Here is a 55,624-nt window from a genome sequence, read left to right as displayed (position 1 = left end):
GGATAAAGATAAACGGCTTTAACCTTGGGATCGGGGCGCATCATGGGCTGGCTCCAGAAAGAAAATCGGGAGCACAGCATCAGGTCGTACTTGGGTCATTTGAAGGTGGGGTTTATGGAGCGCTTACATCGCAGCCCTGTTCACCGTCTCCGGCGCGCTTGCCCTGTCCAAGGCCTTCGCTCTGGGCAAGGCTGCCATCGTCGCACCGTTGGTAACCTCATATGGTGTAGTCACCACCTTATTGTCCTGGGCCAGCGGCGAACAGATCAGCCTGATTCAACTCGGCTGCATCGCCCTGTGCATCATCGGCGTGATTCTCTCCAGCATTCACAAGGACAATGGCGTTCCCCACAACCACTCCAACCATGCCATCGCCTATGCCCTGCTCGCTGCGGTGCTGTACGGCAGCAGTTTTTGGCTACAAGGCCGCTATACGCTACCCACACTCGGCCCCGTCACCATGCTCTGGCTTGGTTACTTGGTGGGCGTTTGCGTCCTGGTGCTGATGGTCATGAAAATCAAAGATGGCCTGAAAATCCCACCACTGAAAAACTGCGCAACGCTGACCGGCGCTAGCCTGATGAACCTAGGCGGCTTCTCGGCTTTTTCGTGGGGTGCAATGGCGGGGTCAGTTTCAGTGGTGACGGTGATCAGTACCTTATCGGGTGGGATTGCGGCGATCCTGGGGTTTGTATTTTTCAAGGAGCGGCTTTCAAAAGTACAGTTCGCGGGAGTCATACTTGTGCTTATTGCAGCCACTGCTTTGCATCTGATGAAGTGACAGAGCGCAGCAAATCCACCTCACATTACTGGCCGGCGACCAAGGCTAAAGAATAGTAGCCATATGATAGCCCCCTGTATTAATCTCAACAATCTAAAGCTCATACCAAGGATGGATTAATGAAAAGCTCTCAAACTTCTACTTTCCACTCTCAGTCTTTGATAATAGTGCGATCCCTGCCCTCAAATCTTTTTCCGTTTCATCTTCATTTCCCACAATAAAATCTATAAACCATGCTTCTCATAAATCAATAAAAATCAACTCATAGGGCTCAGGCATACTTTATGAACAAAGAAATTATTATCAAATTAACATATGATAGTGGCTTACAAAGCTTTGACGAGCTCGATTTTTATCATGGTACAAAATCTCTGGCCGCAATTTCTGAAGGCTTTATAATTGCAACCAATGCAGCTTTAAACCATGAGCTTATTTCTAGAACACCCGCCGCAAAAGGATTTAGAACTGCTCTACGCAAAAATTATAAAGGCTCTTACATTCAATCTATCGCGCTTATAATTCAAGAAACCTCTACTCTTTCCGCTTTCGAGAAGCTTTCTTTTGAGGGATATACAGACTTTCTAAAAATAATCTTTGGCGCCGCTGTCGGAAAAGACTACGAACCCCAAAGGAGAGGTTCGAAAAAGCTGATCAAAGAATTTGATGACTTAGAATCACTAATCGAGCGCGTCGAAAATGTAATGTTAGATGCTCACTCCCCTATCAAATATCAGGGTCTATCCATAAAACTTACGGTTGGACCAAGATTGATAGAGACCTTCGACTATAAGACCCTGGCCTATATTGACGACGAAGTAAAATCGAAACTAATAGAAGATATCATTGTAGGCGTTAGTAAGTTCAACGGACGAACAGGAACCGGCAGATTCATATACGAAATGGATGGTGAGTCTTTCCCTTTCTACCCTGTCAAACAAAAAGTCACTCAAGATATGATGAGTCTTCTTTCCGCAAGCCTTAACGACATGACAAATGGCGCACTAACCAAACTCAGAGCAAGCGTAATAACAGTTCACTCAGGAGATGGAAGACTTAAAAGAGTTATTCTACATAAGGTTAGTGCACTGTAATGAAAAGACTCATCTTTTTACTCACCCTAATTTTTATTGCCGTATATGGATTATATTTTTATAACTTCCAAAATGGTCTTTCAGAAAAACAAGACGTATGGGGGCAATTCGGCGATTTTGTGGGCGGCACCTTAAACCCAATACTCAGCTTCATTACAATTTACATACTCTACAGGACCATTGTTCTTCAACAAGAGTCCTTAGAAAAAACAAGCGCAGCCCTAACGCTGTCACAAAACACATACGAACTATCTCGTACAGAGCTATCAAAGTCCAGTGAGATCTTAGTAACCCAGAATAAACTAATTCAACTTCAAAAGTTCGAAGGAGCCTTTTTTGAACTTACTAAACTTACAATCGAAGCAATAAACACCTCTAGCTACACCTTCGAAAAAAGAGAATACAAAGGAAGTTCCGGTCTCGATGGATTAATTTACGATCTTTTTAAAAAAATAGAAAATCAAAAGAACACGAGCTGGATAGAAAAGTTCTTTGATGATAACGAAAATTTCTTTTCATTGTTAAAACTTACAAGTGGCATTTTTAGCTTTGTAAACAAAAGCAGTTTAAGCCCTGAAGAAAAAAACAGCTATCTTTCACTACTCACATCGATACTGCCATCAGGTTCGATAACTGCAATATGCTTTGTTAAGATATTTACAGACTGGCCACTATCTTCACATTTTGTAGATAGTGGTTTTTTTGACCTACCTGGGGTATCTGAGACTTTTGAAGCCTGCTCAGTATTGGAAAAGTATAAGACGACCTAGATCAAGTTATGCAAAAAACCGCCTACAAGAGGCGGTCTTTTCCCAACTACCGAATCTTACAACTTCGGACCCGCTGCCTTGATCGCATCGCTGACTTCAAACTTCTTGAAGTTCTCGACGAACAGGCCGGCCAGGGCCTTGGCTGCTTCGTCGTAGGCCGCCGGGTCAGCCCAGGTGTTGCGTGGGTTCAACAGGCCGGTCTCAACGCCCGGTACGGCCAATGGCACGTCGAGGTTGATGGTGTCCAGGTGCTCGGTTTGCGCACCGATCAACGCGCCGCTCTGGATCGCTGCGATCACCGCGCGGGTGGTCGGGATGTTGAAGCGCTTGCCGACACCGTAGCCACCGCCGGTCCAGCCGGTGTTGACCAGGTAGACCTTGGAGCCGAAGCCACGGATGCGCTTGATCAGCAGCTCGGCGTATTCGCCAGCCGGGCGCGGGAAGAACGGCGCGCCGAAGCAAGTGGAGAAGGTCGACTTGATGCCGCTGCCCGAACCCATTTCAGTCGAGCCCACCAGTGCGGTGTAGCCGGACAGGAAGTGGTAGGCCGCCTGTTCTTCGTTGAGGATCGACACCGGTGGCAGCACGCCAGTCAGGTCGCAGGTCAGGAAGATCACGGCGTTTGGCTCGCCGCCCAGGTTCTTCTCGGAACGCTTGGCAACGTGCTCCAGTGGATACGCGGCGCGGCTGTTCTGGGTCAGGCTGACATTGGTGTAGTCGGCGTGCTTGGCATCGTCGATCACCACGTTTTCCAGGACGGCGCCGTGCTTGATGGCTTTCCAGATGACCGGCTCGTTCTTCTCGGACAGGTCGATGCACTTGGCATAGCAACCGCCTTCGATGTTGAACACCACGCCTTCGCCCCAACCGTGTTCGTCGTCGCCGATCAGGTAGCGGCTTTCGTCAGCGGACAGGGTGGTCTTGCCCGTACCGGACAGACCGAAGAACAAGGTCACGTCGCCTTCTTCACCGATGTTGGCAGCGCAGTGCATTGGCAGCACGTCCGCGGCCGGCAGCAGGAAGTTCTGCACCGAGAACATGGCTTTTTTCATCTCGCCGGCGTAACGCATGCCAGCGATCAGGACTTTTTTCTGGGCGAAGTTGAGGATCACGCAACCATCGGAATTGGTGCCGTCACGCTCAGGCACACATTCAAAGTTGGCCACGTTGAGCACTTGCCACTCTTCACGCCCGGCCGGGTTGTACTGGGCCGGGTTGATGAACAGGCAACGACCGAACAGGTTCTGCCAGGCAGTCTGGGTGGTCATTTTCACGGCCAGGTAATGTTCTTCGGCAGAACCTACATGCACGTGGGAAACGAAATGCTCTTGCGCGTTGTTGAAAGCCTCGACGCGAGCCCACAGGGCATCGAACTTGTCGGCCGGGAACTTGCGGTTGATCGGGCCCCAGGCAATGGCGGCCTGGGTAGACGGCTCTTCAACGATGAAACGGTCGACCGGCGAACGACCGGTACGGTGACCGGTTTCAACAACCAGCGCGCCAGTATCGGCAAGCACGCCTTCACCACGTTGCAGGGCTTCTTTGACCAGATCGTCAACACTCAGATCGGTGTATACGGCGTTATTGGCTTGCGTCATGAGGTTCCCCGTCGGCCTATGGCCGAGTGCTCCAAACGTTTTGTAGTAGAAAGTTGCGCACTACTACCGCGAAAAAAGTGGGCCGGATTATGCCAGAAAAGCCCAAAAAAAGTAGGGCCCTCCCGTCAGAACACCTCTAATCCGGCGTTTGTCAGGTGATTTACCTGTGCTTAAACGTTTTAGTGATGGGTGCCCGAAGGGGTGTCAACGCCAGCGCCAGCAAACAATTGGGCGATATCGGCAGCGTCGAACAGGTAGCGCTGGTTGCAGAACTGGCAGTCGATCTCGATTCTGCCACCGTGCTCCACCGCCAGATTCTGCGCATCTTCCAGGCCCAGGCTCACCAGGGCATTGCCCGAACGCTCGCGCGAGCAACTGCAATGGAAACGCAGCGATTGCGCATCGAACAGGCGCACTTCTTCTTCGTGGTAAAGGCGGTGCAGGATGGTTTCGTTGTCCAGGCCCAGCAGCTCTTCAGCGGTCAGGGTACCGGCCAGGGCCGTGAGGCCGCGCCAGCTTTCTTCGCGCTCATCCTCGTCCTTGATCCGGTCCGCCGGCAGCTGTTGCAACAACAGGCCACGGGCGCGCTTGCCGTCCGCGTTGAGCCAGAAGCGGGTGCCCACTTGCTGGGACATGACGAAATAGTTGGTGAAGCAGTCAGACAGGGTTTCACCGTCCAGATCGACAATGCCCTGGTAACGCTGGCCAACGGTCGGGTCGATGGTCAACGCCAGCACGCCGTTGGGCATCAGGTCGGCCAGGGTTGCGTCCGCCGGGATCTGGTCTGCGTCATAACGGGCCAGGCCACGGATTTCGCGCTCGCTGGAGCACTCGATCATCAGCATGGGCACCGGGCCTTCGGAGCGGGCCTGGAGAATCAGCAAGCCATCGAACTTCATGGTGCCCACCAGCAACGACGCGGCGGCCATCAGTTCGCCAAGCAACTGCGCGACAGGCTCTGGATAGGGGTGTTTGGCAAGGACCTCGGCATAGCTGCGCTCAAGGGCAACCAGTTCGCCACGGGCGTCGTTGTCGTCAAAGAGGAAACGTTGGGTGAAGTCGGTATCCGGTAGATCAGTCATAGGTCTGGGTATCTGAATTGATGACAAAATGATGACAATGTTTCTAAAATTATGCGCTTTAGCACCAATTTGGTGCGCTTTTATGCCGACAGGTGAAGAGTTTCAGAGCGAAGAGGAAACAGTTTATGAACAATCCGGGTTTGTTCCAAGCCAAGTGGAACCTCGGGCGATTGGCCCTGTGCAATTTACTCGCTCTGGGGCTGCTGTGTTTTTGGCTATGGCCCGCAGGCCAGATGCTTTGCGTGATATTCGACGAATGGCTGTTCCATCTACTCAACGACCCGTTGGCCAGCAACCCGGCCTGGCTGCATGTGTGGGCGGTAGCCAGCCTGCGCCCCTTTGATGCCGTGGTCGGGGTGATCCTGCTGACGCTGCTGATCCGCGGCGAATGGGTGTTCAAGGCGTTTGAAGTGCGCCAGGCGTTTTTCGGTTTTCTCGCGATTCTGCTGTTACTGCTGTTTATCCGCATGCTGTTTTCCAAGCTCGCGGCGCAGATGGGCTGGCAACACAATAGCCCGTCGATGGTGATCAGCGGGGCGATCCATATGAGCGACTACTTCCCTGACCTGGAAAGAACCTGGGAATTGAAGGACCGCTCCAGCCAGAGCTTCCCCGGTGATCACGCCTCAGTGCTGTTGATCTGGGGGATGTTCATGAGCGTGTTTGCCAAGCGGATCGGCCAGGTTGTGCTGATCTGGGGCCTGGCGCTGCTGTTCATGATGCCGCGCCTGGTGGCGGGTGCGCACTGGGGGCAGGACGACTATATCGGTGGCGTACTGCTGGCGCTGTTGGCGCTGGGGTGGGGTTACTGCACGCCGTTTGCGGCGAAGGTTGCGGGTTGGCTGCTACACAGGACCCAACCGGTATTTACAGTGTTGCAACGGGTACCGGTGATCAATCGCCTAAGCGTGATCCGCAACGCCTGAGCCCAGGTGCAGGAGCCTGGCCGGCTCCTGCTGCCCCTTCTCAATCATCATTGCCGCTACCGCGAAACTTGAACAGGTCGCGGCGCTGCTTCTTGCTCGGCTTGCCATCGGTGCTCATGCCCAATGCGCCGGCCTTGCGCATGGCCGCGGCATTTTCGCGCTTGGCGATACTGGCCGGGGTCTCGCTGTACAGCGCTCGCCTCGGCAATGCACCTTGCCACTCTCGATGGCGGCCTTGGCCAAGGCCCGGGTTTTGTAGAAACGTGCGGCCCACAGCCACTTGTCCAACCGGACTTTTTCGTCCTCTTCCTGCTTTTGAGCCACTGGAATTCCTCGCTCTGAAAAATGTCGCAACTTAACAGTCGCCCCCCTACGACGCACAAACGCCAAGGCTCACCTAAGATACGCCAGGTGTCAGGCAGTTTCCCTTCAGCCGTGGTTTTTTATGGCGTGAAGATATCTGTCGCCATTTGGTGAATATTCTGCGTGAATACCGCGAATTCGGCGCCAAGCGCTCGTCAACGTTCCTGGGTTGTCACAATCCATGAGCAGTAGGACGCTAGTGTCGTCTGACGTCGAAATATTTCTGATTGCCGGTTGTTCACATTGAAGACATTTGACCATTTGACCGTTGTCGGTCTGCGTGAGTGGGTGGCACTGCCTGATTTAGGCGTGGCGGGCCTGCGCGCGAAGATCGACACCGGGGCCAGTACCTCCAGCCTGCATGCCACCGAGATCGAGCCTTTTGAGCGTGACGGTGAAAAATGGGTGCGCTTCACAGCGCACCTGGGCAGCGTGGTGCAACTGCGTCACCGGCGCTGCGAAGCGCCGCTGGTGGCGATGAAAACCATTAAAAGCTCCAACGGCCAGGCGCAGGTGCGCTACGTCATCAGCACCACCCTGGCCCTGGGTGATCGGGTATGGCGGGTGGAGTTCACCCTGGCTTGCCGCAAAACCATGCGTTACCGCCTGTTGCTAGGTTCCAAAGCCCTGATCGACGGCCAATTGGTGGTCAACCCGGGGCTCAAGTACGTTCAAGACAAGCCGGTGTTCCCGGTCTCTACTATTGCTGCCACAGGTGTTGCATGAAGATCGCTGTGCTGTCGCGTAACCCGCGTCTGTATTCCACCCGTCGTCTGGTCGAGGCCGGCACCGAACGGGGCCATGAGATGGTGGTGATCGATACGTTGCGCGCCTATATGAACATTGCCAGTCATAAGCCGCAGATCCACTACCGGGGCAAACCACTGGAAGGCTTCGACGCGGTGATCCCGCGCATCGGTGCCTCGGTGACGTTCTACGGCTGCGCGGTACTGCGTCAGTTTGAAATGATGGGAGTGTTTCCGCTCAACGAGTCGGTGGCCATTGCCCGCTCCCGGGACAAGCTGCGCTCCCTGCAATTGCTGTCGCGCCGGGGGATCGGCTTGCCGGTGACCGGCTTTGCCCATTCCCCCGATGACATTCCCGACCTGATCGAAATGGTCAACGGCGCCCCGCTGGTCATCAAGGTGCTGGAAGGTACCCAGGGCATTGGCGTAGTGATGTGTGAAACCGCCACGGCGGCGGAGTCGGTGATCGAGGCGTTCATGGGCCTCAAGCAGAACATCATGGTCCAGGAGTACATCAAGGAAGCCGGCGGTGCCGATATCCGTTGCTTCGTGGTGGGGGACAAGGTGATTGCGGCGATGAAACGCCAGGCCAAGCCAGGGGAGTTTCGCTCCAACCTGCACCGTGGTGGCAGCGCCAGCCTGATCAAGATCACCCCGGAAGAGCGCATGACCGCCCTGCGTGCAGCCAAGGTCATGGGCTTGAGTGTGGCGGGCGTGGATATCCTGCGCTCGAACCACGGGCCACTGGTGATGGAAGTGAACTCGTCACCGGGCCTGGAAGGGATTGAGACCACCACCGGCAAGGACGTGGCCGGGATCATCATTCAGCATCTGGAGAAGAACAGCGGGCCAAACATGACCCGCACCAAGGGCAAGGGCTGAAATACTCTCTTTAAGGCAGCACAAACCCGAGTGGGAGCTGGCTTGCCTGCGATGACTGACTAACATTCAACATCACTGTCAGATTTTTTCGCAGGCAAGCCAACTCCCACATTTGAGTTTTGCCGTGGTTTACACCGCATCCCTTGGCAACATCAGCCCCAACGGCAAGCGCACCCGCGCTTCCAGCCCGCCATCGGCACGGTTGCGCAGTTCGACATTGCCGCCATGCATCGAAGCAATCCGCCGCACAATCGCCAGCCCCAGGCCGGTGCCTTTGCCACCACGGGCACGGTCGCCACGGGTGAACGGGTTGAAAATGCCTTCCAGTTCCGCCGGATCGATCCCGGCGCCACGGTCCATGACACTCAGCACCACGTAAGGCGCATTGGTGTCACCGGACACATAGGCGGCGACTTCCACCTCGGTGCCCGCGTGATGCAAGGCGTTGCCGATCAGGTTGTTCAGCAGGCGCTTCATCGAGACCCGGCGCAATGCAAAGGGCTGGATCGGCTCCAGGCGCATGCGCACCTGCTCGCCATTCTGGTTATAGGGCGCCACGACCTCGCGCACCAGGTCGGTCAGGTCCACCTCTTCCACCACCTCATCGCGACCATCGCGGATAAACGCCAGGAACTGGTCGAGAATCGCATCCATGTCCTCGATATCACGGACCATGTCATCGGTCAGGTCGGTGTGGTTACCCATCAGTTCCAGGGACAGGCGCAAGCGTGTCAGCGGCGTGCGCAGGTCGTGGGAGACCCCGGCCAGCATCAGCTCGCGTTCACGACCGGCCTGTTCGACATCCTCGGCCATCTGGTTGAACGCGCTGTAGACCTCGGTCATCTCGCTGGGCGTATCGCTGATCGGCAGGCGCACGCTGCGCCCCTGCCCCAGTTGCCTGGCGGCGAACACCAGGCGCTTGAGCGGCTGGTTGAGCTGGCGCACGAAGATCCAGGCCGAGGCGGTGGAAAGCAGGCCGATGGCCAGGAACCAACCGAGTACGTTCCAGATCTTCTGCCCCCGCAACGGGTGCGGATACAACGGAACCTTGATCCAGGCATCGCCCAGGCTCGGCGCGCGCACCCAGAGGGCTGGTGAGACATGCATGCGCAAGCGCACCTCGGTGTCCTCACCCAGTTCAGCCTGCATCTGACGCTGGTAGATCTCACTGTAAGGCCAATGCTGCTCGCCTTCCGGCACGCCAGCCCCATCGACGCGGGTCAACGTCGACGCCTTGGCGACTTTTTCGCGGTTCTCGGGATCCACAGCCCAGTAGCCACGCAATGTCAGCGCAACACCATGGCTGTACTGCCGATCCACCAGCACGTCTTCGTTCATCAACAGGTAAACGAGGGTCAGCGCCTTGGAAAACAGAACGACGATCAGCACCAGCCACAGGGTGCGGGAGAAGAAACTTTGGGGGAACCACAGCGGGGTTTTCATAGAAGACAGCTAGACACCTGGCAAGAGCGAGCCACGCTCGCAGAATTGCAGACGCCGGGCATCCGGCCGACCCCTTGGGGTCAAACGCCAGAATACCCGCATGTGCAAATCATCGGTTACTTGGTTGCCGTACCATCCGGCACAAACACGTAACCCACGCCCCACACTGTCTGGATATAACGCGGTTTGGACGGGTCCGGCTCGATCATCCGGCGCAGACGGGAGATCTGCACATCGATGGAGCGCTCCAGGGCGTCCCATTCGCGACCACGGGCCAGGTTCATCAGCTTGTCACGGGTCAGCGGTTGACGAGCGTTCATCACCAGCGCCTTGAGCACCGCGAACTCACCTGTGGTGAGCATGTGCACTTCTTCGCCACGCTTGAGCTCACGGGTGGCCAGCGACAGTTCGTAGTCACCAAATGTCACGCTTTCGTCTTCGCTGCCTGGCGCGCCCGGTACGGGAGCCGCCTGGCGACGCAATACAGCCTTGACCCGGGCCATCAGCTCGTCGGGGTTGAACGGCTTGGCCAGGTAATCGTCGGCGCCCAGTTCCAGACCCTTGATCCGGCTCAGCTCATCGCCCTTGGCGGTCAGCATGATGATCGGGATCTGGTTGTTGGTGCTGCGCAGACGCTTGCAGGCCGTAAGGCCGTCTTCACCCGGCAACATCAGGTCGAGTACGACCAGGTTGAAGACCTCGCGCCCCAGCAGGCGGTCCATCTGCTCGGTGTTCGGCACCGCGCGGGCACGGTAGCCCTTGGAGGTGAAGAACCGCTCCAACAGGCTGCTCAGCCCCGGATCGTCATCAACGATGAGAATTTTTTCGCCTTCAGCAGTTTGTGCAGTGCTGCTCATTGGATGCTCCTCTTATCTGGCGCGCATTATGGCTTAGCTGCCGTTATACGCACGGTACGCATTGTTAGCAGATTTTTCTCCAACCACCAGTGCGCCTGCTCCCGGCGCAATCCCCCCAAGGACGGAACGCTGGTTATAATGCCGCGCCTCAGTGCCGGGCAGTGCCATGGCCGGCCTGGTGTTTTTTTCATCTGCTTGTCGTGATTATTTCGATTTCGAGGGTCAATAGGCTGCCTCTTGACCCAGGCAGCGGCGCCAGCCGGGCCGCTCAACCAGCTGCGCAGGGCCTTGTTTTGCGGGCCTGCACACTGCTTTCAAGAATTTCAGGTGGTTTTATGGACAGCATCAACAGCCGCATCGCCGAGGAACTCGGTGTACGCCCACAACAGGTCGAAGCGGCCGTCGCTCTACTGGATGAGGGCTCCACGGTGCCCTTCATCGCCCGTTACCGTAAAGAAGTGACCGGCAGCCTCGATGATATCCAGCTGCGGCATCTGGAAGAGCGCCTGCGCTACCTGCGAGAACTCGACGAACGGCGCATCAGCATCCTCGCCAGCATCCAGGAGCAGGGCAAGCTGACCCCGCAACTCGAACGCGATATCAAGCTCGCCGACACCAAGACCCGCCTCGAAGACCTTTACCTGCCGTACAAGCAGAAACGCCGCACCAAGGGCCAGATCGCCCTGGAAGCCGGCCTCGGCGAGCTGGCCGACGGCCTGTTCAACGACCCATCCCTGGCCCCGGAAACCGAAGCAGCGCGCTTTGTCGATGGCGAAAAAGGCGTGGCCGACGTCAAGGCTGCCCTCGAAGGCGCCAAATACATCCTCATGGAGCGCTTCGCCGAAGACGCCAACCTGCTGGAAAAATTGCGTAACTACCTGAAGCAGGAAGCCACCCTCAGCGCCCGCGTGATCGCCGGCAAAGAGGAGGAAGGCGCCAAGTTCCGCGATTACTTCGAGCACGACGAACCGCTCAAGAGTATGCCGTCCCACCGCGCCCTCGCCATTTTCCGTGGGCGCAACGAAGGCATTCTCAGCTCCGCCCTGAAAGTCGGCGACGAACTGCCGGGCACCATGCACCCGTGCGAAGGCATGATCGGTCAACAATTCGGCATCCAGAATCAGAATCGTCCTGCGGATAAATGGCTCGGTGAAGTCGTGCGCTGGACCTGGAAGGTCAAGCTCTACACCCACCTGGAAACCGACCTGCTGGGCGAGTTGCGCGACGGCGCCGAGACCGAGGCGATCAACGTGTTCGCCCACAACCTGCACGACCTGCTGCTGGCCGCACCGGCCGGCCCGCGTGCAACCCTGGGCCTGGACCCGGGCCTGCGCACCGGCTGCAAGGTCGCCGTGGTCGACGCCACCGGCAAGCTGCTGGACCACGCCACCGTGTATCCGCACGTGCCCCACAACAAGTGGGACCAGACCATCGCCATCCTCGCCGCCCTGTGCGCCAAGCACGCGGTCGACCTGATCGCCATCGGCAACGGCACCGCCAGCCGCGAGACCGACAAGCTGGCTCTGGAACTGATCAAAAAATACCCAGGCATGAAAATGACCAAGGTCATGGTTTCCGAGGCGGGCGCTTCGGTGTACTCGGCATCGGAGCTGGCCTCCAAGGAGTTCCCGGACCTCGATGTATCGATCCGTGGCGCAGTGTCCATCGCCCGCCGCCTGCAGGACCCACTGGCCGAGCTGGTGAAGATCGACCCTAAATCCATCGGCGTCGGCCAGTACCAGCACGATGTGTCGCAGCTGAAACTGGCGCGCGGCCTGGATGCGGTGGTGGAAGACTGTGTGAACAAGGTCGGCGTCGACGTCAACACCGCCTCGGTCGCCTTGCTCGCACGGATTTCCGGCCTCAACGCTACCCTGGCGCAGAATATTGTCACCCATCGCGATGAAAACGGTGCGTTCAAGACCCGTGCGGCGCTGAAAAAAGTCGCACGCCTTGGCGAAAAAACCTTCGAGCAGGCCGCCGGTTTCTTGCGTGTAATGAACGGTGACAACCCGCTGGACGCCTCGGCGGTCCACCCGGAAGCCTACCCACTGGTGCAACGCATTGCCGCCGAAACCGACCGCGATATCCGCTCGCTGATCGGCGATGCCGGGTTCCTCAAGCGCCTGGACCCGAAGAAGTACACCGACGAAACCTTCGGCGTACCAACCATCACCGACATCCTGCAAGAGCTTGAAAAACCCGGCCGCGACCCACGTCCCGAGTTCAAGACCGCCGAGTTCCAGGAAGGCGTCGAAGACCTCAAGGACCTGCAACTGGGCATGATCCTCGAAGGCGTGGTGACCAACGTGACCAACTTCGGCGCTTTTGTGGATATCGGCGTGCATCAGGACGGTTTGGTGCATATTTCCGCGCTTTCGGAGAAGTTCATCAAAGATCCCCGTGAAGCGGTGAAGGCCGGTGACGTGGTCAAGGTCAAGATCATGGAAGTCGATATCCCGCGCAAACGCGTGGGCCTGTCGATGCGCATGAGCGATACCCCCGGCGAGAAAATCGACGGGGCCCGTGGCGCACGCCCGGGTTCAGCCCCGCGCCAGTCGCAAAACCGTTCGGAAAACACTGCACCGCGCAAGGAAACCGCCACCGCAGCCCCGGCCAATAACGCCATGGCTTCGCTGTTCGCCAACGCCAAGCAACTGAAAAAGCGCTGATGGAGCTGCCAGCCGGCTTGACCCACAGCGCTTTCAGCGAACTGCTCGGCTGCCACCTGCAACGCCTGGACCAGGGCGTTGCCGAGGTGGCCCTGAGCCTTGAGCCACACTTGCGCAACCGCGCGGGCAAGCTCCATGGCGGGGCGATTTTCAGCCTGGTGGACATTGCCATGGGGCTGGCCTGTTCCAGCACCCACGGTTTCGACCAGCAGAGCGCGACCATCGAGTGCAAAATCAATTACATCCGTGCGGTGTCCGACGGTGATGTGCTGTGCACCGCCCGGGTCATCCACCCCGGCCGGCGCACGCTGGTGGTCGAGGCCGAGGTGTATCAGGGCGAAAGACTCGTCGCAAAAGCACAAGGCACCTTCGCTGTCCTATAGCTCCCAGTCATCAATTTGGGTTAATTTCGGCGCTGCAAAAACAGCGTCGGAATTTTCTTCCTGCGCAATAGCCAAATTCAGGGAATGAAGTAGGCACTTTCAGAGCAGGTTATTCCGGCTCGAAAACCAGGCGAAAACGCCAGTTTTAACTTCACCCTTGTAGACCGTCTTGCCCACCCCCATATTGGGGCGACTGACGCGTGAAGGAATCCAACTTGAGCGAACTTCTCAACCGCCGCCTGGCACTGCTCGGCAAGCGCGAACACCTCTCTTTGCTTGAGCATTGCCTGCACGGCATCGAGCGTGAATGCCTGCGTGTCACCGGCGAAGGCCGCCTGGCTCAAACGCCGCATCCAGAGGCCCTGGGCGCCGCATTGACCCATGAATCGATCACCACCGACTATTCCGAGTCGCTGCTGGAGTTCATCACGCCGGCCTTGCCCAACCCGGCAGATACCCTGCGCAGCCTCGACAAGATTCATCGTTTTGCCTACAGCAAGCTCGGCAACGAGTACCTGTGGAGTCCATCGATGCCGTGCCCGTTGCCGGCCGAGGAAGATATTCCGATTGCCTACTACGGCACCTCCAACATCGGACAGCTCAAGTACGTGTATCGCAAGGGCCTGGCCCTGCGCTACGGCAAGACCATGCAGTGCATCGCCGGCATCCACTACAACTTTTCCCTGCCGGAAGAACTGTGGCCGTTGCTCAAGGCAACCGAAGGCTTCGTGGGCACCGACCGTGACTACCAGTCCACGGCCTATATCGCGCTGATCCGCAACTTCCGCCGCTACAGCTGGCTGCTGATGTACCTGTTCGGTGCCTCGCCGGCCCTGGATGCAGGTTTCCTGCGCGGGCGTTCCCATCAACTGGAACAGTTCGATGCCGACACCCTGTACCTGCCGTATGCCACCAGCCTGCGCATGAGCGACCTGGGTTACCAGAGCAACGCCCAGGCCGGCCTGACCCCTTGCTACAACGACCTGCTCAGCTACACCGACAGCCTGCGCGAAGCGGTGGCAACGCCCTACGCGCCTTATGTCGAAATCGGCACCCACAAGGACGGTGAGTGGGTCCAGCTCAACACCAACATCCTGCAGATCGAAAACGAGTACTACTCCAATATCCGCCCCAAACGCGTGACCTACACCGGCGAACGGCCGATCCAGGCACTGATGGCCCGTGGTATCCAGTACATCGAAGTACGCTGCCTGGATATCAACCCGTTCCTGCCGATGGGCATCGACTTGCCGGAGTCGCGCTTCCTCGACGCCTTCCTGCTGTACTGCGCGCTGAACGACAGCCCGTTGTTTGAAAACAACGAGTGCGGCAATGCCACGTCGAACTTCCTCAGCGTGGTCAAGGAAGGCCGGCGTCCGGGCCTGCAATTGCAGCGCTGTGGCCAGGCCGTGGAAATGAAGGCATGGGCCACCGAACTGCTGGAAAAAATCGCCCCGCTGGCCGCACTGCTGGACCAGAGCCAGGGCCTCAATGAACACAGCCAGGCGCTGGATGCCCAGTTGGCAAAGGTCCAGGATGCGTCCCTGACCCCGTCGGCCCAGGTGCTGGCGGCGATGCGCGAGCACAAGCAGAGCTTTGCCCAGTTCTCCCTGCGTCAGAGCGAAGTGCATGCCGAGCACTTCCGTAGCGAGCCGTTGCCGGCAGACGAGCAGGCGCGCTTTGAGGAACTGGCCCGCAGTTCGCTGGCCCAGCAGGCAGAGCTGGAGCAGAACGAAGTGGGTGACTTTGATGTGTTTGTCGGGTCGTACCAGGCGAGCATCCTGGCGATCAGTAACTAACCCCCCTGTGGGAGCTTGCCTGCGATAAGGCCGCCACATCCAAATACGATGTCGGCTGCCAAACCGCTATCGCAGGCAAGCCAGCTCCCACATTAATTTCATTGCCCTGCAGGGCTGCTTCCACTTTTCTCCTCATAAGCTAATTCTAAAATGTTATTTATTTTAGGATTCTTAGATCATTTAGTCTCATCACACGCCGACCCTCGGCCGCCTGATGAGGAGCTTTTCCATGCGACGCCCTTCCCCTTTACGCCTCCTGGCGGCCCTGTCCCTGGCCGGCGCCAGCCTGTTTGCCCAGGCGGCCGACGTGACCATCGCCTACCAGACCACCGTTGACCCGGCCAAAGTCGCCCAGGCCGACGGCGCTTATGAAAAAGCCACAAACGCCACTATCGACTGGCGCAAATTCGACAATGGCGCCGATATCATCGCCGCCATCGCCTCCGGCGACGTGCAGATCGGCTACCTCGGTTCCAGCCCGCTGACGGCGGCCATCACCCGTAAAGTGCCGGTGCAGACCTTCCTCGTCGCCACCCAGATCGGCGGTGCCGAAGCCCTGGTGGCGCGCAACGGTTCCGGGATCAATAGCCCGCAGGATCTGGTCGGCAAGAAAATCGCCGTACCGTTCGTGTCCACCGGCCACTACAGCCTGTTGGCCGCGCTCAAGCACTGGAACATTGATCCATCGAAAGTCACCGTGCTCAACCTCGCCCCGCCGGCCATCATTGCCGCCTGGAAACGTGGCGATATCGATGCCACTTATGTCTGGGACCCGGCCCTGGGCGTGGCCAAGGAAAACGGCAAAGTGCTGATCACCTCCGGCGAGTTGGCCAAATTCGGCGCGCCAACCTTCGATGCCTGGATCGTGCGTAAGGACTTTGCCGAGAAGCACCCGGAAATTGTCAGTGCCTTTGCCAAAGTCACCCTCGATGCCTACGCCCAATACCGTAAAGACCCACAAGCCTGGCTGGCCGACAAAGGCAATGTCGACAAACTGGTGAAGCTCTCTGGCGCCAAGGCCAGCGATATTCCGCTGCTGCTGCAAGGCAATGTCTACCCGCTGGCCGCCGACCAGGTGACCCTGCTGGGCGCCCCGACCACCAAGGCCGTGACCGACACCGCCGCATTCCTCAAGGAACAAGGCAAGGTCGAGGCGGTGCTGCCGGACTACGGCCCTTACGTCAGCGCCCAGTTCATCACCCACTGATCAGGAGTTCACCGCGATGGCCTTGCTACAGCTGGAGCGCATCAGCGCACAGTACCCAGGCGCAACCACGCCCGTGCTGGCGGATATTTCCTTGAACCTTGGGCCCCAGCAATTGCTGGTGGCCCTCGGCCCTTCCGGCAGTGGCAAGACTTCGCTGTTGAACCTGATTGCCGGCTTTGTCGAACCCAGCGCCGGGCGCATCACCCTCGATGGCGTGCCCGTCCAGGGCCCGAGTGCCGAGCGTGGCGTGGTGTTCCAGGACGATGCCTTGCTGCCCTGGCAAGACGTGCTGGCCAATGTCAGCTTCGGCCTGGAACTGGCCGGCGTGCCCAAGGCCCAGCGGCACGTCCGCGCCCGGGAAATGCTCGCCCTGGTGGACCTGGCCGGCTTTGACAGCCGGCGCATCTGGCAGCTGTCTGGCGGGCAGAAACAACGCGTGGGCCTGGCCCGCGCCCTGGCGGCCGACCCACGGGTGTTGCTGATGGACGAACCCTTCGGCGCCCTCGATGCCTTCACCCGCGAACAGATGCAGGAGCTGCTGCTGCAAGTCTGGCGGCGCACGGCCAAGCCAGTGTTCCTGATCACCCATGACATCGAAGAAGCGGTCTTCCTCGCCACCGACCTGATGCTGCTGGCGCCCAACCCCGGGCACATCGTCGAGCGCCTGAGCCTGGATTTCGGCCAGCGTTACGCCGCCGGCGAGTCGGCCCGCGCGATCAAGTCCGACCCACGCTTTATCGAAACCCGCGAACACGTGCTGGGCAAAGTGTTCTCGCAACGGCAGGTGTACGCATGAGCAGTTATGAAATCCCGGCCACCGCCATCAGCCCGGCCCCCCCAGCGCTGCGGCGCAGCCTGGGCACGCGCTGGATCAGCCTGCTGACCCTGGTTGCGCTGCTTGTGCTGTGGTGGGCCGTGACCGCCAGCGGGCTGATCGAGCCGCTGTTCCTGCCGCCGCCGTCTGCCGTACTGCAAAAAGGCTGGCTGCTGGCGACCAGCGGCTATATGGACGCCACCCTCTGGCAGCACCTGGGCGCCAGCCTTGGGCGTATCGGTCTGGGCTTGGGCTTTGCAGTGCTGACCGCCGTACCGGTCGGCATTGCCATCGGCGCCAACCGTCTTGCCCGGGGCATTCTCGACCCATTGATCGAGTTCTACCGGCCGATCCCGCCACTGGCTTACCTGCCCCTGATCGTGATCTGGTGCGGCATCGGCGAGTTGTCCAAGGTGTTGCTGATTTACCTGGCGATCTTCGCCCCGATAGCGATCGCCACGGCTACCGGGGTGCGCACGGTCGACCCGGCCAAATTGCGCGCAGCCCAGTCCCTGGGCGCCACGCGGGCGCAGTTGATCCGCCATGTGATTCTGCCCAGCGCCCTGCCCGACATCCTCACCGGCGTGCGCATCGGCCTGGGTGTCGGTTGGTCGACCCTGGTGGCCGCCGAACTGATCGCCGCCACCAGCGGCCTGGGGTTCATGGTGCAGTCGGCAGCGCAATTTCTGGTCACCGATGTGGTGATCCTGGGCATCCTGGTGATCGCGCTGATCGCCTTCGCCATGGAAATGGGCCTGCGCGCCCTGCAGCGTAAATTAGTGCCGTGGCATGGCCAGGCACACTAAGAAGAGAACACCATGAGCCGCCTGACCGTTACCCCCTTAAGCACCGCCCTGGGCGCCCAGATCAGTGGCGTCGATATCACCCAGGCGCTGAACCTCGAACAGCGCGACGCCATCGAGCAGGCGTTGCTCCAGCATTCGGTGCTGTTCTTTCGCGACCAGCCGATCACCCCGCAGCAGCAAGCGCGTTTCGCGGCGAGTTTCGGTGACCTGCATATTCACCCGATCTACCCCAACGTACCCGAGCAGCCTGAAGTGCTGGTACTCGACACCGCCGTCACCGACGTGCGCGACAACGCCATCTGGCACACCGACGTGACCTTCCTGCCCACTCCAGCCATGGGCGCCGTGCTCAGCGCCAAGCTGCTACCGGCCTTTGGCGGTGACACCTTGTGGGCCAGCGGCATTGCGGCCTTTGAGGCGTTATCGGAACCGATGAAGAGCTTTTTGACCGGCCTGACGGCGACCCACGACTTCACCCGCTCATTCCCTGTGGAACGTTACGGCAACAGCACCCAAGACCTGGCCCGCTGGGAAGAAGCCCGCAGAAAGAACCCGCCGCTGTCGCACCCGGTGATCCGCACGCACCCGGTCAGCGGGCGCAAATCGCTGTTTGTCAGTGACGGCTTCACCAGCAAGATCAACGAGCTGGAACCGGCCGAAAGCGAGGTCATCCTCAAACTGCTGTTCGCCCACGCCACGCGCCCGGAATTCACTCTCCGCTGGCGCTGGCAAGCCAACGACGTGGCCTTCTGGGACAACCGCGTGACCCAGCACTACGCCGTGGACGACTATCGGCCACAGCGGCGGGTGATGCATCGGGCGACGATTTTGGGTGATGTGCCGTTCTAAACAGCTGATGAACGGACTAACCCCAGATTAACTGGAGGGGCTATGCTCTCAATGATTTCATTGATTGCATAAGGAGTTATGCCTAATGGCCAGCCTGACCATCCGTAATCTGGATGACTCCATCAAAGAACTGCTACGCATTGAAGCTGCGCATAACGGCCACTCCATGGAAGAGGAGGCTCGACTGATCCTGCGCAAATCGCTGGTGAAAATCAGTAGCGGTCGTGGCCTGGGACGCCGAATCCAGGAGCGTTTCGCACCAGCGGGCGGAGTGGAGTTGGACCTGCCAACGCGCGACGCATCGGTGAGGACGGTGGAGTTCGATAAATGATCGTGCTCGACACCAATGTATTGTCTGAATTGATGCGACCCGCACCGGCAGGCGCAGTTCTTCGCTGGATCGAACAACAGGCCGATGAAGACCTGTTTATCAGCGCCATTACCATGGCAGAAATCCTGCACGGTATTGCGCGTCTGCCCGAAGGAAAGCGCAAACAACACTTGACCGTTCAAGCACTGGAAATGTTTGAAGAGGACTTTGCCGACCACATACTGCCATTTGATGCGGATGCAGCGGCTGCATATGCGCAATTAGTGACCGCCAGAGAGCAGTCAGGCAAGCCTGTAGCCCTGGCCGATGCGCAGATCGCAGCTATTTGCCGCTCGCAGCAGGCCGGCCTTGCCACAAGAAACATCAAGGATTTCGCAGAGACAGGGGTTGAAATCATCAACCCCTGGGATGAGGGCTAGCAAGCCCTGCGCCTCAGCGCACCAGATGCAAGAACTGCAAGTGCCGCTCGTACTGGTCAAGGATGTCGTTGATGATCTGCTCCTTGGTGTAGCCCACCAGGTCGTAGTCCTGGCTGCCCTCGCTCAAGTGCACTTCGGCGCGGTAGTAGCGACGGTTGTTCATCTCTTTGGAGCCCATGCCGCCTCGGGCAAAGGATGGCGTGAAGTAGCCGCGCATCTGCACCTGGTAGACAAACGGATGCTCTTCGCCGTGGCCGATTTCCAGGCTGACGCTGTCGTTGGACGGGTCGGGCTGGGTGACCACGTTCAGGCCCTTCTCGACAAACACGGCGGTCACTTCTTCAATGGCCGGGCGGACCGTGGTTTCGAGGAAGCGGTAGACCTCGTCCCGCGAAGGGAAATGCACCGCCTGGCTCAAGCGCTGGCGCCAGCCGCCACGGCCCCTGCGGGATGCCGACACCGGGGCCAGGGAGTGCAGTTGGGCGATCTGCTTCTGGGATTCGAGGTAGAACGCCTTGTGCAGCCCCCACATCATCAACAACAGGATCAACGAGAACGGCAGCGAGGTCAGCACCACCGCCGACTTGAGCGAGTCGATGCTGCCGGCGAACAGCAAGGCGCTGGTCACCAGCGCGGTCATGGCGCCCCAGAACACCCGCAGCCACTTCGGCCCGTCTTCATCGGCATTGCCGCCCTTGGACGACAGGGTCGACAGCACCACGGTGCCGGAGTCGGCCGAGGTGACAAAGAACACAAAGCTGATAAACACCGTGACCGCGATCACGGTCTTGCTCCACGGGTAGGTTTCCAGCAGCAGGTACAGGCTCATCGACGGGTCGTCGATGGCCGACTGGCCCAGGGCGACCATGCCATGGTTGAGCACCTGGTCAATCGCGCTGTTGCCGAAGATCGACATCCACGCCAGGGTGAAGCCCAGCGGGATCAGCAGCACGCCGAAGACGAATTCGCGGATGGTGCGGCCACGGGAGATCCGGGCGATGAACAGGCCCACGAACGGCGACCATGCGATCCACCAGGCCCAGTAGAACACCGTCCAACCGCCGAGCCAGTCGCTGGGCTTATCGTAGGCGTACACATCAAAACTCTTGCTCGGCAACGCGCCGAGGTAGTCACCGATGTTCTGGATCAGGGTGTTGAGCAAATGCTGGGTGGGCCCGGCGAACAATACAAACAGCAGCAGCGCACAGGCCAGCAGCATGTTGATGTCGGACATAACCCGCACGCCCTTGTCGACACCGGCCACCGCAACCAGGATCGCCGCGCCCATCATCAGGGTAATCAGGCCGACCTGGATCCATTGGGTATGGGCGATGCCGAACAGGTAGTCCAGGCCCGAGTTGAGGTGCAGCACCCCAAAGCCCATGTCGGCCCCCAGGCCGAACACCGTGGCGATGATGCCAAAGCCATCCACTGCATAGCCGATGGGGCCGTTGATACGCTTGCCGATCAGCGGGTACAGCGCCGAGCGCAAGGCCAGCGGCAGGTTATGCCGGTAGGCGAAGTACGCCAGGGCCATGCCGACAAACGCAAACACCCCCCAGCCATGCAGGCCCCAATGCAGGAACAGCACCTGCATGGCCTGGCGCGCCGCGTCGGCATTCAAGGCCTCGCCCTGGGGCGGTTGCACCAGGTGGGTCAAGGGTTCCGAGACGCAGAAGAAAAACAGCGTGATGCTGATCCCGGCGGCAAACAGCATGCCGGCCCAGGACAGATAACTGAATTCGGGCTCGTCGTGGTCGGCACCGAGTTTGATCTTGCCGTAGCCAGACAACGCGGTGACCACCACGAAGACCAGATACAGGGTCATCGCCAGCATGTAGTACCAGCCGACCGTATTGGCCGCCCAGTTTTGCGCGGCCAGCAACCAGGCGCCGGCCTGTTCAGGGACCGCAATGACGGTGAGGCCAAACAGCAGGATAAAACTGGCGGCGAAGTAAAACACCGGCGCATTCATGCGCACCAGGCCGCTTGAAGGGGTAGATGATGCACTCATGAACGGTGCACCTCGAAGGTGTTGGATATGGCTGTGTAAAACGGACTCAGCAAAGGTAAGCCTCCTGTTGTGAGCGGGCAGCGAACCACCGGTTTAACTTGAACGAACGTTCAAGTTAAACATGGATAGGCGGTCTGGGACTAATCGCAGGGCTGAGTGGTAGGTAATTCCTACACTAGCTCAAGGAAGGGTATGACGGGCGGGAAAGGCAAAACGTTCAGCGATTGCAGATTGAATTTGGAATACAGGCAAAATGTGGGAGCGGGCTTGCCCGCGATGGCGGTGGGTCAGCCAAATATCTCTAACCCGGCACTCCGCTATCGCGGGCAAGCCCGCTCCCACACAAGCCCGCACACATTAGATCGTCGCTATTTCTGCGTCCCATCATCATGCTGCAAATTCGCCTGCGTGATATTCGCCCCCGCCGGCACGCTGCGCGTCAGCCACACGTTGCCGCCAATGGTCGAGCCCTTACCGATGGTGATCCGCCCCAGGATCGTCGCCCCGGCGTAAATCACCACATCGTCCTCGACAATCGGGTGGCGTGGATGGCCCTTTTGCAACTGCCCATCTTCATCCGCCGGGAAACGCTTGGCGCCCAGGGTCACCGCCTGGTAGATGCGCACCCGCTCGCCAATGATCGCCGTTTCGCCAATCACCACACCCGTGCCGTGGTCGATAAAGAAGCTCGGGCCGATCTGCGCGCCTGGGTGAATGTCGATACCGGTGGCCGAATGGGCGATTTCCGCGCTGATCCGCGCGAGCAGAGGCAGCCCGGCGCGATACAAATGGTGGGCCAGGCGATGGTGGATCACCGCAAGGATCCCCGGATAGCACAGCAGCACCTCATCCACACTGCGTGCGGCCGGATCGCCGTGATAGGCCGCCAGCACATCGGTGTCCAACAGGCTGCGCAGCGCCGGCAAGGCCAGGGCAAAGTCCTGGATCAGGCGAATGGCCAGTGCATTGACTTCATTGTCGGCCCGGCCGCCCTGGCGTGCGGCATAGCGCAACTCCAGGCGGGCCTGGGCGAGCAGGGCGTTGAGCGCCACATCCAGGGTATGGCCGACGTAGAAGTCCTCACTTTCCTCGCGCAGATCCACCGGCCCCAGGCGCATGGGGAACAGCGCGCCGCACAGCGCTTCAAGAATCTGCGCCATCGCATCACGGGAAGGTAGCTCGCGCCCGCCCTGTTCGCCGCTGACCCGGCCGTTGCGGGTACGCCACTGATCCCGGGCGCCACGCAACTGGCTGACGATGGTCTGTAATTGCCAATGACTGGAACGATCACTCACGGTATTCCCTCCTGAGGTAATGGCCATCACTTTACGGTATGCAACCGGGCGGCCCTTAAGAACCAATGGTGCGATGCTAATAACACTTTGGCATAAGCATCTGGCGGTTGCCCCGGCAAAAAGCCCTGCCTATAGTCCTTCCCATCTCTTATTACCTGTGCGTAACCATGATCAAACAACAGCTCGAGCGTTTTAATCGTCTGGACCTGCTGGGTGGCGCCACCGCCCTGGAAAAACTCGAACGACTGTCGACCTGGCTGGGCCGTGATATCTACATCAAGCGCGACGACACCACGCCGCTGGCCATGGGCGGCAACAAACTGCGCAAACTCGAATACCTCGCCGCCGATGCCCTGGCCCAGGGCGCCGACACGCTGATCACCGCCGGTGCGATCCAGTCCAACCATGTGCGCCAGACCGCAGCCCTGGCGGCCAGGCTAGGCCTGGGGTGTGTCGCCCTGCTGGAAAACCCCACAGGGACCGACGACCCCAACTACCTGGGCAATGGCAATCGCCTGCTGGTGGAGCTGTTCGACGCCAAGGTCGAACAGGTCGAAAACCTGGATAACGCCGACGAGCAACTCCACGCCCTGGCCGAACGCCTGCGCAACAACGGCAAAAAGCCGTACCTGGTGCCTATTGGCGGTTCCAACGCCCTCGGCGCCCTGGGTTACGTGCGCGCCGGCCTGGAATTGGCCGGGCAGATCGAAGACAGCGGCCTGCAGTTCGCGGCGGTGGTCCTGGCCTCCGGCAGCGCCGGCACCCACAGCGGCCTGGCCCTGGCGTTGAGCGAAGTGCTGCCGGACTTGCCGGTGATTGGCGTCACCGTGTCACGCACCGACGAAGCGCAACGGCCCAAGGTCCAAGGCCTGGCCGAGCGCACCGCACAGCTGCTGGGGGTGGCGCTACCCGACGCGTTCAAGGTGGTGTTGTGGGACGAATACTTCGCCCCGCGCTATGGCGAACCCAACGCCGGCACCCTGGCGGCAATCAAGCTGCTGGCGAGCCAGGAAGGCCTGTTGCTGGACCCGGTCTACACCGGCAAGGCCATGGCCGGCTTGCTCGATGGTATCGGGCGTGGGGCGTTCGAGGACGGCCCGATCATCTTCCTGCACACCGGCGGGGCGCCGGCGTTGTTTGCCTATGACTCAGCATTCTGACTGAAGGCATGCGGATTAAATGTGGGAGCGGGCTTGCCCGCGATTGCGGTGGTTCTGTGATGAATCGGGCGCCTGACACACGGCTATCGCGGGCAAGCCCACTCCCCTATTGAATCTCTACTTCATATTCAAAAATGGAATATAAAAATTAATTTATATTATTTTTAACACTTTAAAAGCCGCCCTATAGTCGCGCTCCCACACACCGCGTTTTTAGGGCAGGATACGACCACTGCGTCACCTGCTTCGCACACCATAAAAAACACAGGGGCTTGTCATGACTATTTCTGTACTGCGTCGTACGTTGCTGATTGGCACATTGGGCCTGGCCCTTGGCGCCGGGTTGCTGGGCCAGGCAGTTGCCGGCGAGCAACTGGGCAATATCAAGAAGGCCGGCGAGATCAAGATCGGCCTGGAAGGCACCTACCCACCGTTCAGCTTCGTCGATGAAAGCGGCAAGCTCAGCGGCTTTGAGGTCGAGCTGGCCGAAGCCCTGGCCAAGGAGCTGGGGGTCAAGGTCAAGCTGCAGGCCACCCCGTGGGACGGCATCCTCGCCGCCCTGGAGTCCAAGCGCCTCGACGCGGTGGTCAACCAGGTGACGATCTCCGAAGAGCGCCAGAAAAAATACGACTTCTCCAAGCCCTACACCGTCTCCGGGATCCAGGCGCTGACCCTGGCGAAAAACGTCGACACCATCAAGACCGCCGACGACCTGGCCGGCAAGAAAGTCGGGGTGGGCCTGGGCACCAACTACGAGCAATGGCTCAAGGACAACCAACCCAAAGCCATTATCAAGACCTATAACGACGACCCCACCAAATTCCAGGACTTGCGCATCGGCCGCATCGACGCGATTCTGATCGACCGCCTGGCCGCCCTGGGATATGCGAAAAAAGCCAAGGACACCGCCGCTGCCGGTGCAGCCTTCTCGCGCCAGGAAGCCGGGATTGCCCTGCGCAAAGGTGAGCCTGAGCTGCTTGAAGCGGTGAACCAGGCTCTGGACAAACTGCGCGCCGACGGCACCTTGAAGAAGCTGTCCGAGAAATACTTCAACGCTGACGTCACTCAATAATGGAAGCAGGTTTCCAACTCGCGCTCGACTCCGCGCCCTTTCTGCTCAAGGGCGCGTACTACACGGTGATCCTCAGCCTCGGCGGGATGTTTTTCGGCTTGCTGCTGGGCTTTGGCCTGGCCTTGATGCGCCTGTCGCGCTTCAAGCTTTTGAGCTGGACGGCCCGGGTGTACGTCTCGTTCTTTCGTGGCACGCCGTTGCTGGTGCAGCTGTTTTTGATCTACTACGGCTTGCCGCAGGTAGGCATCGAGCTGGATCCGATCCCGGCGGCGATGATCGGCTTCTCGCTGAACATGGCCGCCTATGCCTGTGAAATCCTGCGCGCGGCCATCGGCTCCATCGAGCGCGGCCAGTGGGAAGCGGCCGCCAGTATCGGCATGACCCGCGCGCAGACCCTGCGTCGGGCCATCCTGCCGCAGGCCATGCGCACGGCCCTGCCGCCGTTGGGCAATAGCTTTATTTCCCTGGTAAAAGACACGGCGCTGGCCGCCACCATCCAGGTGCCCGAGCTGTTCCGCCAGGCCCAACTGGTGTCGGCGCGCACCTTTGAAATTTTCACCATGTACCTGTCTGCGGCCCTGATCTACTGGGTCCTGGCGAGCATCCTGGCGCATTTTCAAAATCGCCTGGAAGACCGGGTCAACCGGCATGACCTGGAGTCTTGAAGCATGATCGTGGTTGAAAAACTGACCAAACAATTCAAGGGCCAGGTGGTGCTCAACGGGATCGACCTGGAGGTCAAGGAAGGCGAAGTCGTCGCCATCATCGGCCCCAGCGGTTCCGGCAAGACCACCTTCCTGCGCTGCCTGAACTTCCTCGAAGAGCCCACCAGTGGCCGGATCAAGGTCGGTGAGATCGAGATCGACGGCAGCCGCCCGCTCAACCAGCAACAGGGCCTGGTGCGGCGCCTGCGCCAGCATGTGGGCTTTGTGTTCCAGAACTTCAACCTGTTCCCCCATCGCACCGCGCTGGAAAACGTCATCGAAGGCCCACTGGTGGTCAAAAAGATGCCGCACGACGCCGCCGACCGCCTCGGCCGTGCCCTGCTGGCCAAGGTCGGCCTGGCAGGCAAGGAAGACGCCTACCCCCGGCGCCTGTCCGGTGGCCAGCAGCAACGGGTGGCCATTGCCCGGGCCTTGGCGATGGAGCCGGAGGTGATCCTGTTCGATGAGCCGACCTCGGCCCTCGACCCGGAGCTGGTGGGCGAAGTACTGGCAACCATCCGCAGCCTGGCCGAAGAAAACCGCACCATGGTCATCGTCACCCACGAAATGAGCTTTGCCCGGGATGTGGCCAACCGGGTGATCTTTTTCGACAAGGGTGTGATCGTCGAGCAAGGCGAAGCCAAGGCGTTGTTTGCCAACCCCAGGGAAGAACGCACCCGGCAGTTCCTCAGCAAATTCCTCACCCACTAAAACAACCCTGACCTACTGTAGGAGCGAGCTTGCTCGCGAAAAACGTCAACGATAACGCGCAGAATCAGATTAACCGTGTCGTCTGGGCGTTCTTCGCGAGCAAGCTCGCTCCTACAGGGATCGGCGCGACTCACCTCGAAAAACACACTACCCAAACCCGCCTTTAACCCCCCTTCCAGTCAGACCCTTCTGAATAATCCCAAACCCGCCGTTTAGCCTTTTGCCGCCATTGACGCCCCCTGGCCAACCCTCTTATCTAAGGCCCAGAGGATTGGATCCTATCCTGGCTTTTCAAGAAATCGTTCCTTTTTGAACCCCACGCCGAGGTTCGGAACGATCGCTGCTGGCTGCATCAAGGAGATTATTTATGACGCACATTACCCCCCTGGCCATGCTCGCCGCGCCGACAGTGCCCCAGGCCCTCAAACAAGGAATCAATGCGCAGGCCGCCACCCATCTACAGGTCGAGATCGCCCCCTACCCGGACATGGGCAAGGGCGACTTGATCGAGCTGTTCTGGAACAACTGCTTTGCCGCCTCCAAGCGCGTGAGCGCCGCCGATATCGGCCAGCCCAGCAGCCTGCGAGTGCCAGAAAGCTTTGTGCAAAATGGCGCCGCACGCATTCATTACCGGGTCATGCAAGTGGGGCGCGGCCCGGCGCGCTCCATGATCACCCGGGTGCAGGTCAAGACCGCCTGCCCGGGCGGCCAGCCATCGGTGCTGTGTGGCGAAGAAAACCAGAACCTGGCCCCCGTCGGCCTGCCTGAAACCATCCGCCGCCATGGCGTCAACCCCAGCCAGATCCGCCGGGGCGTGCCGTTGACCATCGAGCCTTACCTGAACATGGCCACGGGTGATGCAATCACCCTGCGCTGGGGCGATGCGCGCCTGGACCTGCCCCCCATCCAGGCCACCGAGGTGGGACGCCCCGTGCAAGTCTGGGTGCCGTCGACGCTGATCCTCGAAGCGGGGGACGATGCCCGCCAGGAGGTCACCTACTGCGTGATCGACCGCGTGGGCAACAACTCGCGCTGGGCGCCCGGACGTATCGTGAGCATTGCCCAGGCCAAAGCCCCAGGCGCGGCCGACGCCTTGTCGGTGTACCAGCCACGCCGCCCTGGCTCGCCCTGCGAGCCGGGGTGACAGGCCTTCTATGCATATTCCTAAAAGTTAGTTTATTTAAAAAATAAACACGCTTAGGGTATATGCACCGGACCACCGGACATTCCTGATTTTTAAGCTTTCCACGGATGTGAGGTAGGTATGGTCAACATTACCCCGGTGTACAACGCCAGGGCATTACGCGTCGCCACGCAGGGGCGCACCGATGTCTAACTTGGCGCAATCGCCCCTCCAGAGCGATCTGGATATCGCCCCGCTGCTGTTGCCCACCCAGGTGCTGCGCAACGACAGCCAAGCCCTCGCCGCCGCCCACGCGCTTGCCCAGGCCGCCCGCCTGCAAGCCGGGCTGCGTGACCGCCAGCGCAAATTGCCCTCGGCCGAAGTCGAACAGTTCACCCGCAGCGGCCTGGGTAGCATTTCCATCCCCCGTGAGTACGGTGGCCCGCAGGTGTCGTTCGTGACCCTGGCCGAGGTGTTCGCGATTATCAGCGCTGCCGACCCCGCCCTGGGGCAGATCCCGCAGAACCACTTCGGCATCCTGCATGCACTGCAAGGCGCCGCCAGCGAGGCACAGAAAAAACAGCTGTTCCAAAGCATCCTGGATGGCTGGCGCATCGGCAATGGCGGCCCGGAGCGTGGCACCAAAAACACCCTGGACCTGAAGGCCCGGATCAGCGCCAAGGGTGACGGCTTTGTCATCAACGGCCAGAAGTTCTACTCCACCGGCGCGCTGTTTGCCCATTGGGTCGCGGTCAAGGCCCTGGACGACGAAGGCCGTCAGGTCATGGCGTTTGTGCGCCGTGGCACGCCGGGATTGCGCATCGTCGATGACTGGTCGGGCTTTGGCCAACGCACCACCGCCAGCGGCACCGTGCTGCTGAACAACGTGCCAGTGGACGCCGAGCTGGTGGTGCCCACCTGGCGCCTGGGGCAAACCCCGGGCATCCAGGGCGCGGTCTCGCAATTGATCCAGGCGGCCATCGACGCCGGCATCGCCCGTGGCGCCCTCGACGACACCATCAGCTTTGTGCGTGAACGCTCGCGGCCGTGGATCGATGCCAAGGTCGAGCGGGCCAGCGACGACCTCTATGTGATCGCCGACATCGGCAAGCTGAAAATCGAACTGCATGCCGCCGAAGCCCTGCTGCGCAAGGCCGGCCAAGTGCTGGACCAGGTCAACGCCGCGCCCATCACCGAACACTCCGCCGCCCGGGCCTCGATCGCCGTGGCGCAAGCCAAGGTGCTGACCACCGAAGTCTCGCTGCTGGTCAGCGAGAAGCTGTTCGAGCTGGCCGGCAGCCGCGCCACCCTCGCCGAATTCAACCTCGACCGCCACTGGCGCAATGCCCGGGTGCACACCCTGCACGACCCGGTGCGCTGGAAATATCACGCGGTGGGCGCCTGGCACCTCAATGGAACCTTGCCGGCCCGGCATTCCTGGATCTGACGACCAGACCTCTGGAGAAAAACATGACGCTTTCCCATCCCGTCGCGGTCATCACCAGCGACGAGCAAGCCCTGATTGTCGCCAGTGACCTGGCCGAAGACTTTCGCCGCGACAGCGCCCTGCGCGACCGCGAACGCCGCCTGCCGCTCGCCGAGCTGGAAGCCTTTTCCCGCTCCGGCCTGTGGGGCATCAGCGTGCCCAAGGCCTACGGCGGCGCTGGCGTATCCAACGTCACCCTGGCCAAGGTCATCGCCCTGATCGCCCAGGCCGATGCCTCCCTGGGGCAGATCCCGCAGAACCATTTCTATGCACTGCAAGTACTGCGCGTCAACGGCAGCCCGGCGCAGCAACAGCGCCTGTACGCCGAGGTGCTGGCCGGCCAGCGCTTTGGCAATGCCCTGGCGGAACTGGGCACCAAGACCGCCCATGACCGGGTGACAAAACTTGTGCGCGATGGTGACGGATTTCGTATCAGCGGCCGCAAGTTCTACGCCACCGGCGCGATCTACGCCCAGCGCATTCCCACCTCGGTGGTGGATGAACACGGTGTGCAGCAACTGGCCTTTGTGCCGCGTGACAGCCAGGGCCTGACGGTGATCGACGACTGGAGCGGCTTTGGCCAGCGCACCACCGGCAGCGGCTCGGTGGTGTTCGACCATGTGTGGGTCGGTGCCGAAGACGTGATCCCGTTCCAGAGCGCCTTCGAGCGCCCGACCACCGTGGGCCCGCTGGCGCAGATCCTGCACGCGGCCATCGACACCGGCATCGCCCGCGCCGCCTTTGAAGATGCCCTGCATTTTGTGCGCACCAAGACCCGGCCGTGGATCGACTCGGGCAATGACAAGGCCAGCGAAGACCCGCTGACCCTGAAAAGCTTCGGCCACCTGAGCATCCGCCTGCACGCCAGCGAAGCCCTGCTGGAGCGCGCCGGCGAATACCTCGACCGCGCCCAGGCCGACAGCACCGCACAAACCGTCGCCGCGGCCTCGATTGCCGTGGCCGAAGTACGCGCCCTGAGCACCGAGATTTCCCTGGCCGCCGGCAGCACCCTGTTTGAACTGGCCGGCAGCCAGGCGACCCTCGCCGAACATGGCCTGGACCGCCACTGGCGCAACGCCCGGGTACACACCCTGCACGACCCGGTGCGCTGGAAGTACCACGCGGTAGGCAACTACTACCTCAACGATGAAAACCCGCCGCTGCGGGGGACCATTTGATGGCGAAGAAAAAGATCCTGCTCAATGCCTTCAACATGAACTGCATCGGGCATATCAACCATGGCCTGTGGACCCATCCACGGGATACCTCGACCCAGTACAAGACCGTCGAATACTGGACCGAACTGGCGCAACTGCTGGAGCGCGGCCTGTTCGACGGCTTGTTTATCGCCGATATCGTTGGCGTGTACGACGTCTATCAAGGCTCGGTCGAGGTGCCGCTCAAGGAGTCGATCCAACTGCCGGTCAACGACCCGCTGCTGCTGGTCTCGGCCATGGCCGCCGTAACGAAAAACCTCGGCTTCGGCCTGACCGCCAACCTCACCTACGAGCCGCCGTATCTGTTCGCCCGGCGCATGTCCACCCTCGATCACCTGAGCCGTGGCCGGGTGGGCTGGAACATCGTCACCGGCTATCTGGACAGCGCCGCCAAGGCCATGGGCCTCACCGAGCAGGTCGAACATGACCGGCGCTACGACCAGGCCGACGAGTACCTGCAGGTGCTGTACAAGCTGTGGGAAGGCAGCTGGGAAGACGATGCGGTGCTCAACGACCCGCAACAGCGGATCTATGCCCAGCCGGGCAAGGTGCACAAGGTCGAGCACCATGGCGAGTTCTATCAGGTGCAGGGTTATCACCTGTGCGAGCCCTCGCCGCAGCGCACGCCGGTGCTGTTCCAGGCCGGCAGTTCGGAGCGCGGCCTGCTGTTCGCCGGGCGCCATGCCGAGTGCGTGTTTATCAGCGGGCAGAACAAGGCCGCGACCAGGGTGCAAGTGGACAAGGTGCGCGCCAGCGCGGTCGCGGCCGGGCGCAACCCGCACGATATCAAGGTGTTCATGGGCCTCAACGTGATTGTCGGCGCCACCGAGGCACTGGCCTGGGCCAAGCATGCCGAGTACCTGAGCTATGCCAGTGCCGAGGCCGGCGTGGCACATTTCAGCGCCTCCACCGCCCTCGACTTCTCGCAATACGAGCTGGATGAACCGATCCAGTACGTGAAGAGCAACGCGATCCAATCGGCCACCAAAGCCTTGCAGAACAACGACTGGACCCGTCGCAAGTTGTTGGAGCAACACGCGTTGGGCGGGCGCTATATCACCCTGGTGGGTTCGCCTGTGCAGGTGGCCGATGAGCTGGAATCCTGGATCGGCGAGACCGGGCTGGATGGCTTCAACCTGACGCGCATTGTTACGCCGGAGAGCTATGTGGACTTCATTGAGTTAGTGATCCCGGAGTTGCAGCGACGGGGGTCGTACAAGACCGCTTATGAGGCCGGAACCTTGCGAGAAAAGGTCTTCCACCGCGAAGCGCATTTACCCGAACAACACACCGGCTCCACCTACCGCCACTGAACCAAAAAATGTGGGAGCTGGCTTGCCTGCGATAGCGGTGTGTCAGTTGATGCAGTTGGCACTGATACACCGCTATCGCAGGCAAGCCAGCTCCCACATTGGATCTTCATTGTTTTTCCCCACACCTTATGACTGGAAATCGACCATGAACAAAACACTGCTGTCCCACCCAGTCAAAGCACTGGCCCTGGCCCTCGGCCTGTTCAGCTCGGCGGTGTTTGCCGCCGAGGCGCCGCTCAAAGTCGGCACCACGGCGGCCTTCGCCATTCCCCTGGAAGCCGCCGTGGAAGAGGCCGGCAAACAGGGCCTGAAGGTCGAGTTGGTGGAGTTCACCGACTGGATCGCGCCCAATGTCAGCCTCGCCGCCGGCGATATCGACGTGAATTACTTCCAGCACATTCCGTTCCTGGAAAACGCCAAGGCCGCCGCCGGTTTTGACCTGGTGCCGTTCAAGCCGGGGATCATCAACAACGTGGGTCTGTACTCGAAAAAATTCAAAAGCTTCGATGAACTGCCCCAGGGCGCCAGCGTGGCCATCGCCAACGACCCGATCAACAGCGGGCGCGGCCTGCAACTGCTGGCCAAGGCGGGCTTGATCAGCCTCAAGCCGGGCGTGGGCTACAAGGCCACCGAAGAAGACATCGTCGCCAACCCGAAAAAGCTCAAGATCCTGCAAGTCGAAGCAGTACAGCTGGTACGCGCCTATGACGATGCCGACCTGGTGCAGGGCTACCCGGCCTATATCCGCCTGTCCAAGACCTTCAATGCCGAGTCGGCGCTGCTGTTCGACGGCCTCGACCACCCGGAATACGTGATCCAGTTCGTGACCCAGCCCAAAGGCACGAGCGACCCGCGGGTGATCAAGTTCGTCGAGATCTACCAGCATTCGCCGGTGGTGCGCGCGGCCCTGGATAAATCCCTCGGCACCCTGTACCAAGTCGGTTGGGAAGGCTGAACATGAGCGCCGCCAACAGCCAACTGCGCGACCTGGGCACACCGCCCAGGGACGCCCGGCAGACCGAACTGCACCCAGACCTCAACCGCGCCCATGTGCGTTTTATCAACCTGGGCAAAACCTATGACGGCACGGTGCATGCGCTGCAAGGCATTGACCTGGCGATCCAGCACGGCGAAGTGTTCGGCATCATCGGCCGCAGTGGCGCCGGCAAGTCGTCGCTGATCCGCACCATCAACCGCCTGGAGCACCCCAGCAGCGGCCGGGTGCTGATCGACCAGGTGGATATCGGCGACTTCGACGAAGACCGCCTGGTGGCCCTGCGGCGGCGCATCGGCATGATCTTCCAGCACTTCAACCTGATGTCGGCCAAGACCGTGTGGCAGAACGTCGAGTTGCCGCTGAAAGTCGCCGGCGTGCCCAAGCCACAGCGCGAACAGAAAGTGCGTGAGCTGCTGGCACTGGTGGGCTTGCAGGACAAGCACCAGGCGTACCCGGCGCAGTTGTCCGGCGGGCAGAAGCAACGGGTGGGCATTGCCCGCTCGCTGGTGCACGACCCGCAGATCCTGCTGTGCGACGAGGCCACCTCGGCCCTGGACCCGGAGACCACCCAGTCGATCCTCGGCCTGTTGCGCGAGATCAACCAGCGCCTGGGCCTGACCATCGTGCTGATCACCCACGAGATGGCGGTGATCCGCGAAATCTGCGACCGCGTGGTGGTGCTGGAACACGGGCGGATCGTCGAGCAAGGCCCGGTGTGGGAAGTGTTTGGCAACCCTCGGCATGAGGTCAGCAAGACCCTGCTGGCGCCCCTGCAACACGGCTTGCCCGATGAGCTGCAAAAACGTTTGCAGGCCACGCCACAGTCGGCGCAGGCGGCCGTGGTGCTGCGCCTGCAATTTACCGGCGCCAGCGCGGATGAGCCGGACCTCGCCGCGCTGTTCAGCGCCCTGGGTGGGCGCGTGCGCCTGCTGCAAGGCGGGGTCGAGCGCATCCAGGGCCACGCCCTGGGGCAGTTGCTGCTGGCGGTGAGCGGCTCCACCCTGGAGGCCGACACATTACGCACCCGCGCCACGCGCTGGGCACAACAGGTCGAGGTGCTGGGCTATGTGGTTTGATCGTTTATTACAGGGCGCCATCGACACCTTGTTGATGGTCGGTGTGTCGTCGTTGATCGCGCTGCTGGTGGGCATTCCGCTGGCGGTGTTGCTGGTCACCAGCGACAAGGGCGGCATCTACCAGGCCCCCGCGTTGAACCGGGTGCTGGGGGCGTTCGTCAATCTGTTCCGCTCCATCCCGTTCCTGATTCTGATGGTGGCGCTGATCCCCTTCACCCGGCTGATCGTCGGCACCACCTACGGCGTCTGGGCCGCCGTGGTGCCACTGACCATCGCCGCCACGCCGTTTTTTGCGCGGATCGCCGAGGTCAGCCTGCGCGAAGTCGAACATGGCCTGATCGAAGCCGCCCAGGCCATGGGCTGCCGACGCTGGCATATCGTCTGGCATGTGCTGTTGCCGGAAGCGCTGCCGGGGATTGTCGGCGGGTTCACCATTACCCTGGTGACCATGATCAACTCGTCGGCCATGGCCGGGGCAATTGGCGCCGGTGGCCTGGGGGACATTGCCTACCGCTACGGCTACCAGCGCTTCGACAGCCAGATCATGCTGACGGTGATTGTGTTGCTGGTGATACTGGTGGCCGTGATCCAGCTGGGCGGTGATCGCCTGGCGAGAGTGCTGAATAAAAGGTGAGGTATAGTCGGGCTATCTCAGCGCCCGGTATTGCCCATCATGCCCCTCAAGCCCGACGACCTCGACCAGATCACCGCCACCACCCTCGGCCACTACAACACTGTGGCCGAGGACTTCCGTGAAGGCACCCGCGACCACGATGTGAGCCAGAACATCGACGCCTTGCTGCGGCATATCCAGGCGCAGGCACCGTTTACCGTGCTGGATTTCGGCTGCGGGCCGGGGCGGGACTTGCAGACCTTTACCCGGCTTGGGCATATCGCCGTGGGCCTGGATGGCGCCGAGCGGTTTGCGCAGATGGCGCGCCAGGACAGCGGCTGCGAGGTGCTGCACCAGGACTTCCTCAAGCTTGACCTGCCGGCCGGGCGCTTCGATGGGATCTTTGCCAATGCGGTGCTGTTTCATATTCCCAAGCAGGAACTGCCGCGTATTCTCAAGCAGCTGCATGGGGCGTTGAAACCGGGTGGGGTGTTGTTCAGCTCCAACCCCAGGGGGGAAAACCAGGAGGGCTGGAACGGGCCGCGTTATGGCTCATATCACGACCTTGCGGCCTGGCAGGCGCTGCTGACCACGGCGGGGTTTGTGGAGCTGGAGCACTACTATCGCCCGGCGGGGCTGCCGCGCGAGCAGCAGCCCTGGTTGGCCAGTGTGTGGCGTAAGGCCGGCGGTGCCTGATTTGAAGCCTGCTCCCACATGGGTTCTGTGGTGCCTAGCGCGGTTGTAAACAATCCAACGATTGATCCACCACCACCTTGGCCATTTCTACCAGGTGCATCACCGCCCTTTGATGCCCGCTCATGGCGTCATGGCCTACCTGGGCGGTTGTCACCGCGCAATGCAGCAGATCGGCGGCGCGGGCCAGAGCCTCTTCAAAGCTGAGGTTGTCATTGATGAGGTAAGGGGCGGCGTCAGGCGCACTGGCTTTCAGGTAGTAGTCGATGGCGCGACGGGTGAGGGCATTGTCGCTGAGGAAGTCTTTGTGGGAATGGGGCGGGTCGGGGGTGATTTTGACCATGGTGAACACCTCTTGCTAAGGAAGAAGTTGCCACCGTCCGCTTGCACGCGAATTAGGGTGGCAACTGTACGAAGGTGTGCAAGACCGGGGCAAGAAGCGAAACCCAGCAGACCCGAAGGCCTCCCTCGCACAGCTGCCATTACGGGCAGACGCCAAGCATAAAAACCGAGCGTTGAGCTGTTTGATGTGTGGATCATACTTGCCGTCGGACTTGCACGTCCGGTCATCGAATGCTCGAAGACCGGCCGAGATTATCGACCTGATCCAACGGAAACAAGGCCGTGGAATTCTCTAGGAAACGTCCCGCGAATGAAAGAGATCGGTCTTGCTGGCCATTGAAAAACCCGTGCTGTATCGAGGCTTTTACCGGTCTTCTGAATAGTCAGTAGGCTTAGCCCTATTGTCACGTCGGAGCTTTCTGGATTTACCCCTTTCCCGCTTATCGTCCTTTACTGCGACTTAACATCTCGCCTGTCATTTACGTACAGGGACTACGTCATGCAGGAAAGCGATCTTCATTCGGCAATCATGCGAAGCCAGCTTGAGCTGGAACGAAACGGCATAGATTTCGGCTCAACTGCCAGCATGGCGTTTCATCTGGGAAATACGATGACAAGCTGCCCGGCAGTCATGGTTTTGCCTAATGCACCAAGCTGGACGCATGGCGCGAGTTACAAGTTACTCAGGCCCCTTCATTCCGATTCTTCGGCACCCAACACTACTTTTGACGAGCTCTGGAAGTGCACACAGCAACACTACGGTTTGACGGTAGCAACGGTTCTAACCGGTGCAGCGGGCATACCCATCAGCAAAATTGCTGTGGGAACCTGGGTCCACGTGGGCTCCAGCAAAACAACAAACCTGGCTAGCCTCATTGGAATGCGCTTTTTCCCTCGTACACTGATCAGGCAGCCGACATTGGCCAGCATGGCAAAAGCAACTTTTGGTACCGTCCGGGTATTTGGCATTCTCGGGCGAGGCATTCCCTTCGTTGCTGCGGGTTTGGCTGTTTTTGATCTAATTAGTATTGGTAAGTGTGCCTATGAGGCAAGAAATGGAAAGTAACCTGACCAGAGCCGAGATTAGTGAAAAAGTGATCCAGCTTTTCGTCGATATCATTGGCTTTATCGACCGAAGCCAGGTGACGGAACAAACGGACTTCATCCACGACTTTAAGATCATTGATGAAGATCTGACCTGCTTTGTCATGCAGATCAAATGGCAATTCAAATTGCAAGCGACTCAGGATGATTGGGATCACATCACGACTCTCCAGCAAATTGTCGATTTGATTGTTCAATGTCAGCGGTGAGGCAACTGATACACCACCGGCTCTGCCCCCACCACCAGCGCCGTCACACTGCGCCCCGGATACCCGTCCCTCTGCTCCTGCGCAAAATTGGCCACCAGCCGCGTGCCATCGGCAAACGTGGTCTGCTGCACCAGCCGGTCGCTGCTCAGCCAGCGAAAATCCGTCATTGCCTGGGTCGCCAGCCGCTCATGCAACGGCCGGAAGAACCCATCCTGGCGCTGGATCATCGGCAAGCGCTGCTGCAACGTAGCAGCGCTCAGGTGATACAACGGCGGCACGTTGTAGAGCAGTTGGGTCAGTTCGTTCTCCCCCTGCACATTGCTCAGCTTCAGGCTGTCGAACAGCCAGTGATGGCTGGTGATGACCGCGCCATGGAACACCGCCTGATACAACGGCAGGCGCATCGCCGGGGCAAAGTACACCGTGCGCAGCGGCTCTTTGAGGGGCACGCGCTTGAAGAACACTGCCGGTTCCTCTGGTGGGTACCAGGCCCCCACGTAGTACGGCGATTGCTTGTCCTGGGTCATCTCGCGGTCGCCCCAGCCCATGACCGGGGTTTGCATGCCATGGGCGAACAGCACGCCACGGGCGGTGGTGGCGTTGCCGTCTTCGGAACCCACCGGCAACTGGAGCTGGCTGGCGATCCAGCGCGCCGCGTCGATATTGCCTTCGGCGTTCTGCGCCTGGGTCATGCCCAGTACCGAGCGATAGCTGTCAAACAGCATGCCGGTGGCGTAGGCATCGAGAAACCAGGCATTGAACCCGGCCCTGGCCTGCACCGCCGTCACCCGCGCCTGTAGCAGCGGGCGTACGCAGCGCGGGTCGGTGTAGTGCCCGGACTTCTGGAAGCCGGTCTTGAGCTGGCCGTTCTTTAACATGATCGAGCAGTCGCGATAGGCACGGCTGCCCAGGTGGGCGGTGATCCAGTCGGGGTTTTCGGTGTCTGACAGGGCGGTTTGATAGGCGTCGTAAGGGGCCATCAAATACCCGGCCTCGACGCCTGCGCGCACGGCCTCGGGGTGCCACAGCCCACCCTCCCAGCCTTCGCCCAGGGTCAGCAGCAGGCGTTGCAGGCCACTGTCCTCCAGCGTCTTTAGGGTTGTGGCGGACAATGTGCTGCCCCAGGTTTCAGGGGCTGTGCTCAAGGCGCTGGCAAACGCCACCGCCAAGGCCTGACGGACCGCAGCATAGCCTTCGACGAGCGCGTGCATATCGGGCTCGGCCCTGGCTTGCCAAGCCTGGCGCGCCTTTTTGTTAAGTGCCGCGTTGAGCCCTCTGAGCAGCACGGCTTGCTGGTAGCGATCCAGGAACGGCTGGGGGGCTTGCACCACCTGCGCCGCTTCAGGGTCCAGCAGGTCATTGAGTTGCGCGCCCAACCCCTCAGGCGCACGCAGCAATGTGCGCAACTGTGCCCAATCGCTCACATCGCCAAGGCCCAGCAGGTCATTGCCCCACAGGTACACATGGCTGGCCCCCAACAGCTTTTCGCCGGCCGGCAGGCGTTGCAGTTTGTCTGCCAGCGGCTCATAGAGCCCCTGCTCCACCAGCCACTGGCGGTAGCGTTTGGCACCGGCCAGCATGTCGGCCTCGCCCAGGTTCAGGCGCAGGGTCATCGGTGCGCTGGGGTCCAGGGCGGTGAATTCATGGCGTAGCGACAAGCCCAGGCGCGGGCCCTCGGCCTGCCACTGCAAGCGGTTGTTATACGGGTTGGTCAGCAGCCAGTTGAGGGTGAAGCGTTCGTGATCGACGCCCCATAACGGCAGGCTGAGGTCCTGGGTGCTGTTCATATCGCCATACTCCAGCAGGAAGTCTTGCCAGAGGCGATTGCCGGCGGGGATGTAATGCCCCTCGGCGAGCGGCCAGATCAAGCCCTTGCCCATGGCGCTGGCAGGCTGGCGGATAATCTCCAACTCGCCGGCCTCGCGGGCGGTGATGGTCAGGACCAGGTCGCGCTGCTCCAGGGTGGCACTCAGGCGGTAGGCGCCTTTATCCCATTGCCAGTTGGCGTGTTGAGTGGACTGTTGCAACTGGCTGACCGTATGGGCCGCCACGCCGCTGGAGGCCTGCACCGGCTCGCGGCCGGCAGGGGTCACGCGCATGGCCAGGGTCGCCGCATCAAGTTCGATGCGCCACTGGGGGTTTTCCAGCACGGTGCCGGCCACGGCCAGGGGCGAGAGCAGGAGCACGCAGGCCAGCCAGGCACGGCGTAGGCAAAGGGTCATGGCGCAGGCCTTCACGGGAACGAAAGGGCGAGGGTAAAACAATTCGTTACCAGGAAGGCACGCGCGGGGAATTTAGAGACGTTTCCCACCACACCAAGCCCGTCGCCGCTACGAGGCTTGTGTGATGGGACCATGTTCAGCTGTGCTTGGGCTCGCGGATTTTGTACCAGGCCACATACAGCGCCGGCAAAAACAGCAGTGTCAGCAAGGTGGCGATGATGATGCCGCCGATCATCGCGTAGGCCATCGGCCCCCAGAACACTTCCCGGGCAATGGGGATCATGCCCAGGCTGGCGGCGGCCGCCGTCAGCAGGATCGGCCGGCGCCGGTGTTCGGTGGCCTGCACCACTGCGTCCCACGGCGTGTAACCTTCCTGCTCGTAGGCATCGATCTGCGTCACCAGAATCACTGAGTTGCGGATGATGATGCCGATCAGCGCCAGGATCCCCAGGATCGCCACAAAGCCCATGGGCGTGCCCGTGGGAATCAGCGCCAGCACCACGCCAATCAGGCCCAGCGGGGCCACGCTGGCCACCAGGAACATCTTCTGCACGCTGTGCAACTGGATCATCAGGAAGGTCGCCATCAAGAACAGCATCAACGGCACCACACTGGCAATCGGGCCCTGGGCCTTGCCGCTTTCTTCCACGGTGCCGCCGGTAGCGACCTTGTAGCCCACCGGCAAGCCGGCGCTGAACTTGTCGATCTCAGGCTTGAGCTGCTTGACCAGGTCGGTCGGCTGCATCTCGTCGCGCACGGCGGCCTTGATGGTGATGGTCGGCTTGCGGTCGCGACGCCACACTAGCGGCTGCTCCAACTCGTAACGCACGGTGGCAAAGGCCAGTAGCGGGATCGAGGTGCCGCTGGGGGTGACGATCTGCAGGTTCTGCAGGGTTTCCGGGGTGCCGCGCTCGGCATCTTCGGCGCGGCCGACCACGTTGATCAGGTAGATATCGTCGTGCACCTGGGTCACGGCCGCGCCGCTGACCACGCTGTTCATCAATTGCGCCACGTCTTCGGACGACAGCCCGAGCTGGCGCGCCTTGTCCTGGGCGATATCGATCCGCAGCACTTTGCCCGGCTCGTTCCAGTCGTAGATGATCTCGCCCAGGTGCGTGTTTTTATCCAGCAACGTCGCCAGCTCGATCGCGTGCTTGCGCACCTGGTCGATGTCTTTGCCAGACACCCGGTACTGGATCGGCCGCCCGACCGGCGGGCCCATTTCCAGGGGTTGGACAAAACTGCCGACACCCACGAAGTCATCGCGCAAGCGCTGTTGCAGGCGCTCGATCAGCGCGCCGCGCTCTTCCACGCCCTTGCTGACGATCACCAACTGCGCGTAGTACGGGTTCTCCAGTTGCTGGTCCAGGGGCAGGTAGAAACGGATCGCGCCCTGGCCGATGTAGGTGCTCCAGCGTGCGATATCCGGGTCGTCCTTGATGATCGCTTCCAGGCGGTCCACGGCCTTGCGGGTTTCATTGATCGAGGCGTTTTGCGGCAGGTTGAGGTCGACGAGGATCTCCGGGCGGTCCGACGACGGGAAAAACTGGTTCTGCACAAACTGCATGGAGAACACCGACGCCGCAAACAGCAGCACCGTCAGGCCAATCGCCCACCAGCGGTTGCGCATGGCCCACAGCATGCCGGCATTGAACACCCGCCCGACCCGCCCCGGCTCGTCACTGTGGGGTTTGACCTTGCTGCTGAGGATATGCACGCCGATCACCGGCGCAAACAACACAGCCACCACCCACGACACCAGCATCGCCACGGCAATCACTGCAAACAGGGTGAAGGTGTACTCGCCCGCCGAGCTGGCGTTGAGGCCAATCGGCACAAACCCGGCCACGGTCACCAGGGTGCCGGTGAGCATCGGGAATGCGGTGGAGGTGTAGGCAAAAGTCGCCGCCTGCTCCAGGGTCTCGCCTTTTTCCAGGCGTGTAATCATCATTTCCACGGTGATCATCGCGTCATCCACCAGCAAGCCGAGGGCGATGATCAACGCGCCCAACGACACCCGCTGCATGGTGATGCCGCTGTATTCCATGAACACAAACACCAGCGCCAGCACCAGCGGGATCGAGCACGCCACCACCAGCCCGGCGCGCAGGCCCAGGCTGATAAAGCTCACCACCAGCACGATGATCACCGCTTCGAACAGCGCACTGGTGAAGCCGCCGACGGCCTCTTCCACCACTTCAGCCTGGTCCGACACCTTGTGCACGCCGATGCCCACCGGCAGGTCGGCCGTCAGCTCGTCCATACGCTGGTGCAGGGCCTTGCCGAATTCCTGGATATTGCCGCCCTTCTGCATGGCAATGGCCAGGCCAATGGCTGGCTGGCCGTTAAAACGAAACAGCGGCCGCGCCGGGTCCACATAACCACGGCTGATATCAGCGATATCTGCCAGGCGATAGAAGCGGTCATTGAGCCGCAGGTTGACGTCGGCCAAATCCTTTTCCGAGGCAAATTGCCCCGAGGTGCGCACCGAAATCCGCTCCGGCCCGGCCTCGATCACCCCGGCCGGGGTCACCGCGTTCTGCGATTGCAGGCTCTGCACCACTTGGCGCTGGTCAATCCCCAGGGCAGCCAGTTTGCGCGTGGAAAAATTCAGGTAAATCACTTCGTCCTGCTGGCCGATCATCTCGACCTTGCCCAGCCCCGGCACCGCCCGGATCTCGGCGCGCACCTGTTCGACGTAATCACGCAACTGGCGCATCGACATGCCATCGGCGGTAAAGGCATACACCGAGCCAAACACATCACCGAACTCGTCGTTGAACGACGGCCCCTGCAAGCCCTGGGGGAAGGTGCCGCGGATATCGTCGATCTTCTTGCGCACCTGGTACCAGATCTCGGGGATCGCCTTGGCGCTGGTGGTGTCCTTGAGGAACACAAAAACCGTGGATTCTCCGGGCCGGGTGTAGCTTTTCACATAGTCCAGGGAGTCCAGCTCTTCGAGCTTTTTCTCGATGCGGTCGGTGACCTGCTTAAGGGTTTCTTCCTGGGTCGCGCCCGGCCAGCGGGTCTGGATCACCATGGTCTTGATGGTGAAGGACGGATCTTCCTCGCGCCCCAGGTTCATGTAGGAAAACACGCCCATCAACAGCGCGACGAACATCAGGTACCAGACGAAGGACTGATGCTTGAGCGCCCAGTCGGATAAGTTGAAGCTCCCTTTCATCGCGGGCTGTCCTCGTCGGTTTTGACTTTTTGTCCGGGTTTGAGGCTGTTGACCCCGGCGCTGACCACACGCTCGCCAGGCTGCACGCCGCCGCTGAGCACGACATGGCTGGCGTCGCGGCTGACCAGGGTCACATCACGGGGCTGCACGCTCTGTTGTTGTCTATCGACGACCCAGATACGGGTCTTGCCCTCGACATCCTGCACCGCACTGGCAGGCAGTTCGATGCGCGGGGCGATGGTCGAGCTCAAGGTCACGCTGATCGCCGTGCCCAGGCGGAACGCCGGGGGTGTCTGGGCCAGGGTCAGGCGTGCGCGACGGGTGCGGGTCGCGCTTTGAGCCTGGGGTTCGATCTCGCGCACGGTGGCGGTGGTGTTGACGCTGGGGTCCAGCTGGCTGGCCACCAGGAACACCACATCGGCCGGCAGGCGCTCGGCGAGGCCGGCAGGCAGGTCGATCACCGCTTCCTTGATATCCGGGCGGGCCAGCGTCACCACTTGCTGGCCGGCACTGACCACCTGGCCGGCTTCGGCATTCCAGGCGGTGACGATGCCGCCATGGTCGGTGCGCAACTCGACGTAGTTGAGCTGGTCCCTGGCCTGGTCCACCGAGGCCTTGGCCTGGTCGAGGGAAGCCTGGGTGGTTTTCAGGTCGGTCTGGGCAATGTCCAGTTGCGCCTGGGCGCCGACGCCACGGTTGAACAGTTCCTGCTGGCGGCGCGCATTGGCCTGGGCATTGATAAATTGCGCCTGGATCCGCGCCAGGTCGCCTTGGGCCGCGCGCAGCTGGTTCTGCTGGTCGGTGGGATCGAGCACGGCCAGCAAGGCGCCCTTGTCAACTTCGGCGCCCACATCCACCGCGCGCCGCGCAATACGCCCTGGCACCCGGAAGCCCAGGTTGCTTTCATAGCGCGCCTGGATGCTGCCGGCAAAACGCCCGAGGTGGGCCTGGTCTTCGGCTTTCACCTCGACCGAGAGCACCGGGCGCACGGGGTCCGGCGCCGGTTCTTCCTTGGAACAGGCGATCAACAACAGGCTGCTGGCGAGGAGCAGCGTCAGGCGCTTCATGGCTGCACCCCCTTGGCCTGGGCCGGGTCCGGCGCCTGGGCGATCTCCACCACCATGCCCGGGTGCAGCAATTGCCCACCGGCCACTACGACTTTTTCGCCGCCTTTGAGGCCGTCACTGATGATCACTTTGCCGGTCAGGTAGCGCGCGACAGTGACCTTGTGCAATTGCGCCTTGCCGTCATCGTCCACCAGCCATACGGCAGGCTCGCTGAGGTCTTTGGTCAGTGCCGCCCAGGGCAGTTCGATGCTGGCCCTGGCTTGCCCGTTGGCGGTGGCGCTGACCACCGAGCCCAGTTGCATGCCCTTGGGCAAGGCCTCCAGGGCGATCTTCACCTGCACCGTGCCGCTGCTGGCGGCAACGGCCGGGGTCACTTCACGCACTCGGCCCACGGCCTTGATGCTCGGGTTGTCCAGCAGGCTGACGGTGATTGGCACATCCGGCGGTGGCTCCGCCAGCAGCGATTCGTAGACGTTGAACACTGCATCGCGCTCGCCGTCGCGGGCCAGGCTGAAAATCGGCACGGTGGCCTGCACCACCTGGCCGACTTCGGCCTGGCGCGCGGTAATCACCCCCGGCGCCTCGGCGATCAACGCGGTGTAGCCCAGTTGCTCGCGGGCATTGGCCAACTGCGCCTGTGCCGCCGCCAGGGCGCTTTGGCTGCTGCGCAGCGCGGCCTGGGCGGCGTCGTATTCGCTGCGGCTGGTGTAGCCCTTGGGCAGGAGTTTTTCCTGGCGCACAAAGGCCGCCGCCGTCTGTTTGACCCGCGCCTGTTCCGCCACTACCTGGGCCTGGGCGGAATCCACATTGGTCTGCAAATCCTTGGGATCGAGCCTGGCCAGCACTTGCCGGGCCGTCACACGGTCACCCACATCGACCATGCGCTGGATAATCTTACCGCCCACGCGAAACGACAAATCGGTCTGCACCCGCGCCTGGATATCCCCGGTCAGGGTCACCGCCGCGGCAAAATCGACCGGTTGCACGGTTTGCACAAACACCCTGGAGTGGGCCTTGGGCTCAGGTTTTTCCTGGCCACAGCCGCTGAGCAATGCCAGCAGGGCTACGCCACAAATAACTGTTGAGGTGGGACCGCCCATGCAGGCTCCTTTCGCGTGATACTGACGTGCCAGTGTGTATGCGACTGTGAGCTTAGTTCAGGGTTCCGCCTTCGCCTAAGTGATTTGCAGGCCTGCGGTGGTGTTCTTCTACACGATAAGATGTGGCTCCATGCCGGCCCGGAACGCCCTCGATGCTTAAGACCTTAGCGGTGGCCAATTACCGCTCGATCAATAAATTGGTAGTGCCGCTGGATCGGCTGAACCTGATCACCGGCCCCAATGGCAGCGGCAAATCCAACCTGTACCGTGCCTTGCGCCTGTTGGCAGAAACCGCCCAGGGCGGGGTGATCAATGCCCTGGCCCGCGAAGGCGGCCTGGATTCGACCTTCTGGGCCGGCCCCGAAAGCATCAGCCGGCGCATGCACAACGGCGAGGTGCCGGTGGAACCGAGCGTACGCAGCGGCGCCAAGCGCTTGCGCCTGGGGTTTGCCGGGGAGGATTTCAGCTATGCGATCTCCCTCGGCCTGCCAGAACCCAGCGAGTCGTATTTTTCCCTGGACCCCGAGATCAAAAAAGAATGCATCTGGGCCGGCCACGTCTATCGCCCGGCCAGCCTGCTGGTGCAGCGCTCCGGGCCGATGGTACGCGCCCGCGACGGACGGGCCTGGGAGGTGCTGGCCCAGCACACGCCCAACTACCACAGCCTGTTCGATCAGGTCGGCAGCCTGCGCGGCTCGCCGGAAGTCCTGACACTGCGCGAAAGCATTCGCGGCTGGCGCTTCTACGATCACTTTCGCAGCGACGCCGATGCACCGGTGCGCCTACCGCAACTGGGTACGCGCACGCCGGTGTTGCATCACGATGGCCGCGACCTGGCAGCCGCGTTGCAGACCATCCGCGAAATCGGCGACCCCGAGGCCTTGCAGCAGGCGGTGAGCGATGCATTTCCCGGCGCGCGTTTGCATATCGAGCCGTTGCAGGGTGGGCGTTTCGCCATTGAGTTCTATCAGGAAGGCTTACTGCGCCCACTGTCGGCGGCGGAACTCTCGGACGGCACCTTGCGCTACCTACTGCTGATCGCCGCGCTGCTGACCCCACGCCCGCCGACGATGATGGTCCTCAACGAACCGGAAACCAGCCTGCACCCGGACCTGTTGCCGGCCTTGGCGCGCCTGATCATCCAGGCATCCAAGCAATGCCAGGTGTGGGTGGTGTCCCATGCCAGCCGCTTGATCGCGGCGTTGCAGCAGGACGAGGGATGCCATTCGATTGTGCTGGAGAAGGTGATGGGCCAGACGCAGATTGTGGGGCAGCGGGTGTTGGATGAGCCGGCGTGGCATTGGCCTCAGTAAGCGGCGCCTGTACTGCCGCCATCGCGAGCAAGCCCGCTCCCACATTTGAATGTATTCACAAATCAAATGTGGGAGCGGGCTTGCTCGCGATGGCGGTAGATCAAACAACACAGAGGCAGGGGATCAACCCTGCCACTTACCCCCTTCAACAATCACACTCTCAGGCTTGGTCTCATCGCTCAGTTCTTTGCGCACGTACTGGTCATACAGCTTGAGCAAGAACTGCTCTTCACCCAACTTGGCCAACTCGGCATTCACCCAGTCGCGCAGTTCGATATTGCCCTTCTTCACCGCCGGTGCAATCGGCGCTTCGTCGCCCAGTTTCTCTTCCAGCACGCGATAGCCCGGGTTCTGTTTGGCCCAGCTGAACAGCACCAGGTTATCTTGCGCATAGGCATCGCCACGCCCAGCCGAGAGGGCTTGCAGCGACTCGGAGTTTTTCTCGAACTTGAGCAGTTTCCAGTCCGGGTGGTTCTTGGTCAGCCAGATATCAGCCGTGGTGCCGGTGGTGACGATGGTGGTGCGGGTCGCCAGGTCGTCGAGGCTTTTCACCGTGCTGTCATTAGGCACCAGGGCCTGGACCGCGACTTTCAGGTTGGGGTTGGTGAACTCCACCGCTTCCTTGCGCTCCGGGGTCACGGTCATATTGGCGAGGATCAGGTCAACCTTGTCGCTCTGCAAAAACGGGATACGGCTGGCCGGCTCCACGGCCACGAACTCGACCTTGTTCTCGTCGCCCAGCAGGTCCTTGGCAAACCGGCGGCCGATATCGGTATCAAAGCCCACGTAGCGCCCGGCTTCATCGACAAAGCCAAACGGCGGTTTGTCGGTAAACACGCCGACGATCAGCTTGTCGCGGGCCTTGATCTTGTCGATGTAGCTGACAGCCGCAGGTTTTACAGGCTCTTCGGCCTTCTTATCGCAGCCGGCCAGTAAGGCGACGGCAAACAGTGGCAGCAGTAACTTTTTCATATCAGCTCCAGTTCCTTGATTTTCTTGGGCAGTGTTGAAACAAACGAGAATTTCTCGAGGAACTGCTGCGCGCGTGCGGTCTGCGGGTTCGTAAAGAAGGCCTCTGGGGTGTTGTGTTCGAGGATGCGGCCCGCCTCCATAAACACCACGCGGTCGGCGACGGCGCGGGCGAAGGCCATTTCGTGGGTGACAATCAGCAGGGTCATGCCATCGCGGGCCAGGTCCTGGATCACCTCCAGCACTTCCTTGACCATTTCCGGGTCGAGGGCGGCGGTGACTTCGTCAAACAGCATGACCTGGGGGTTCATGCACAGCGAACGGACGATGGCGATGCGTTGCTGCTGGCCGCCCGAGAGCTGGCGCGGGAAGGCATCGCGCTTGTCGGCGAGCCCCACCCGCTCCAGCAGTTTTTGCGCCTGCTCGCGGGCTTCGCGGGGCTCGCGCTTTTGCACTTTCAGCGGGCCCAGCAGGATGTTGTCGAGCACGCTCATATGGGGGAACAGGTGGTAACTCTGGAACACCATGCCCACGTCCTGGCGCACCTGGCGCCAGTCGGTGTGTGGATCCAGCAGCTGTTTGCCGGCAAAGCGCAGGCTGCCGCTGTGGGCCACTTCCAGGCCGTTGAGGCAACGCAGCAAGGTGCTTTTACCGCAGCCGCTGGGGCCGAGGATCACCAGCACTTCACCGCTTTGCACCCTCAGGTCGATGCCATTGAGCACCTGCTGTGCGCCGAAGAATTTATTGAAACCCTGAAACTCGATCAATGCGCTCATGCTTGGGCCCAGCGCCGTTCCAGCACCTTGGAGGCGGCCGACAACGGGTAGCAGATAAAGAAGAAAAACAGGAACAGCGCGCCGTAGATCAACACCGACTCATAGGTGCGCTCGATGATTTGCTGGCCGACCTTGATCACGTCCACCACACCGATCAGCACCGCCAGGGAGCTGGTCTTGATGATCCGCGTGTAGACGTTGATGGTCGGCGGCGTCATGCGTTTGAGCGCCTGGGGCAGCAGCACGTAGCCGTAGAGCTGCGGCGCCGACAAGCCAATCGACAGCCCCGCCTCCCGCTGCCCGCGCGGCAGCGAATGCAACGCGCCGCGCACCACTTCGCCCACTTCACTGGCGCCCCACAGCGACAGCACCAGCACCGCGCACCAAAAACTGGGAATGCTCAGGCCGGTAAAAATCGGCAGGCCAAAAAACAGCAGGTACAGCCACACCAGCACCGGAATCGCGCGGAACAATTCCAGGTAAATGCGCAACAGCAGGTTGATCGCGCGCACATTCAAGGTGCGCAGCACCCCATACACCACCCCGCCAATGGTGCTGAAGGCGATGCTCAAAAACGAAATCGACAGGGTTTGTGCAGCGCCCTTGCCCAGTTGCGGCAACGACACCCATAACAATTCAAGACCCGAACTGGCCATGCTGGAGCCTCCTTTCCAGGCGGCTGAGCAGCAGCGACAGCGGCAAGAACAACAGCACGCAAATCAGCGTGAGCACGGCGAGCATTTCGTAAGTCTTGTAGTACAGGGCGATGTAGCTTTTGGTGGTGTAGAGAATCTCTGGCACCGCCACCGCCGACACCACGGTGGTTTCCTTGAGCAGGAAAATGAAATTGGCGAACAGCGCCGGCAGGCTGAGGATCCCGGCCTGGGGCAGGATCACATGGCGCAGCAACTGCCAGTCGGACAGGCCGATGGACTTGCCCGACTCGATCTGCGCCAGCGGCACCGCTTCCACACCGGCGCGCAGCACTTCGGTGAGGTAGGCGCCGCCCAAAAAGGTCATGGTGATGATCGCCGCCCAGAACCCGGAAATATTCAAGCCCAGGGCCGGCAAGGCGAAGTACACGAAAAACAGCTGGATCAGCAGCGGCGTGTTGCGCGCCAGCTCCACATACAGCGCCACCAGGCGCGACAGGTAAGGCGTGCGAAACACCAGCAGGGCCGAGTTGACCAGCGCCACCAGCAGCGAGGTGCCGATGGCGATCAAGCCCACTTGCAGGGTTACCCCCACGGCCTTGAGAAACGCCGGCAGGGTGCTGAGGATAAACGCGTAGTCAAAAGTCATTTCAAGTCCTGGGCGCCGCAGGGGTAATGCGGCGTAAACGCAGTCCGGTCCAGCGTGGGTAACGCCGGCAAGCGCTGACTTTAAAGGTATAAAAACAAAAATTTAAATACCTAAATAGCATATTGATATCACCCAAAAAACTAACCTCTGGATTCGCAGGGATCGCAGGTGACAGCTATTGTTCTGGGGTGCGTAGGAAGGGTCTTTTTTCAGCGCTGAACAACAAGGAAGGACAGCGCGTGGCCAGACTGAGGGCCATTTAACCAACGAGGGAATGACAGATGAATGAGGCGAAACCGATTGATCCGCAGGACTTGGTGAAATGGCTGGTGGCGTTGCGGCGGGCGATCAACAGCCGGGATTAATAGGCATAACACCAACCCAATGTGGGAGCAGGCTTGTGTGGGAGCCGGGCTTGCCCGCGATGCAGGCACCTCGGTGTGTCAGTGACACTAAGGTGATGCTATCGCAGGCAAGCCAGCTCCCACACAAGCTCAGCTCCCACATTTCTTGAAGGGGGTTTGGCAAATCAGAACGCCGGCACCACCGCGCCTTTGTACTTCTGCTCGATGAAGGCTTTGACTTCAGGGCTGGTCAGGGCCTTGGACAGTTTCTGGATGGCGGCGCTGTCTTTGTTGTCTGGACGGGCCACCAGGAAGTTCACGTACGGCGAATCGGACGCTTCAATGATCAGCGCATCCTTGGCCGGGTTGAGGCCGGCTTCCAGGGCGTAGTTGGTGTTGATCAGGTCCAGGTCAACCTGGTCGAGGACGCGTGGCAGCAAGGCCGACTCCAGTTCCTTGAACTTCAGGTTCTTCGGGTTGCTGGCGATGTCTTTTGGTGTGGCCAGGGCGTTTTTCGGGTCTTTGAGGGTGATCACACCGGCCTTTTGCAGCAGCAACAGGGCGCGGCCGCTGTTGGAGCCTTCGTTAGGGATGGCAACGGTGGCGCCATCTTTCAGGTCTTCGATTTTCTTGATCTTTTTCGAGTAGCCGCCAAACGGTTCAACGTGCACACCAACCACGGTGACCAGGTTGGTGCCTTTACCCTTGTTGAAGTTTTCCAGGTACGGCAGGGTCTGGAAGTAGTTGGCATCCAGGCGCTTCTCGGCCACTTGCACGTTCGGCTGCACATAGTCGGTGAAGACCTTGATTTCCAGGTCCACGCCTTCTTTGGCCAGGGTCGGCTTGATCAGCTCAAGGATCTCGGCGTGGGGCACCGGCGTGGCCGCGATCACCAGTTTTTCGTTGGCTTGAGCGATACCGGCAGTCAGGGCCGCCGCCAGGGCGGTGAACAACAGAACCTTTTTCATGCAGTGTCCTTAATCGAAAATCCGGGTCGTCGGTGACGGCCGCTTTCTTATGGGGGTGCCAGCGATGTGCCATCGCGGCGTAAAAGGGACAATACCGATATTTTTTATTCCCGAACAATACCTTTTATTCACTTTGATATTCCATTTTGCTCATACAGCGCCCAAGCCCTGAAACAGACGCGTCAACGCTGCGCGTTCGACTTCGTTGCCACTGCTCAGGATCTGCCGCGCCTGGTGCGCGATCTGCACCACCGACGCCACCGGCAGGTTCAAGTGCTCCGGCAGGATCTCATCACCACTGCTGACCAACAGCGCAAAGTGGATCACGTTCTCCAGCTCCCGCGTATTGCCCGGCCAACTGTGTTGCTCCAGCAGCCGCTGCGCCTCCTCGCTGATCAACGGCACCGGCAGGCCCAGACGCTGGCTGTAGATGCCCAGGAAGTACTCGGCCAAAGACAGGATGTCGCCCACCCGTTCGCGCAGCGCCGGCAGTTCCAACTGGCCTTCGTTGAGGTAATGGAACAGGCGCTCGTGGAATTTACCCACGGCCACGGCCTGGGCCAGGTCGATGCTGGTGGCGGCCACCAGGCGCACATCCACCGGGCTCGGCTGATGGGCGCCGACGCGGGTGACTTCATGGTTTTCCAGGGCGGCGAGCAGCTTGATCTGGATCGGCAACGGCAAGTCGCCGATCTCATCGAGGTACAAGGTGCCGCCGTTGGCCGAGCCAAACCAACCGGCCCGGCTGCTGGCCGCGCCGCTGTGGCTGCCGGCGGCATAGCCGAACAGTTCGGCATCGGCATAAGTGGGGCTGATCGCACCGCAGTTGACCGACACAAACAGGCCGCTGCGGTCACTGCCACGATGGATATGGCGCGCCAGCAACTCCTTGCCGCTGCCGGTTTCGCCGCGAATCAATACGGGCAAGGCGCGCGGGGCCAGGCTTTCGAGGTCTTCGCGCAGTTGCCGGGAGCGGGGGTCGACAAACACCAGCGCCTTGGCACGGATGCTCAGGGGGCTTTTTTCGGCGTCGGGGAAGGTCAGCAATGGCTGGCCGAAGGTTTCATGCAGGCTCATGGCAGGCTCCCGCCCCAATTCCACTCAAGGGACGGGGCGTTGAAAAGGTATTAGGCGCGGCGCCGGGAGTGATGCTCCAGACGGTTTTGCAGGCGATAGAGGTAGGCGAAACCCTGCTCCCAACGTCGGTGGCCGGACTTCACGTTGATATGCCCGGCGCCTGCGAGAACCCCGGCTTCAGCCCCCCAGTTACGCGCCAGTTCCAGGGCCCGCGGGGCGCTGATCGCACTGTCGTTGTCGGAGCTGACGACCTGGCTGGGAAACGGCAACAGGTCGCGGGGAATCGGCGCAAAGTTGCGCAACGCCGGCGCACACGCCGGGCGCTCGACGTCTGCCGGGGCCACCAGCAAGGCCCCGCGCACCTGGCGCAGGAACTGCAACGGCGCGCTGGCCGCCCAGTGCGCCACGGTGATGCAGCCCAGGCTGTGGGCGATCAGGATCACCGGGGTGCTGTCGGCCGCAATAGCTTCAGCCAAGGCTGCCACCCAGTCTTCGCGGCGCGGGGTCAACCAGTCGGCTTGCTCCACGCGGGCGCTGTTGGGCAGGCTGTTCTGCCAATGGGTTTGCCAATGATCTTCTGGCGATCCTTGCCAGCCCGGCACGATCAGGTAACGGATCAACTCGCTGTGCATGGGTGTGCCCTCCTGCAGCGTTTAACGTTGCTGACCAGTATAGGGATGGGGCATATATTCGTTAAGGAATAAGAAGCTATTTATTAATAACCAAAAAACCAAATTAATGAAGATCAAAATGTGGGAGCGGGCTTGCCCTAATGCCGTTCAGTTAAGTGAACGCAATGCTCAAAGCAACGAAGATCAAATGTGGGAGCGGGCTTGCTCGCGATGACGGTGTGTCAGTCAGAGTTGCATTAACTGACCCGCCGCTATCGCGAGCAAGCCCGCTCCCACAGGGGATCTGCGCTTAACTGATCGGCATTAGGGCAAGCCCGCTCCCACACAAACCCAATTCCATATGGAGTTGGGCGTGAGGCTTAAATCCCAGGCAAAAAAAAGGCCGCACCCTGCCAAGGAGACGGCCCAAAAATTGTCGAGGCTGTTGACACTAACGCGCAGTAATCACCGACAGCTTGGTAATTCCCGCTCGCTCAATCGACGCCATGGCCCGCGCCACTTCGCCATAGTTCACGCCGTCATCCGCTTGCAGTTGCACCCGCACCTGGGGGTCCTTGGCCTTGGCGGCCTGCAGGTTGAATTCCAGCAGGTCCGGCTGGATTTCATCCTTGTTGATAAACACTTTGCCGGCGCCGTCGATGCTCACCACCAGCGGGTCTTTCTGCTCCACCGGGGCCACGGCTTCGGTCTTGGGCAGGTTGATCGGGATCGCGTTGGTCAGCAGCGGGGCGGTGACGATAAACACCACCAGCAGGACCAGCATCACGTCCACCAGGGGCGTGACGTTGATCTCACTGAGTACCTCGTCGCTGTCTTGGGTGGAGAAGGCCATATCAGGACGCCTCCTTCACTTTTTGCGCGCTGCCCTGGGCGGCGTTTTTGTGCAGCGTCGGGTGGACCAGCACGCGGAATGAGTTTTTCTGCGCCAGGCTGTAGAAGTCATGGGCGAAGTCATCCAGATCGGCAGCCGTCAGTTTCAGGCGGCGTAGGAAGTAGTTGTAGACCAGCACCGCCGGTACGGCGACGGCGATCCCCACACCGGTCGCGACCAGCGCCGCGCCGATGGGGCCGGCCACGGTTTCGAGGCTGGCGGAGCCGGCGGCGCTGATGCCTTTCAAGGCTTCCATGATCCCCCACACCGTGCCGAACAGGCCGATAAAGGGCGAGGTGCTGCCGATACTCGCAACCACGGCCAGGCCGGTTTCCAGGGAGCGCCGCTCACGCACGATCTGCTGGCGCAGGGCACGTTCGAGGCGGTCCTGGTGGTTGATCGCCTGGCTCAAGTCAGCAGCGTGCGGCGCATCACCGACCTGGATCGCGGCATAACCGGCCTGGGCCACGCGGGCGGCGGCGCCGGGGTGGGTTTCGCTCAGTTCGGCGGCCGAATCAAGGCTCGACGCCGCCCAGAACTGTTTGTGGAACGTGCGATCCTGGGCCTTGAGGCGGCCGAACTGCACGCCCTTGAGCAGGGCCAGGCCCCAGGTGGCGACGGAAAACACCACCAGCAGCCAGATCACCGCGCTTTCGATGGATTCAAGTGGAGATGCCAGTAACGTCATGATGCGGTCCTCGGTGTAAGCGATAGAGTGTCGAGCAAAGGCTCAATGAATCTTGAAATCGATGGGTACGCTGACCCAGCCATCCTGGGCCACGTCGCCCTGCTTGGCGGGCACGAAGCTCCAGCGCTTCACGGCGCTGAGTGCGGCGTCGTCGAGTGGCTGGCGACCGCTACTCTTCTGCACCTGGATTTCACCGGGCTTGCCGCTGGCCAATACCTGCACGCGCAACAACACCGTGCCTTCCCAGCCACGGCGCTGGGCCAGTGACGGGTACTCGGGCGCCGGGTTCTTCAGGTACGCGGCGTTGGCCGAAGCAGGCGTCACCGGTGCCGGCGCTGGTGGGGCTGGCGGTGCCGGCTGGGGTGGCGCAGGCGGCTGTTCAACGGCGTTGGGCGCCGGCTTGGGTTCGGGCTTGGGCACAGGTTTGGGCTTGGGTTTTGGGATCGGCTTGGGTGGCGCCGGCTTGGCGGCCAACTCATCCACGACCGGTGGCGGTGGTTCCACAACCGCAGGCGGCGGCGGTACGGGCGGCGGCGGCTCCACCACCGGCGGCGCCGGCTGGGAAAACTCGATGGTCATCGGTGGAATTTCCGGCGGCACAATCGGCAGCAGCGGCAGCGGTTTCTGGCTGACCCAGTAGATCACCGCGCCATGCAGCGCCAGCGCCAACAGGCCCAATAACAGGCCTTCACGGCGGCTCAAGATCCCCTTGGGGGTTTTCTGCAAACGCAACTGCCCCAAGGGCGCGCGGTGCGGCCGGCCAAGGTCGACCAACTCACCACTCGGTGCCTGGCGCCACAGCGCCTCAGGTGCACTGGCGGCGGTCTGGACATTGCCCATTGATTCACTCCCTGCTGTCTTCAGCGAAAAAACCGACGGGCCTGTGGGGCGACCGTCGAGAGCTGAATCATCGGGGGTAGACGCTTATCTCTTAAAGTAATCTTTAAAGTTATACATAGACCAAACAGGAATATGAAGAATCGACGGATCGGCCAACGTCACGCCCCACGGGGCCTGGCGGCGAGGGGCAACATCAGGATGCTTTGCGCGCATGCAAAATATTCCGCAAAGGCATGGCTCAGCGTGGGTTGGCCTCGCATAAATCCCACAACTGGCGCAGCAGGCCCTGCCCCGCCGCCCCCATCCCATGGCGCCCATACAGCGCCAGCCGCACGCCCTGCACTGCGGGCAAACCGCTGTCGGCGCCCAAGACCACATGCCCGGCCTGCACCACCCGCGCAGGCAACAGGCTGATGCCCAACCCCGCCGCCACCGCCGAACACACACTGGCCAGGCTCGCGCTGGAATAGCCAATGCGCCAGCGCCAGCCACCGACCTCCAGGTGCTGGAGCATTTCATTGCGGTACAGGCCGCCCACCGGGAAGGCCACCAATGGCAATGGGTCGCGGCCCAGGGCCGGCATGTGGCGGCTGTCGACCCAGCACAACGGCTCGGGCCAGGAGGCCAGGCAGTCGTCGCTGTCGCCCATCTGCTTGACCAGCAACACATCGAACTCACCGCCGCGATACTGGCGCAACAGCGCCGGCCCCAGGCCGCTGGTGACCTCCAGGCGCACCCGTGGGTAGGCCACGACAAACGCCGACAGCAGCGGCATCAAGCGCTCGGCGGCAAAGTCCTCGGGCACGCCCAGGCGCAGCACGCCATCACTCTGCTGGTTGATCAGCACATCGGCGGCTTCTTCGTGCAGGGCCAGGATGCGCCGTGCATAGGCCAGCAAGCGCTCACCCTCGACCGTCGCCACCACCCGGCGCTGGTCGCGGTCGAGCAAGCGGCAGCCGACACCCTGCTCCAGGCGGCGCAATTGCTGGCTGACCGTGGATTGAGTGAGGTGCAGGCGTTCGGCGGCGCGGGTGAAATTCGCGCAATCGACAACGGCGATAAAACTGCGCAACAGCACGGGATCGAACATGGGCATTACCATCGTGTTTGCCACTGGCTGGCATGGTTATATTTAATTTCAGAATACCCCAGTCGGTAGCCATACTCCGCGCTCACCAAGACGGGAGATTTTCCATGACTGACGATCAGCGCCATCTGCAACGCGCCGTTGACCGCCCTGCAACTGCCCGTCGAGCACTTGCCGGTGCCGGCCATGCAAGCCCTTTACCGTCAATGGAAAACCCTGCATGACCCTGAATAAAT

Annotated in this window: 53 protein-coding genes and 3 pseudogenes (1 of these 56 only partly in view); 31 read left to right on the top strand and 25 right to left on the bottom strand. The window is 60.9% G+C overall.

The genetic code is table 11. The features are described 5' to 3' along the window. Nucleotides 1-130: 130 nt before the first annotated feature. The 3 genes and pseudogenes from BLL38_RS08045 to BLL38_RS08035 form a co-directional block, all read left to right on the top strand. Nucleotides 131-781 (top strand): annotated as a pseudogene (locus BLL38_RS08045) (EamA family transporter); the annotation flags it as partial. Between the two features lie 284 nt (nt 782-1,065). Beyond that, complete coding sequence (locus BLL38_RS08040) at nt 1,066-1,872, top strand: hypothetical protein (protein ID WP_076962080.1); 807 nt, start codon at nt 1,066-1,068, stop codon at nt 1,870-1,872. Next, complete coding sequence (locus BLL38_RS08035; RefSeq protein WP_076962079.1) at nt 1,872-2,642, top strand: hypothetical protein; 771 nt, start codon at nt 1,872-1,874, stop codon at nt 2,640-2,642. The genes BLL38_RS08040 and BLL38_RS08035 overlap by 1 nt, the downstream gene beginning before the upstream one ends. A 56-nt stretch (nt 2,643-2,698) precedes the next feature. On the opposite strand, the gene BLL38_RS08030 is transcribed toward BLL38_RS08035, so the two are convergent. Both BLL38_RS08030 and hslO read right to left on the bottom strand, forming a co-directional pair. Then, nucleotides 2,699-4,240 carry a phosphoenolpyruvate carboxykinase gene (locus tag BLL38_RS08030; RefSeq protein WP_076962078.1) on the bottom strand — a complete coding sequence of 514 codons (1,542 nt, stop codon included), beginning with the start codon at nt 4,238-4,240 and terminating at the stop codon, nt 2,699-2,701. Between the two features lie 179 nt (nt 4,241-4,419). Continuing rightward, a complete protein-coding gene (hslO, locus tag BLL38_RS08025; RefSeq protein WP_057437064.1) occupies nt 4,420-5,322 on the bottom strand; it encodes an Hsp33 family molecular chaperone HslO in 903 nt (300 codons plus the stop codon). Between the two features lie 125 nt (nt 5,323-5,447). Here hslO and BLL38_RS08020 point away from each other — a divergent pair, with 125 nt between their 5' ends. Continuing rightward, nucleotides 5,448-6,248 carry a phosphatase PAP2 family protein gene (locus BLL38_RS08020; protein ID WP_076962077.1) on the top strand — a complete coding sequence of 267 codons (801 nt, stop codon included), beginning with the start codon at nt 5,448-5,450 and terminating at the stop codon, nt 6,246-6,248. 40 nt (nt 6,249-6,288) lie between these two features. On the opposite strand, the pseudogene BLL38_RS31870 reads toward BLL38_RS08020, so the two are convergent. Together BLL38_RS31870 and BLL38_RS31865 are read right to left on the bottom strand one after the other, a co-directional pair. Further along, a pseudogene (locus tag BLL38_RS31870) lies at nt 6,289-6,432 on the bottom strand (RNA-binding protein); the annotation flags it as partial. A gap of 5 nt (nt 6,433-6,437) precedes the next feature. Then, nucleotides 6,438-6,572, bottom strand: a pseudogene (locus BLL38_RS31865) (S4 domain-containing protein); the annotation flags it as partial. A 282-nt stretch (nt 6,573-6,854) separates the two neighbouring features. Between BLL38_RS31865 and rimB the strand changes: the two are divergent. Together rimB and rimK are read left to right on the top strand one after the other, a co-directional pair. Next, the gene (rimB, locus tag BLL38_RS08010) at nt 6,855-7,337 is read left to right on the top strand and encodes a retropepsin-like aspartic endopeptidase RimB (RefSeq protein ID WP_029299782.1); all 483 of its coding nucleotides are present in this window, start codon (nt 6,855-6,857) and stop codon (nt 7,335-7,337) included. Next, on the top strand, nt 7,334-8,239 hold the full coding sequence (gene rimK, locus BLL38_RS08005) for a 30S ribosomal protein S6--L-glutamate ligase (protein WP_010567113.1): 906 nt from the start codon (nt 7,334-7,336) through the stop codon (nt 8,237-8,239). The genes rimB and rimK overlap by 4 nt, the downstream gene beginning before the upstream one ends. Nucleotides 8,240-8,368: 129 nt before the next feature. On the opposite strand, the gene BLL38_RS08000 is transcribed toward rimK, so the two are convergent. Together BLL38_RS08000 and ompR are read right to left on the bottom strand one after the other, a co-directional pair. Further along, nucleotides 8,369-9,682, bottom strand: a complete 1,314-nt coding sequence (locus tag BLL38_RS08000; protein ID WP_076962076.1) for an ATP-binding protein — start codon at nt 9,680-9,682, stop codon at nt 8,369-8,371. A gap of 116 nt (nt 9,683-9,798) precedes the next feature. Further along, nucleotides 9,799-10,539, bottom strand: a complete 741-nt coding sequence (gene ompR, locus BLL38_RS07995; RefSeq protein ID WP_032856582.1) for an osmolarity response regulator transcription factor OmpR — start codon at nt 10,537-10,539, stop codon at nt 9,799-9,801. Between the two features lie 335 nt (nt 10,540-10,874). Here ompR and BLL38_RS07990 point away from each other — a divergent pair, with 335 nt between their 5' ends. The 9 genes from BLL38_RS07990 to BLL38_RS07950 all read left to right on the top strand — a co-directional run bounded on the left by BLL38_RS07990 (nt 10,875) and on the right by BLL38_RS07950 (nt 19,819). After that, entirely contained in the window at nt 10,875-13,211 is a 2,337-nt protein-coding gene (locus tag BLL38_RS07990) for a Tex family protein (RefSeq protein ID WP_076962075.1), read from the top strand. Beyond that, on the top strand, nt 13,211-13,594 hold the full coding sequence (locus tag BLL38_RS07985) for a PaaI family thioesterase (RefSeq protein ID WP_076962074.1): 384 nt from the start codon (nt 13,211-13,213) through the stop codon (nt 13,592-13,594). Before BLL38_RS07990 ends, BLL38_RS07985 begins: the two co-directional genes overlap by 1 nt. A 215-nt stretch (nt 13,595-13,809) precedes the next feature. Beyond that, nucleotides 13,810-15,393: a glutamate--cysteine ligase gene (gene gshA / locus BLL38_RS07980; RefSeq protein WP_076962073.1), complete on the top strand. Its 1,584-nt coding sequence runs from the start codon at nt 13,810-13,812 to the stop codon at nt 15,391-15,393. 229 nt (nt 15,394-15,622) lie between these two features. Further along, on the top strand, nt 15,623-16,600 hold the full coding sequence (tauA, locus tag BLL38_RS07975; protein WP_076962072.1) for a taurine ABC transporter substrate-binding protein: 978 nt from the start codon (nt 15,623-15,625) through the stop codon (nt 16,598-16,600). A gap of 16 nt (nt 16,601-16,616) precedes the next feature. Further along, on the top strand, nt 16,617-17,396 hold the full coding sequence (gene tauB, locus BLL38_RS07970; protein ID WP_076962071.1) for a taurine ABC transporter ATP-binding subunit: 780 nt from the start codon (nt 16,617-16,619) through the stop codon (nt 17,394-17,396). Beyond that, complete coding sequence (tauC, locus tag BLL38_RS07965) at nt 17,393-18,220, top strand: taurine ABC transporter permease TauC (protein WP_076962070.1); 828 nt, start codon at nt 17,393-17,395, stop codon at nt 18,218-18,220. Before tauB ends, tauC begins: the two co-directional genes overlap by 4 nt. 12 nt (nt 18,221-18,232) lie before the next feature. Next, a complete protein-coding gene (tauD, locus tag BLL38_RS07960; RefSeq protein ID WP_076962069.1) occupies nt 18,233-19,069 on the top strand; it encodes a taurine dioxygenase in 837 nt (278 codons plus the stop codon). An 85-nt stretch (nt 19,070-19,154) separates the two neighbouring features. Continuing rightward, nucleotides 19,155-19,400, top strand: a complete 246-nt coding sequence (locus BLL38_RS07955; RefSeq protein WP_076962068.1) for a FitA-like ribbon-helix-helix domain-containing protein — start codon at nt 19,155-19,157, stop codon at nt 19,398-19,400. Then, a complete protein-coding gene (locus BLL38_RS07950) occupies nt 19,397-19,819 on the top strand; it encodes a type II toxin-antitoxin system VapC family toxin (RefSeq protein ID WP_076962067.1) in 423 nt (140 codons plus the stop codon). The genes BLL38_RS07955 and BLL38_RS07950 overlap by 4 nt, the downstream gene beginning before the upstream one ends. 13 nt (nt 19,820-19,832) lie before the next feature. Here BLL38_RS07950 and betT read toward each other — a convergent pair whose 3' ends face one another. Continuing rightward, complete coding sequence (betT, locus tag BLL38_RS07945; protein ID WP_162843718.1) at nt 19,833-21,794, bottom strand: choline transporter BetT; 1,962 nt, start codon at nt 21,792-21,794, stop codon at nt 19,833-19,835. Nucleotides 21,795-22,201: 407 nt separating this feature from the next. Next, nucleotides 22,202-23,128: a serine O-acetyltransferase EpsC gene (gene epsC / locus BLL38_RS07940; protein ID WP_076962065.1), complete on the bottom strand. Its 927-nt coding sequence runs from the start codon at nt 23,126-23,128 to the stop codon at nt 22,202-22,204. Between the two features lie 167 nt (nt 23,129-23,295). Here epsC and BLL38_RS07935 point away from each other — a divergent pair, with 167 nt between their 5' ends. The 12 genes from BLL38_RS07935 to BLL38_RS07880 all read left to right on the top strand — a co-directional run bounded on the left by BLL38_RS07935 (nt 23,296) and on the right by BLL38_RS07880 (nt 35,296). Next, nucleotides 23,296-24,288, top strand: a complete 993-nt coding sequence (locus tag BLL38_RS07935; RefSeq protein ID WP_076962064.1) for a D-cysteine desulfhydrase — start codon at nt 23,296-23,298, stop codon at nt 24,286-24,288. A 277-nt stretch (nt 24,289-24,565) separates the two neighbouring features. Then, on the top strand, nt 24,566-25,360 hold the full coding sequence (tcyJ, locus tag BLL38_RS07930; protein ID WP_076962063.1) for a cystine ABC transporter substrate-binding protein: 795 nt from the start codon (nt 24,566-24,568) through the stop codon (nt 25,358-25,360). After that, nucleotides 25,360-26,025: a cystine ABC transporter permease gene (gene tcyL, locus BLL38_RS07925; protein ID WP_029299561.1), complete on the top strand. Its 666-nt coding sequence runs from the start codon at nt 25,360-25,362 to the stop codon at nt 26,023-26,025. Before tcyJ ends, tcyL begins: the two co-directional genes overlap by 1 nt. 3 nt (nt 26,026-26,028) lie before the next feature. Beyond that, complete coding sequence (gene tcyN / locus BLL38_RS07920; protein ID WP_076962062.1) at nt 26,029-26,775, top strand: L-cystine ABC transporter ATP-binding protein TcyN; 747 nt, start codon at nt 26,029-26,031, stop codon at nt 26,773-26,775. Between the two features lie 367 nt (nt 26,776-27,142). Beyond that, nucleotides 27,143-27,919 carry a hypothetical protein gene (locus tag BLL38_RS07915; RefSeq protein ID WP_076962061.1) on the top strand — a complete coding sequence of 259 codons (777 nt, stop codon included), beginning with the start codon at nt 27,143-27,145 and terminating at the stop codon, nt 27,917-27,919. 184 nt (nt 27,920-28,103) lie between these two features. Continuing rightward, nucleotides 28,104-29,345 (top strand): SfnB family sulfur acquisition oxidoreductase, encoded by a 1,242-nt coding sequence (locus BLL38_RS07910; protein ID WP_076962060.1) that lies wholly within the window; start codon nt 28,104-28,106, stop codon nt 29,343-29,345. Between the two features lie 23 nt (nt 29,346-29,368). Next, complete coding sequence (locus BLL38_RS07905) at nt 29,369-30,562, top strand: SfnB family sulfur acquisition oxidoreductase (protein ID WP_076962059.1); 1,194 nt, start codon at nt 29,369-29,371, stop codon at nt 30,560-30,562. Then, the gene (locus BLL38_RS07900) at nt 30,562-31,914 is read left to right on the top strand and encodes an LLM class flavin-dependent oxidoreductase (RefSeq protein WP_076962058.1); all 1,353 of its coding nucleotides are present in this window, start codon (nt 30,562-30,564) and stop codon (nt 31,912-31,914) included. Before BLL38_RS07905 ends, BLL38_RS07900 begins: the two co-directional genes overlap by 1 nt. A gap of 145 nt (nt 31,915-32,059) precedes the next feature. Next, nucleotides 32,060-32,869, top strand: a complete 810-nt coding sequence (locus BLL38_RS07895) for a MetQ/NlpA family ABC transporter substrate-binding protein (protein ID WP_076962057.1) — start codon at nt 32,060-32,062, stop codon at nt 32,867-32,869. A gap of 2 nt (nt 32,870-32,871) precedes the next feature. Next, entirely contained in the window at nt 32,872-33,987 is a 1,116-nt protein-coding gene (locus BLL38_RS07890) for a methionine ABC transporter ATP-binding protein (RefSeq protein WP_076962056.1), read from the top strand. Beyond that, entirely contained in the window at nt 33,977-34,621 is a 645-nt protein-coding gene (locus BLL38_RS07885; protein WP_076962055.1) for a methionine ABC transporter permease, read from the top strand. The genes BLL38_RS07890 and BLL38_RS07885 overlap by 11 nt, the downstream gene beginning before the upstream one ends. A gap of 39 nt (nt 34,622-34,660) precedes the next feature. After that, nucleotides 34,661-35,296 carry a class I SAM-dependent methyltransferase gene (locus BLL38_RS07880; RefSeq protein WP_076962054.1) on the top strand — a complete coding sequence of 212 codons (636 nt, stop codon included), beginning with the start codon at nt 34,661-34,663 and terminating at the stop codon, nt 35,294-35,296. Between the two features lie 34 nt (nt 35,297-35,330). Here BLL38_RS07880 and BLL38_RS07875 read toward each other — a convergent pair whose 3' ends face one another. Further along, a complete protein-coding gene (locus BLL38_RS07875; protein WP_076962053.1) occupies nt 35,331-35,636 on the bottom strand; it encodes a DUF6124 family protein in 306 nt (101 codons plus the stop codon). 498 nt (nt 35,637-36,134) lie between these two features. Here BLL38_RS07875 and BLL38_RS07870 point away from each other — a divergent pair, with 498 nt between their 5' ends. Together BLL38_RS07870 and BLL38_RS07865 are read left to right on the top strand one after the other, a co-directional pair. Then, nucleotides 36,135-36,701, top strand: coding sequence for a hypothetical protein (locus BLL38_RS07870; RefSeq protein ID WP_076962052.1), 567 nt, complete (start codon nt 36,135-36,137; stop codon nt 36,699-36,701). Further along, nucleotides 36,691-36,948, top strand: a complete 258-nt coding sequence (locus BLL38_RS07865; RefSeq protein WP_076962051.1) for an acyl carrier protein — start codon at nt 36,691-36,693, stop codon at nt 36,946-36,948. Before BLL38_RS07870 ends, BLL38_RS07865 begins: the two co-directional genes overlap by 11 nt. On the opposite strand, the gene BLL38_RS07860 is transcribed toward BLL38_RS07865, so the two are convergent. The 4 genes from BLL38_RS07860 to BLL38_RS07845 all read right to left on the bottom strand — a co-directional run bounded on the left by BLL38_RS07860 (nt 36,939) and on the right by BLL38_RS07845 (nt 44,521). After that, on the bottom strand, nt 36,939-39,170 hold the full coding sequence (locus BLL38_RS07860; protein WP_076962050.1) for a glycoside hydrolase: 2,232 nt from the start codon (nt 39,168-39,170) through the stop codon (nt 36,939-36,941). The genes BLL38_RS07865 and BLL38_RS07860 overlap by 10 nt on opposite strands. Nucleotides 39,171-39,306: 136 nt before the next feature. Continuing rightward, nucleotides 39,307-42,354 (bottom strand): efflux RND transporter permease subunit, encoded by a 3,048-nt coding sequence (locus BLL38_RS07855; RefSeq protein WP_076962049.1) that lies wholly within the window; start codon nt 42,352-42,354, stop codon nt 39,307-39,309. Next, the gene (locus tag BLL38_RS07850) at nt 42,351-43,421 is read right to left on the bottom strand and encodes an efflux RND transporter periplasmic adaptor subunit (protein WP_076962048.1); all 1,071 of its coding nucleotides are present in this window, start codon (nt 43,419-43,421) and stop codon (nt 42,351-42,353) included. Before BLL38_RS07850 ends, BLL38_RS07855 begins: the two co-directional genes overlap by 4 nt. After that, entirely contained in the window at nt 43,418-44,521 is a 1,104-nt protein-coding gene (locus tag BLL38_RS07845) for an efflux RND transporter periplasmic adaptor subunit (protein ID WP_076962047.1), read from the bottom strand. Before BLL38_RS07845 ends, BLL38_RS07850 begins: the two co-directional genes overlap by 4 nt. A 152-nt stretch (nt 44,522-44,673) precedes the next feature. Between BLL38_RS07845 and BLL38_RS07840 the strand changes: the two genes are divergently transcribed. Next, nucleotides 44,674-45,834, top strand: coding sequence for an AAA family ATPase (locus BLL38_RS07840; protein WP_076962046.1), 1,161 nt, complete (start codon nt 44,674-44,676; stop codon nt 45,832-45,834). 123 nt (nt 45,835-45,957) lie between these two features. On the opposite strand, the gene BLL38_RS07835 is transcribed toward BLL38_RS07840, so the two are convergent. From BLL38_RS07835 to BLL38_RS30420, 12 genes are all read right to left on the bottom strand, one after another. Next, complete coding sequence (locus tag BLL38_RS07835; protein WP_076962045.1) at nt 45,958-46,806, bottom strand: transporter substrate-binding domain-containing protein; 849 nt, start codon at nt 46,804-46,806, stop codon at nt 45,958-45,960. Beyond that, entirely contained in the window at nt 46,803-47,579 is a 777-nt protein-coding gene (locus BLL38_RS07830) for an amino acid ABC transporter ATP-binding protein (protein ID WP_076962044.1), read from the bottom strand. Before BLL38_RS07830 ends, BLL38_RS07835 begins: the two co-directional genes overlap by 4 nt. Continuing rightward, nucleotides 47,576-48,235 (bottom strand): amino acid ABC transporter permease, encoded by a 660-nt coding sequence (locus BLL38_RS07825; protein ID WP_076962043.1) that lies wholly within the window; start codon nt 48,233-48,235, stop codon nt 47,576-47,578. The genes BLL38_RS07830 and BLL38_RS07825 overlap by 4 nt, the downstream gene beginning before the upstream one ends. Continuing rightward, nucleotides 48,216-48,881: an amino acid ABC transporter permease gene (locus BLL38_RS07820; RefSeq protein WP_076962042.1), complete on the bottom strand. Its 666-nt coding sequence runs from the start codon at nt 48,879-48,881 to the stop codon at nt 48,216-48,218. The genes BLL38_RS07825 and BLL38_RS07820 overlap by 20 nt, the downstream gene beginning before the upstream one ends. Before the next feature lie 529 nt (nt 48,882-49,410). Next, a complete protein-coding gene (locus BLL38_RS07815) occupies nt 49,411-50,193 on the bottom strand; it encodes a MetQ/NlpA family ABC transporter substrate-binding protein (RefSeq protein ID WP_076962041.1) in 783 nt (260 codons plus the stop codon). 150 nt (nt 50,194-50,343) lie between these two features. After that, nucleotides 50,344-51,270 carry a sigma 54-interacting transcriptional regulator gene (locus BLL38_RS07810; RefSeq protein WP_076962040.1) on the bottom strand — a complete coding sequence of 309 codons (927 nt, stop codon included), beginning with the start codon at nt 51,268-51,270 and terminating at the stop codon, nt 50,344-50,346. 50 nt (nt 51,271-51,320) lie between these two features. After that, nucleotides 51,321-51,902 (bottom strand): alpha/beta hydrolase, encoded by a 582-nt coding sequence (locus BLL38_RS07805; RefSeq protein WP_076962039.1) that lies wholly within the window; start codon nt 51,900-51,902, stop codon nt 51,321-51,323. Nucleotides 51,903-52,332: 430 nt separating this feature from the next. Continuing rightward, complete coding sequence (locus BLL38_RS07800) at nt 52,333-52,734, bottom strand: ExbD/TolR family protein (RefSeq protein ID WP_032856552.1); 402 nt, start codon at nt 52,732-52,734, stop codon at nt 52,333-52,335. A 1-nt stretch (nt 52,735) separates the two neighbouring features. After that, entirely contained in the window at nt 52,736-53,461 is a 726-nt protein-coding gene (locus BLL38_RS07795; RefSeq protein WP_076962038.1) for a MotA/TolQ/ExbB proton channel family protein, read from the bottom strand. A gap of 42 nt (nt 53,462-53,503) precedes the next feature. Next, nucleotides 53,504-54,301: an energy transducer TonB gene (locus tag BLL38_RS07790; protein ID WP_076962037.1), complete on the bottom strand. Its 798-nt coding sequence runs from the start codon at nt 54,299-54,301 to the stop codon at nt 53,504-53,506. Nucleotides 54,302-54,539: 238 nt separating this feature from the next. Next, a complete protein-coding gene (locus BLL38_RS07785) occupies nt 54,540-55,391 on the bottom strand; it encodes a LysR family transcriptional regulator (RefSeq protein ID WP_076962036.1) in 852 nt (283 codons plus the stop codon). A gap of 5 nt (nt 55,392-55,396) precedes the next feature. After that, nucleotides 55,397-55,576 carry a hypothetical protein gene (locus BLL38_RS30420; protein WP_130898213.1) on the bottom strand — a complete coding sequence of 60 codons (180 nt, stop codon included), beginning with the start codon at nt 55,574-55,576 and terminating at the stop codon, nt 55,397-55,399. A 32-nt stretch (nt 55,577-55,608) separates the two neighbouring features. Here BLL38_RS30420 and BLL38_RS07780 point away from each other — a divergent pair, with 32 nt between their 5' ends. Next, nucleotides 55,609-55,624 carry the 5' portion of a CynX/NimT family MFS transporter gene (locus tag BLL38_RS07780; protein ID WP_076962035.1) on the top strand. It continues 1,157 nt past the right edge of the window, so only the first 16 of its 1,173 coding nucleotides appear in the window; it begins with the start codon at nt 55,609-55,611; the stop codon falls past the right edge of the window.

Origin of the sequence: Pseudomonas gessardii, assembly GCF_001983165.1 — a bacterium.
GTDB classification, from domain to species: Bacteria; Pseudomonadota; Gammaproteobacteria; order Pseudomonadales; family Pseudomonadaceae; genus Aquipseudomonas; species Aquipseudomonas gessardii.
The sequence above is the reverse complement of the archived record's forward strand: the minus strand, read 5'-3'. Positions and strand labels throughout refer to the sequence as shown.

What these genes read in the sequence shown, in the direction of transcription:
- rimK (WP_010567113.1), top strand. Translation starts at nt 7,334, where the DNA reads ATGAAGATCGCTGTGCTGTCGCGTAACCCGCGTCTGTATTCCACCCGT.
- BLL38_RS07895 (WP_076962057.1), top strand. Translation starts at nt 32,060, where the DNA reads ATGAACAAAACACTGCTGTCCCACCCAGTCAAAGCACTGGCCCTGGCC.
- BLL38_RS07850 (WP_076962048.1), bottom strand. Translation starts at nt 43,421, where the DNA reads ATGAAGCGCCTGACGCTGCTCCTCGCCAGCAGCCTGTTGTTGATCGCC.
- BLL38_RS07990 (WP_076962075.1), top strand. Translation starts at nt 10,875, where the DNA reads ATGGACAGCATCAACAGCCGCATCGCCGAGGAACTCGGTGTACGCCCA.
- BLL38_RS07935 (WP_076962064.1), top strand. Translation starts at nt 23,296, where the DNA reads ATGATCAAACAACAGCTCGAGCGTTTTAATCGTCTGGACCTGCTGGGT.
- BLL38_RS08040 (WP_076962080.1), top strand. Translation starts at nt 1,066, where the DNA reads ATGAACAAAGAAATTATTATCAAATTAACATATGATAGTGGCTTACAA.
- BLL38_RS07855 (WP_076962049.1), bottom strand. Translation starts at nt 42,354, where the DNA reads ATGAAAGGGAGCTTCAACTTATCCGACTGGGCGCTCAAGCATCAGTCC.
- BLL38_RS07905 (WP_076962059.1), top strand. Translation starts at nt 29,369, where the DNA reads ATGACGCTTTCCCATCCCGTCGCGGTCATCACCAGCGACGAGCAAGCC.
- BLL38_RS07785 (WP_076962036.1), bottom strand. Translation starts at nt 55,391, where the DNA reads ATGTTCGATCCCGTGCTGTTGCGCAGTTTTATCGCCGTTGTCGATTGC.
- tauD (WP_076962069.1), top strand. Translation starts at nt 18,233, where the DNA reads ATGAGCCGCCTGACCGTTACCCCCTTAAGCACCGCCCTGGGCGCCCAG.
- BLL38_RS08000 (WP_076962076.1), bottom strand. Translation starts at nt 9,682, where the DNA reads ATGAAAACCCCGCTGTGGTTCCCCCAAAGTTTCTTCTCCCGCACCCTG.
- BLL38_RS07900 (WP_076962058.1), top strand. Translation starts at nt 30,562, where the DNA reads ATGGCGAAGAAAAAGATCCTGCTCAATGCCTTCAACATGAACTGCATC.
- tcyN (WP_076962062.1), top strand. Translation starts at nt 26,029, where the DNA reads ATGATCGTGGTTGAAAAACTGACCAAACAATTCAAGGGCCAGGTGGTG.
- BLL38_RS07955 (WP_076962068.1), top strand. Translation starts at nt 19,155, where the DNA reads ATGGCCAGCCTGACCATCCGTAATCTGGATGACTCCATCAAAGAACTG.
- BLL38_RS07915 (WP_076962061.1), top strand. Translation starts at nt 27,143, where the DNA reads ATGACGCACATTACCCCCCTGGCCATGCTCGCCGCGCCGACAGTGCCC.
- ompR (WP_032856582.1), bottom strand. Translation starts at nt 10,539, where the DNA reads ATGAGCAGCACTGCACAAACTGCTGAAGGCGAAAAAATTCTCATCGTT.
- BLL38_RS07790 (WP_076962037.1), bottom strand. Translation starts at nt 54,301, where the DNA reads ATGGGCAATGTCCAGACCGCCGCCAGTGCACCTGAGGCGCTGTGGCGC.
- BLL38_RS07845 (WP_076962047.1), bottom strand. Translation starts at nt 44,521, where the DNA reads ATGGGCGGTCCCACCTCAACAGTTATTTGTGGCGTAGCCCTGCTGGCA.
- BLL38_RS07835 (WP_076962045.1), bottom strand. Translation starts at nt 46,806, where the DNA reads ATGAAAAAGTTACTGCTGCCACTGTTTGCCGTCGCCTTACTGGCCGGC.
- tauA (WP_076962072.1), top strand. Translation starts at nt 15,623, where the DNA reads ATGCGACGCCCTTCCCCTTTACGCCTCCTGGCGGCCCTGTCCCTGGCC.
- BLL38_RS07885 (WP_076962055.1), top strand. Translation starts at nt 33,977, where the DNA reads ATGTGGTTTGATCGTTTATTACAGGGCGCCATCGACACCTTGTTGATG.
- tauB (WP_076962071.1), top strand. Translation starts at nt 16,617, where the DNA reads ATGGCCTTGCTACAGCTGGAGCGCATCAGCGCACAGTACCCAGGCGCA.
- betT (WP_162843718.1), bottom strand. Translation starts at nt 21,794, where the DNA reads ATGAATGCGCCGGTGTTTTACTTCGCCGCCAGTTTTATCCTGCTGTTT.
- BLL38_RS07875 (WP_076962053.1), bottom strand. Translation starts at nt 35,636, where the DNA reads ATGGTCAAAATCACCCCCGACCCGCCCCATTCCCACAAAGACTTCCTC.
- BLL38_RS08020 (WP_076962077.1), top strand. Translation starts at nt 5,448, where the DNA reads ATGAACAATCCGGGTTTGTTCCAAGCCAAGTGGAACCTCGGGCGATTG.
- tcyJ (WP_076962063.1), top strand. Translation starts at nt 24,566, where the DNA reads ATGACTATTTCTGTACTGCGTCGTACGTTGCTGATTGGCACATTGGGC.
- BLL38_RS07830 (WP_076962044.1), bottom strand. Translation starts at nt 47,579, where the DNA reads ATGAGCGCATTGATCGAGTTTCAGGGTTTCAATAAATTCTTCGGCGCA.
- BLL38_RS07800 (WP_032856552.1), bottom strand. Translation starts at nt 52,734, where the DNA reads ATGGCCTTCTCCACCCAAGACAGCGACGAGGTACTCAGTGAGATCAAC.
- tauC (WP_076962070.1), top strand. Translation starts at nt 17,393, where the DNA reads ATGAGCAGTTATGAAATCCCGGCCACCGCCATCAGCCCGGCCCCCCCA.
- BLL38_RS07865 (WP_076962051.1), top strand. Translation starts at nt 36,691, where the DNA reads ATGGAAAGTAACCTGACCAGAGCCGAGATTAGTGAAAAAGTGATCCAG.
- BLL38_RS07985 (WP_076962074.1), top strand. Translation starts at nt 13,211, where the DNA reads ATGGAGCTGCCAGCCGGCTTGACCCACAGCGCTTTCAGCGAACTGCTC.
- BLL38_RS07825 (WP_076962043.1), bottom strand. Translation starts at nt 48,235, where the DNA reads ATGGCCAGTTCGGGTCTTGAATTGTTATGGGTGTCGTTGCCGCAACTG.
- BLL38_RS07860 (WP_076962050.1), bottom strand. Translation starts at nt 39,170, where the DNA reads ATGACCCTTTGCCTACGCCGTGCCTGGCTGGCCTGCGTGCTCCTGCTC.
- BLL38_RS07820 (WP_076962042.1), bottom strand. Translation starts at nt 48,881, where the DNA reads ATGACTTTTGACTACGCGTTTATCCTCAGCACCCTGCCGGCGTTTCTC.
- BLL38_RS07880 (WP_076962054.1), top strand. Translation starts at nt 34,661, where the DNA reads ATGCCCCTCAAGCCCGACGACCTCGACCAGATCACCGCCACCACCCTC.
- BLL38_RS07910 (WP_076962060.1), top strand. Translation starts at nt 28,104, where the DNA reads ATGTCTAACTTGGCGCAATCGCCCCTCCAGAGCGATCTGGATATCGCC.
- BLL38_RS07870 (WP_076962052.1), top strand. Translation starts at nt 36,135, where the DNA reads ATGCAGGAAAGCGATCTTCATTCGGCAATCATGCGAAGCCAGCTTGAG.
- BLL38_RS07890 (WP_076962056.1), top strand. Translation starts at nt 32,872, where the DNA reads ATGAGCGCCGCCAACAGCCAACTGCGCGACCTGGGCACACCGCCCAGG.
- BLL38_RS07795 (WP_076962038.1), bottom strand. Translation starts at nt 53,461, where the DNA reads ATGACGTTACTGGCATCTCCACTTGAATCCATCGAAAGCGCGGTGATC.
- tcyL (WP_029299561.1), top strand. Translation starts at nt 25,360, where the DNA reads ATGGAAGCAGGTTTCCAACTCGCGCTCGACTCCGCGCCCTTTCTGCTC.
- BLL38_RS07815 (WP_076962041.1), bottom strand. Translation starts at nt 50,193, where the DNA reads ATGAAAAAGGTTCTGTTGTTCACCGCCCTGGCGGCGGCCCTGACTGCC.
- BLL38_RS08035 (WP_076962079.1), top strand. Translation starts at nt 1,872, where the DNA reads ATGAAAAGACTCATCTTTTTACTCACCCTAATTTTTATTGCCGTATAT.
- BLL38_RS07805 (WP_076962039.1), bottom strand. Translation starts at nt 51,902, where the DNA reads ATGCACAGCGAGTTGATCCGTTACCTGATCGTGCCGGGCTGGCAAGGA.
- BLL38_RS07810 (WP_076962040.1), bottom strand. Translation starts at nt 51,270, where the DNA reads ATGAGCCTGCATGAAACCTTCGGCCAGCCATTGCTGACCTTCCCCGAC.
- BLL38_RS07950 (WP_076962067.1), top strand. Translation starts at nt 19,397, where the DNA reads ATGATCGTGCTCGACACCAATGTATTGTCTGAATTGATGCGACCCGCA.
- BLL38_RS30420 (WP_130898213.1), bottom strand. Translation starts at nt 55,576, where the DNA reads ATGGCCGGCACCGGCAAGTGCTCGACGGGCAGTTGCAGGGCGGTCAAC.
- BLL38_RS07840 (WP_076962046.1), top strand. Translation starts at nt 44,674, where the DNA reads ATGCTTAAGACCTTAGCGGTGGCCAATTACCGCTCGATCAATAAATTG.
- BLL38_RS08030 (WP_076962078.1), bottom strand. Translation starts at nt 4,240, where the DNA reads ATGACGCAAGCCAATAACGCCGTATACACCGATCTGAGTGTTGACGAT.
- hslO (WP_057437064.1), bottom strand. Translation starts at nt 5,322, where the DNA reads ATGACTGATCTACCGGATACCGACTTCACCCAACGTTTCCTCTTTGAC.